This is a genomic window from Aeromonas sp. ASNIH8, from assembly GCF_002919855.1.
In the GTDB taxonomy this organism is placed as follows: domain Bacteria; phylum Pseudomonadota; class Gammaproteobacteria; order Enterobacterales; family Aeromonadaceae; genus Aeromonas; species Aeromonas caviae.
Genome location: NZ_PQLN01000025.1, coordinates 1 through 54,015, shown reverse-complemented (window position 1 = coordinate 54,015; position 54,015 = coordinate 1). Strand labels below are relative to the sequence as shown.

Sequence of the window (54,015 nt, the reverse complement as noted above, 5' to 3'; positions counted from 1 at the left end):
ACCCTCCCCTAGGCAGGGGAGAGCAAGGCTGACCCCGCTATTGGCTCCACGCTTGATCCCAATCTGACCCTCCTCGCCAGACAGGGGACGACGGTGCACCTCCCCCTTGTGAAGGGGGAGGCCGGGAGGGGGTTGCCTGTGTGGGCCAAGCGAGGGGCTTGTGTGCAATTTTGCTCTCAAGTTTGCACGCAAGCCCCTTGATATTTGAAAGGCCAACCCCATCTAGCTTGGGAATCTGTTCAACCCGACGTTTTGAGGACTGGTCGATGACCCAAAGTGTTCACGCCGAAACCCACGGCTTTCAGACTGAAGTCAAACAACTGCTGAGCCTGATGGCTCACAGCCTCTACTCCAACAAAGAAGTATTCCTGCGCGAGCTGATTTCCAACGCCTCCGATGCGGCGGACAAGCTGCGCTTCAAGGCGCTTTCCGATGCCTCTTTGTTCGAAAACGACGGCCAGTTGCGCGTGCGCCTGGTGGTGGACAAAGAGAACAAGACCCTGACCATTTCGGACAACGGCATCGGCATGACCCGTGACCAGGTGATCGAGCACCTGGGCACCATCGCCAAGTCCGGCACCGCCGAGTTCTTCAAGCACCTCTCCGGTGACCAGGGCAAGGATTCCCAGCTGATCGGCCAGTTCGGGGTGGGCTTCTACTCCGCCTTCATCGTGGCCGACAAGGTGACCGTGGTCTCCCGCGCCGCCGGCACCGCGCCGGAGCAGGGCGTGCAGTGGGAATCACAAGGGGAAGGCTCCTTCACCGTGGCTGACGTGACCAAAGCCGGTCGCGGCACCGACGTCATCCTGCACCTGCGCAGCGATGAAGAGGAGTTCCTGGACGACTGGCGTCTGCGCTCCGTGGTGAGCAAATACTCCGACCACATCAGTGTGCCGGTGGAAATGTACAAAGAGGGCACGCCGGATCGCGAAGAGGATGGTGAAACCATCGTCGGCACCCCGGGGGAGTGGGAGCAGGTCAACCGCGCCACCGCGCTCTGGACCCGCAACCCGAAGGACATCAAGGACGAGGAGTACCAAGAGTTCTACAAGCACGTCGCCCACGACTTCGAAGATCCGCTCCTGTGGGGTCACAACCGGGTGGAAGGGGCCCAGGAGTACACCAGCCTGCTCTACATCCCGGCCCGCGCGCCGTTCGATCTCTACAACCGCGAACAGAAGCACGGCCTGAAACTCTATGTGCAGCGCGTCTTCATCATGGACGACGCCGAGCAGTTCATGCCGACCTACCTGCGCTTCGTGAAAGGGGTGCTGGACTCCAACGATCTGCCGCTCAACGTCAGCCGTGAAATCCTGCAGGACAACAAGGTGACCGCCTCCCTGCGCAAGGCCTGCTCCAAGCGCGTGCTCACCATGCTCAACAAGCTGGCGAAAGAGGATGGCGAGAAGTACGCCAAGTTCTGGAGCGAGTTCGGCAATGTGCTCAAAGAGGGCCCGGCCGAGGATTACGCCAACCGGGAAGAGATCGCGAAGCTCTTGCGCTTTGCCAGCACCGCCGGTGAGGGCGAAGCCCAGACCGTGTCGCTCGAGGATTACGTTGGCCGCATGAAGGAAGGTCAGCAGAAGATTTACTACATCACCGCCGACTCTTATGCCGCTGCCAAGAACAGCCCGCACCTCGAGATCTTCCGCAAGAAGGGCGTCGAAGTGCTGCTGATGTGGGAGCGGGTGGACGAGTGGCTGATGAGCCACCTGACCGAGTTCGACGGCAAGCAGCTGGTCTCCGTCACCCGTGGCGAACTGGATCTCGGGGATCTGGAAGACGAAGCCTCCAAGCAGGCGCAGGAAGAGGCCGAAAAAGCCAACGCCGGTCTGGTGGAGCGGGTCAAGAAGAGCCTCGGGGAGGCGGTGAAAGAGGTGCGCGTCACCCACCGTCTGACCGACTCGCCGTCCTGCATCGTCACCGACGCCCACGGTATGAGCACCCAGATGATCAAGCTGATGCGCGCCGCCGGTCAGCCGGTGCCGGAGCAGAAGTACATCCTGGAGCTCAACCCCGACCATGCCCTGGTGAAGAAGCTCGGCACCATCGAGGATGAGAGCCTGTTTGGCGAGTGGGTCTCCCTCCTGCACGAGCAGGCCCAGCTGGCGGAGCAGGGTGGCCTCAATGATCCGGCGAGCTTCGTCTCCCGTATCAACCGTCTGCTACTCCAGGCGTGATGTGATTGTGATTGGCCCACTGCATGACAGTGGGCTTTTTTTTTGGCCGTTCCCCTCTGGTGCGTTGCTGCATTTTCAATCATTTTTAGTGGTCGTCGTCTGCGTCTTTGGTCGCAGAGACGGGGCGGGAGTGTGGTGATAATCTGGCCACTCACACGGGGCGAGCTTGTTAATACGGGCGAAAACGTGTAGTTTTTTGCCTTCTCAAGAATTGAATAACCAATCAACTAGGAGCGTGTATGCGCATTGTTCTGTTGGGAGCTCCGGGCGCCGGCAAGGGTACCCAGGCTCAGTTCATCATGGAAAAACACGGTATTCCGCAGATCTCCACCGGCGACATGCTGCGTGCGGCGATCAAGGCGGGTACCGAGCTGGGCCTCAAGGCCAAAGCCGTGATGGACGCAGGTCAGCTCGTCTCCGACGACATCATCATCGGCCTGGTCAAAGAACGCATCGCGCAACCGGATTGCGCCAACGGCTTCCTGCTGGACGGCTTCCCCCGCACCATTCCCCAGGCGCAAGCCATGAAGGATGCCGGTGTGACCGTGGACTTCGTGCTGGAATTCGACGTGCCGGACGAAGAGATCGTCAAGCGCATGAGCGGCCGCCGCGTGCACTCCGGCTCCGGCCGTACCTACCACGTGGTGTTCAACCCGCCGAAAGTGGAAGGCAAGGATGACGTGACCGGCGAGGATCTGGTGATCCGTGCCGACGACGAAGAGACCACAGTGCGCAAGCGTCTGGATGTCTACCATCAGCAGACCGCGCCGCTCATCGGTTTCTACGGCAAGGAAGCGGAAGCGGGCAACACCCGTTACGTCAAGATCGACGGCACCCAGCCGGTGGATCTGGTCAGCCAGCAACTGGCCGCCATTCTCGGTTAAGCCATTCAGGGCCGGCAGGACGCAGCCGTTCGCCGGCTGGCTACGAGAGTGAGAAAAGGGTCCATACCGGGCCCTTTCTTGCATTCCATTCCCACGACACAGAACGACAGGATGCTAACGTGACCACGAAAACCGGGATCTTGCTGGTCAATCTGGGTACCCCGGCCGCGCCGACCACGGCGGCGGTCAAGGCGTTTCTCAGCCAGTTTCTGCACGATCAGCGGGTCGTCGACCTGCCGCGCTACCTCTGGTGCCCCCTGCTTCACTTCATCATCCTGCCGACCCGCTCCCCCAAGGTGGCCAAGCTCTATCAGCAGGTATGGACCGAGCAGGGCTCCCCCCTGATGGTCATCAGCCAGCAGCAGCGCGCGGCCCTGGAGCACGAGCTCAAGCGGGAAGGGGTCGAGGTGCCGGTGGCGCTCGCCATGACCTATGGCGCCCCGTCGCTGGCCGATGGCTGGCAGGCCCTCAAGGCCCAGGGGGTCAACCGGGTGATCCTGCTGCCGCTCTATCCCCAGTATTCGGTCAGTACCACCGCCTCGGTGTTCGACGCCTGGGCCAGGGCGATGAAAACCGAGCGCAATCTGCCGGTGGTGCGGCTCATCCGCGATTACCATGCCCACCCGGAGTACATCCAGGCGCTGGCCATGAGCGTGCGTCGCCACTGGGAGCAGCACGGCCAGGGGGAGCATCTGCTGATGTCCTTCCACGGCATTCCCGAGCGCTACGAGCGGGAAGGGGATCCTTATGGTCATCAGTGCAGGCGCACCGCCGCCCTGCTGGCGGAGGCGCTGGGGCTGGCCCCGGAGCAGTGGACCGCGAGCTTCCAGTCCCGCTTTGGCAAGGAGGAGTGGCTCAAGCCCTACACGGACCTGACCGTGGGCGAATTGCCCTCTCGCGGCGTCAAGCGGCTCGATGTCATCTGCCCGGCCTTCTCGGCGGATTGCCTCGAGACCCTGGAGGAGATCCAGGTGCAGAACCGGGAGATCTTCATGGCCGCCGGTGGCGAGCAGTTTGAATACATCCCAGCCCTCAACAGCGATCAGGCCCATATCCGAATGATGGTTTCCCTCATCTGTCGCGAGCTGGCATGATGACCGTTCTCATCCGGTGCCCGACGTGGCGGACGTTCGGATTCAACGATAAAGGAGTGTCCTGATGATGCATATCACGCTGATTTACGCCGGCCTGCTCGGGCTCTTGTTTCTGCTGCTCTCCTTCTGGGTGGTCAAGCGCCGCGCCCAGTTCAGGGTGATGATAGGGGAGGGGGAAGCCCCCGAGATGCTGGCCGCGATCCGCGCCCACGGCAACTTTGCCGAGTACGTGCCCCTCACCCTGCTGCTGATGGCCCTGTGCGAACTGGCGGGGGTCGGGGCGCTCTGGTTGCACCTGGGCGGTGTGCTGCTGCTGGTGGGTCGCATCCTGCATGCCATCGGCATCCAGATCCCCAGGGCTCCCAACATGCCGCGCCTCTTCGGCACCCTCTTCTTCTGGCTGTCGCTGGGGATTTTCTCGGTGCTGGGCCTGGTGCAGGGGCTCTCGGCAAGCTGAATGTCATCCCGCAACACCACCCCGCCACGGGGTGGTTTTTTGTGGCAGACAAGTCAAACGTTTTCCTCGCAAACCCTTGTCTATACTGACCTCAAAATTCAATCGTGCGACTTTTCGGCGTGGTGGATTGTGTTAAAATCCCGCCCCTCTTTTCCCCAGAGCACAGAAGATTGCCATGAAATTTCCCGGTCAGCGCAAGTCCAAACACTACTTCCCGGTCGACAGACGTGATCCCCTGATCCCGCAGAACTCCCAGCTCACCGAACTGGGCAAGGCCTATGTAGTGGGCATCGATCAGACTCTGGTGGATATCGAAGCCCATGTGGACGAAGACTTCCTGAACCGGTACGGCCTGAGCAAGGGCCACTCCATGCTCATCTCCGACGAGGTGGCGGAGCTGGTCTACGACGAGCTCAAGGCCAACAACATGGTGGTGAGCGAATTTGCCGGCGGCACCATCGGCAACACCATGCACAACTACTCCGTGCTGGCGGACTCCCACTCCATCCTGCTTGGCGTCATGAGCCAGGACATCCGCATCGGCAGCTATGCCTACCGCTATCTGTGCAACACCTCCTCCCGGGTCAACCTCGACTACCTGCAGCCGGTGGACGGCCCGGTCGGGCGCTGCTTCACCTTCATCACCGAAGGGGGAGAGCGCAGCTTTGGCATCAACGCCGGCAAGATGGATCACCTGGATGTGGACCACATCCCCGAGACCATCATCAAGGAGGCCTCGGCCCTGGTGATCACCGCCTACCTGGTGCGCGGCGCCGACGGCACGCCCATGAAGGAGGCCGCCATGGCCGCGGTGCGCTATGCCCGCGAGGCCGGGGTGCCCGTGGTGCTGACCCTGGGCACCCGCTTCGTCATCGACGAGAATCCCCAGTGGTGGCGCGATTTCATCAGCGAGAACGTGACTGTGCTCGCCATGAACGAGGACGAGGCGGAGGCCCTGACCGGGATAAAGGATCCCCTCGGCGCGGCCGACAAGGCGCTGGACTGGGCGGACATGGTGCTCTGCACCGCAGGTCCGGTGGGGCTCTACATGGCGAGTTACACCGACGAGGACTACAAGCGCGAGACCACCCACACCCTGCTGCCCGGCGTCATCCCCGAGTTCAACATGTACGAGTTCAGCCGTCCCATGGCCCGGGACAAGTGCCGCAAGCCTGCGCGTATCTACTCCCACATCTCCCCCTACATGGGCGGCCCGGAGAAGATCAAGAACACCAACGGGGCAGGGGACGGGGCGCTGTCCGCCGTGCTGCACGACATGGTGGCGAACGCCTACCACCGCATGAACGTGCCGAACTCCGCCAAGCATCTCTCGGAATTCCTGACCTACTCCTCTCTGGCCCAGGTGTGCAAGTACGCCAACCGGGTGAGCTACGAGGTGCTGGCCCAGAGCAGCCCGCGCCTCTCCCGCGGGTTGCCGGAGAAGGAAGACAGCCTGGAAGAGGTGTACTGGGAGCGGTGATACCTCTTCCTGTCGACCACGAGAAAGGGTGCCACTGGGCACCCTTTCTTGTTTTTGGGGCTGGATCATGTTTTTGGCATCGCTTTTGCTGACATCGTGGACAGCCCGCGTCGCGGCGGCATACCTTGTGTTAAGGATATGTAGCTGCTGCGGGGCGAGGGTATGTTGAGACAATGGAGTATCGGTCGGCGTCTGTCGCTGGTGACCCTGATGGTGCTGGCGCTGCTGGGACTGCTGCTGTTCTTCTGCCTGCAGATCTATCAGCAGGGGCTGATGGGTGAGAAGAGCCGCCAGACCCAGGCCCAGGTGGAGACCGCCTACAGCCTGGTGGCGGGGCTGGAAGCCAGGGTGCGCAAGGGGGAGCTGGACGAGGCGAGCGCCAAGGCCGAGGCGCTGGCGCTGATCAAGGGGTTGCGTTACGGCAACGATGACTACTTCTGGATCAACGACAGCCACCCCACCATGGTGATGCACCCCATGAAACCCGAGCTGGACGGCAAGGATCTCTCCGGGGTGGAGGACAAGCAGGGGCTCAGGCTGTTCGTCGCCTTCGCCGATCTGGCCCGGGCCCAGGGCGCGGGGGAGGTGGCCTACTACTGGCCCAAGCCGGGGGTGGACGAACCGGTACGCAAGATCTCCTACATCAAGCGCTTCGCCCCCTGGGACTGGATCATCGGCACCGGCGTCTATGTGGACGACGTCGAGGCCCAGTACCGGGAGGTGCTGCACACCCTGCTGGGGATCGGGCTGGTGCTGGCCCTCCTGCTGTTTGCCGTGGTCGGCCTCATTGTGCGCAGCATCGTCGTGCCCCTCTCCCGCTCGGTCTCGGCCCTTGGCAACATCGCCAGGGGGGAGGGGGATCTGCGGGTACGTCTGCCGGAGTCGGGGCGTGACGAGCTGAGCCAGCTCAGCATCAACTTCAACCTCTTCGCCAGCCAGATGGCGCAGCTGGTGGCCCGCAGCCAGCAGATAGCGGATCAGAACCGGGTGCATGCCCACCAGCTGGCCGAGGTGGTGGAGCGTACCGGCGCCATCGTCACCGGCCAGGAGCAGGATACCCTGCGGGTGGCCAGCGCCATGGAGCAGATGACGGTGAGCAGCCGCGAAGTGGGCCAGCACGCGGCCCAGGCCGCCGACGCGGCGGATTCGGCCCTCAATCTGGCCCAGCATGGCCGCGAGGTGGTGGTCCAGACCCGGGAGTCCATCAGCCAGTTGGCGGACGAGATGGTGGAGACGGTACAGGCGGTGAGCCGCCTTGAGCAGGAGACTCAGCAGATTGGCTCCGTGCTCGACGTCATTCGCGGGGTAGCGGAGCAGACCAACCTGCTGGCCCTCAACGCCGCCATTGAAGCGGCACGGGCCGGGGAGCAGGGGCGCGGCTTTGCGGTGGTCGCCGATGAGGTGCGTACCCTGGCGACCCGCACCCACAGCTCCACCGACGAGATCCGGCAGATGATCCAGCGGCTGCAGGAGGGGGCCGGCAAGGTGGTCAGCGGCATCAGCCAGTTGCAGCAGCTCTCCCGCGCGACGGCGGACAGGGCCGGCGATGCGGATGTCGCCATCAATGCCATCGATGGATCCGTCCACACCATTACTGCCATGAATGGGCAGATTGCCACGGCGGCGGCGGAGCAGAGCCGGGCGGCGGAGGAGATCAACCAGCGGCTGGTGGCCATCACCCAGCTGGCGGCGGATGCCCTGGCCCAGAACCGGCTGACCGAGCAGGCATCCGGGCAACTGGCGCTGGCCTGCGACGAGCTGGGGGCCCTGGTGGCGAAATATCGCATCTGACGGCCTTTATCCCCGCTTTTTCGGGATAAGGCTTGAGTCTGGGGGGCTTTTGGGACACCATCTGCCCCATTCTCGGCCAGCCCTGGCCGACAGCCTGCCATTGCTTTGCAAGAGAGAGACCCCATGAGCAAACTAACTGACAATCTTGACGCCAATTTCCAGCTGTTCATCGAAGAAGTCCGCGAGTCGGGTCAGGTGTGGGGTCTGCGCTACGGTGAAGACTGGGTGGTGTGCCGCTCCGCCGAGTTCGAAGATGCGGACGTGATGCCGCTCTGGTCCGCCGAAGGAGATGCCCGCCTGCACTGCGTGGACGAGTGGGCGGATTACGAGCCGGAAGTGATCGAGCTCGAAGAGTTCCTGGACATCTGGATCAACGATCTGGACGAGGATGACGTGCTGGTCGGCCCGAACTGGAACGCCGATCTGGAAGGTCAGGAGCTCGAGCCCATCGAGCTGGCCAAGGCGCTGGTGGAACTGGACGCCTGAGTCAGCCGACCTGCCGGATTGTGATGAACCGGCCCCCTTCGGGGGGCCGGTTTTTTTATGGCCGCCATGGGCCATGAAAAGGTGATTTGCCTTTGCACCCGTCCCGGGGATGGGTCATCATCAACCCTTTGCCGATCGGGAGGTGCCATGTTTGTCTTTGACGTGACCACGAAGGCGGGGGCGCAGGGGAGGATCCAGGTACAGGCGCTGGACTGGAGCCAGAGCGGCCCGGTGAGCTTTCAGTGTGACAGCGACGAGCTGGCCCTGGTGCTGCTGAGCGGGTGCCGCTGCGATGCCGTGGGGTACTTCAATCTACTGGGGGGCTGCAAGCCGCTCTACGTGGAGCAGTGGCTCACCTATTTGCAGGAGCGTGGCCAGCTGGAGAAGGTCACGGCCCGCCAGGAGAGCCCGTCCCAACCCGATTACCTGACCCGGGCCGGGCTGGCGGATGACGAGCTCAATGCCCTGCTCGGCCAGATCTACAAGGTGGCCGGGTTCAACCGCCTGCAGATCAACCGCTACCTCAAGCATCGCCACAACCCGACCATGCTGGCGACCCGTTACGATCAGAAGGAGCTGGAGCGTTATCGCCAGCTCAACGACATCATTCTGACCCTGTTGAAGCTGAAACCGTCTCCGTGAAGATCCCCATCTGACCGATCTCCGGCCCCAGCTCTTGGGGTCGGGCGATGAGGTAGCCCTGCAAGCCGTCCACATACATGCTCTGCAGCATCTGCTTCTGGCCTATCTGTTCCACCCCTTCCGCGATCACCAGGCAGCCCATGCGATGGGAGACGTCGACGATCATCCGCACGAACTGCTGATTGGTGAGATCCTGCTCCAGCTCGGTGATGAGACCGGGGTCCAGCTTGATGTAGTCGGGTTTGAGCTCGCGAAACAGGCTGAAGGAGCCGATCCCCTTGCCGAAGTTGCAGATGGCCGAGCGGCTGCCGTGGCGCCTGAGCAGCTCGAACAGCCGCCTGGACCCGGTCAGGTTGCGCTCCAGGTGCTCCTCGTCGAGCTCGAACACCAGGTTGGCCCCGATGTCGGGGTCTTTTTGCAACTGGTGATCCAGCCAGATGAGAAAGGCGCTGTTTTGCAGCAGGGAGCCCGGCAGGTTGAGACCCCATCGGCTGTTGTGGCCTCCGAAGGCGCGGTATTGGCGGATGACGTGGCGGATCACCATCTGGGTCAGGCGCAGTACCATGTCCAGCCGCTGCGCCATGGCGAGCAGGGTATCACTTGGCAGCACGGTGCCGTCGCTGCTGCAAAAGCGGGGATAGATCTCGTGATAGGCGAGCATGCCGCGATGCAGGGGCTGGATAGGCTGGCAGGTGAAGCTGATGCTCTCCTGCTCCAGCAGATCGGTCAGCACCTGGGTCCAGTGACGCTGACCCTGCACCTCGACCACCTCGTCGTTCTGCTGGATGGCCCAGCCATTGACCACCTCTGTCTGGGCACGGGCCAGCGCGAGATCCGCCCGGGCCAGAATGGCCTCTATCTTCTGCTCGCTGCTCAGGCGGGTCATGCCCGAGTAGGCGGCACTCTCGAGCTCGTGATCGTGCTGATAGCGATCGAAGGCGAGCTTCAGATCCCGTCCCAGCAGATGGGGCGGGATCTGGGCCAGGGGGGGCAGCAGGACGGCAAAATCGGCCCCCGAGATGCGATAGACCCGGTGGCCCGGGAAGCGGCTGACGGTGTGGCTGATGAGGGCGGCGATGTCCCGGATGTAGGCATCCCCGGACTGGAAGCCGCGCTGGGCGTTGAGGGTCCCGAGCTCGGTGGCGCGGATGAGCACCAGGATGGCGGTCTGGGTGTTTTCCTGTTGCAGCAGCTCGGTCAGATCGCGCCGGAAGGCGTGGCGGTTGCCAAGGCCCGTCATCTCGTCCCGGGTCGCCTGATTGTGCAATTCGGTGATCTGGCGGTGGGCATCGATCTCGGCCTCATTGAAGGACGCAAGGAGCTGGCGCAGAGCCGTTTGTGCCTGTACGCTGTCGAGCATGGCGGGATCCCGCTGCTGCAGCGCCAGCAGCCAGCGTTGCTCCTGCCTTGTCTTTTCCCCACGGCGCACGCTGTGGGTGAGAAAGAGCAGCAGGGCGAATCCCGTCAGGGTGGTCATCAGGACCAGCAGCAGGGTGAGCGGTGAGGCGGGGGGGGCGAGCAGCACTCCCTGCAACAGCAGCATGGGAATGCAGACCAGTGCGCTGACCAGCAGCAGGTTTCCCTCATGTTTATTCAACATCGTTTCATCCTTGATGATGTTCATGATGTAGAAATTCTAACCAAGTCGCTGGCGCAAAACATGAGTACTCACGCAACTCCACGATAAAGCGCCGACGGAATGCAACTAAATGTGAGTGAAAACACTTTCATGGTCTGTAAAAAAAGCGAAGATGGGTTGAAAACAGCCCCAACAGAGCAGAGGTAGATATGTTGCTAGAACCCGTAGACACCGCCAAAGCACGGCAACTATTGAATCAGAGTATGGCCTTGGTGCTCGCAGGGGGACGGGGCAGCCGCCTGAAGCAGTTGACCGATAACCGCGCCAAGCCCGCCGTCCACTTTGGCGGCAAATTCCGTATCATCGACTTCGTGCTCTCCAACTGCATCAACTCCGGCATCCGCCGGGTGGGTGTGGTGACCCAGTACAAGTCCCACAGTCTGTTGCGTCACCTGCAATCGGGCTGGTCTTTCCTGCGCTACCAGATGAACGAGTTCATCGACTTGCTGCCCGCCCAGCAGCGGGTGGACGAGGTGCACTGGTATCGCGGCACCGCAGACGCCATCTACCAGAACGTCGACATCATCCGTGACTACGGTCCCAAGTACATCGTGGTGCTGGCGGGGGATCACATCTACAAGATGGACTACGCCGCCATGCTGCTGGATCACGTGCGCCTCGGCGCCAAGGTGACGGTGGCCTGTATCGAGGTACCACGCTGCGAGGCATCGGCCTTCGGCGTGATGGACATCGACGAGCAACGCAAGATCCGCGCCTTCGTGGAGAAACCGGCCAATCCGCCCGCCATGCCGGGCTGCGAGGATCGCTCGCTGGCCTCCATGGGCATCTACATCTTCGAGGCGGAGTACCTCTACCAGTTGCTGGAAGAGGACATCCACAACCAGGAGTCCAAGCACGACTTCGGCATGGACGTGATCCCGCGCATCGTGGGAGAGGGCAAGGCCTTTGCCCACCCGTTCAACATGTCCTGTGTCGGGGCCAAGGAGGGGCAAAAACCCTACTGGCGCGACGTGGGGACCCTGGATTCGTTCTGGGAGGCGAACATGGACCTTGCCTCCGTGGTGCCCGAGCTCGACATCTATGACGAGAACTGGCCCATCTGGACCAGCCAGAACATGTCGCCACCGGCCAAGTTCGTACAGGACAGAAACGGCCAGCACGGCATGACCATCAACTCCATGTTCGCGGGGGGCTCCATCGTGAGCGGCTCCTTCGTGCTCAACTCGGTGCTGTTCACCAACGTGCGGTTGCACTCCTTCTGTACCCTGGATCAGGCGGTGATCTTCCCCGGGGTCGAGATCGGGGCTGGTTGCCGCTTGCGCCGGGTGGTGGTGGACAAGGGGTGCCAGCTGCCAGACGGCCTGGTGGTGGGGGAGAACGCGGACGAGGATGCACGCCGCTTCTACCGCTCCGAGCAGGGCATCGTGCTGGTGACCAAGCCGATGCTAGCCAAGCTCGGCTAACTTCGTCGACACAGACAAAAAAAGGGAGCCCTGGGCTCCCTTTCTATTGGTGGTCGATTTATTTCTCGCTGACCAGGGCCTTGCCGGCCATCACCATGGCGGTGCCATGCTTGCCACCGGCAGCGGTCACTTGCGGGACGCCATCTTCGTCGGTGTCGCTGCCGGCCCCCTCGATGACGTTCTCGCCGGAGTCGCCGATCCACTCGGCCATCTGCATGCCGCCGTTGACGGTGCCGCGGAACCAGCTCACGTAGCGCTGGGTCAGCTGGGCCAGTTCAAGCTCGGGTGCCTTCTCGGCCCCTTCGTTGCGCAGGTTCAGCATGGCAGAGCGCAGGGCGCCGGAGATAGCGGCCTGGGTCCAGGGGGTGTATTCACCCTGCTTGCCGGCGAGCCAGGTACCGGCCTTGGCATTGAAGTAGGCCTTGTCGGCGGCGATGAAGAGCTCGCGAGCCGCGGTGCGGTACTTGGCATCCGAGGTGGCCAGGAAGGCGGCGGTCAGGCCGCGGATGGCGGCGAACTGCGCGTCGATGGACTGACCGGCGTCAAGCTTGCCGCCCAGGGTCAGACCGTCATGGACCAGGCCGTTCTTGCCCTTTAGGTTGGCGAGGATGAAATCGGCCTGCTTGCGGACCAGTGCGATCGCCTGCTCACCCTGTGGGGTCTTGAGGTTCAGCTCGCCATTGTCACCGGCGGCGTAACCCACCGGTAGCGCATCCTGGGCGCGCTGGAAGATCTGTAGGGCGACTAGGGCGTAGGCGGCGTCGAAGGTGGTGACGTGCCCGGCCTGTTTGCCAGCCTGCCAGCTGTCGACCAGGGTGCCAGCCTTGGGCTCGAAGTGCAGGGCCAGCAGGTTCTTGAAGGTGAGGTTGGAGAGGTTCAGGGCCAGGGAGAAGGCATCGCTGCCCGCCACCGCCTTGCCCAGATCGTTGGTCTGGTTGGCAGCCGGAGCGGCGGCGAACGGGGCACCGTCAAACACGGCGTGGAAGGCCGGGTTCTGATTGGTGTTGGCCGTGCGCTGATCGCTGAAGGCGTAGAACTCGGAGAGGGGCCACAGCAGCATCCAGGCGTCGCGCAACTGGGCGGAGCCGTCCACGACCTCCAGCTTGCCGATGGCACCGGCGTCGTTCTTGCTGGTCTCGGTCACTTTCACCTGATGAGGGAAGTAGACAACCCCCTTGGCCGGATCGTACTGCGGGGTGATTTTGGCGCCCAGGGTCTTGCCGTCAAAGCCGAGCTGATCTTGCAGGATGGCGAGCTTGTCGATGGACTGCTCGGTCAGCATCATGCCGTTGAAGCCGTCGGCGGCAGAAACTCCCAGCTTGTGCTTGCCGTCCTGATCCATGGTGGCGGACGCGGCTTCCACCTCTTCATCGGTCTCGGCCACGTGCATGCCCCCCAGGAAGTCCTGGGACCACATCACTTCCTTGAGCAGGATGCCGCCCACGGCGGCCGGGACCAGCAGGTTGTCACTGCCGCTCCAGCGCAGGGTGGCGTAGTCGCGGAAGTAGGCGGGGACCTGGGTCTTGACGCTCTTCTCGTTGCCCTTGGCGGTCTTGATGGTGATCTGGTCACCGTTGACCGGGGTGGCGTTCACGGCCTGGGCGAACTCCGGGTTGGCGGAGGCGTAGGGCAGGGAGAGGGGATACATGCCCTGGGGAATTTCATCGGCGGGGAAGCCGACGGCCTCGGCCATGGCCAGTACCCGTTTGCCCAGGTCGGCCAGGGTGCCGCCACGGGCCTGGTTTTGCGGCCCGTTTACCAGATGGGGGCCCATGCCGGACTGGTAGTTGAGGGCGTACATTGCCTCTTCGGAGTATTCATAGGATTCGATGCCGGCGGCGAAGTCGAACGGGGTCGGCTCGTCGGCGCGGTTGGCGTCCAGCACATCCAGATCCAGACCGAGGGCCTCGGCCAGCGGCTCGCCGGAGAGCTCGAATTCGGTGTAGGCCAGCATGTTGGCGGCGGTGTTGAACGTCTTGTCCTCCACCTTGACGGCAGCCTGTGCGGCGCTGCTGAGGAGTGCGCAGGCGATCGCCTGCACCAGTACGGTTTTTCTCATGTCCTTCTCACCATATTGTTGATTTTATTATGACGCTTCTCATGAATCTAAATGAGAATGGTGTGCATTATGGGGCAAAGGGCGGGGCTTGAGAAGAAAAAAACCGCGCCCCGGTGGGGTGAAGAGGAGAGGCGCGGCGGCAGGCGTCACATCAGTTTGAAAGGGATGACCAGTCGGCCCGGCTCCACCTTGAGGGCTTCGACCTTGTCCTTGATCCGCGCCTCGTTCTGGCGGCTGCCATCGAGCCGGTAGACGGGGGTCTGGGAGAGGAACAGGGAGAGGGACTGGTTGAAGGTGGGCAAGAGCGGGGAGAGGGCGGTGCCCACGTCCGCCGGCTCGGTCTTGACAGAGATGAGCTCGAGATCGCGCAGATAGATGGCGCCCTGTTCGGCCACGTAGTCGGGGCGGGCACTCAGGGAGAGGCGGATCTTCATCTGCTGGCTGCCCAGCGGGCTCGCCACCTGCAGCTCGCCGGCGGCATCCAGCTCGACCTTGTCGGCCTGGCTGCGGCCGATGCGGCTTTGCATGTCATCGAGTCGGATCTTGCTCGACATGATGCCGGGGATCCCCAGCTGTTTCTCGAAGGCGACTCGCTCCTTGAGGTACTGGTTGATCTCTCCTTCACTGACGCTGTATTGGGTCAGCGAGCAGGCCGCCAGCAGCAGGACGAAGGGGAGCAGAAGCAGGTGTTTCAACATGGGAGGGTTCCATTTTCGGGGCTGTCACAAGAGGTGGCGCCATCTTAGAGGCAAAGCGGGTTGGCCGCCAGTGGGGCCGCCCTGACCGGTTTCTGTCGCATCCCCCATATGGGGATGGCAATCCGTTTTCATTCGAGTAGCTATTTCCCTTCACCGCCAGCAGGCCCGCCCTGGCGTCATCCCCGACATACCCACAGACAAGCTCCTGTTTTAACGATGCAAAATCCCATTGACCCCGCGATTTCAAAGCGAGTATTTTACCGCCGCACAAAGTCAAATTGATAATCATTATCATTTTGAATCTTCCTTGAGGGTATGACGTGAAGACTCGAGTAATGGACAATGGCACACCTGCCGAGGCGAAGATGTCGCCTGATTTCTTGTTTACCTCGTGTCAGGGCACGATCAGTGCCACTGACCTGGGGCAACCCATCACCACCCCCGCCTGCGAGTGGCCCCTGCTGGCACAGCAGATAACCCTGGCCCTCGATGCCGCCAGGGCTGCCGGCCAGACCAACCCTCTGCTGATCGGTGCTTTTGCGTTCGACCCGGCGGAGGCCTCCTGCCTCTATGTGCCCGGCAACTATAAGCGGGGCGAGAAACTGGCCCCGACAGAGCCGTCATCGGTGACAGCGGTTGAGCAGGCCCCCGAGGCCAACGGGGTCATCTCGGTGCAGAGCACCCCGCCGGCCAGCGAATTCCAGGCCTCGGTCAGTGCGGCGCTGGATGCGTTTGCACAAGGTCGGCTCGCCAAGGTGGTGCTGTCGCGCAAACTCACCCTTACCCTGCACCAGCCCGCTGACCCTAAGCAGGTGATGGCCCGTTTGATGGCCCAGAATCCCCACGCCTTCCACTTCTCCCTGCCGCTCGGCCAGGGTCGCCGACTGCTCGGTGCCAGTCCGGAGCTGCTGCTGCGGGTCAGCGGGGGAGAGGTGTTCACCCACCCGTTGGCGGGTTCCGCCCGTCGGGCGAGCGAACCGGCGCAAGACGAAATGGTGGCCCGGGATCTGCTGGCTTCTCGCAAGGATCAGCATGAACACAAGTTGGTGATCGACGAAATCCGCCGGGTGCTGACCCCCCACTGCCGCGAGCTGGCGATCCCCGCTCATCCCTCGTTGATGAGCACAGATACCCTCTGGCATCTGGGCACCCCCATCGCTGGCCGGCTCAATGGCGGCGAGGCATCGGTGCTCTCCTTGGCCTGCCAGCTGCATCCCACCCCGGCCCTGTGCGGCTATCCCACTGATCTGGCCCGCCAGTTCATCCGCGAGCAGGAGCCCTTCCGGCGCGCCCTGTTCAGCGGCATCGTTGGCTGGTGCGACAACCAGGGCAACGGCGAGTGGGCCGTGGTGATCCGCTGCGGCGTGCTCGATGGCCATCAGGTCGAGCTGTTTGCCGGCGCCGGTATCGTCGCGGGCTCGGATCCCGCCATGGAGTGGGCCGAGACCGGCACCAAGCTGGGCACCATGCTCAAGGCACTGGGCCTGGGCTTGGAGGTGGCGCAATGAGCCAATTCAACCGCTTCCTGCCCTATACCCGCTGGCCCGACGAATTGGCCCAGCGTTACCGCGCCAAGGGTTATTGGCGCGGCGAGCCGCTGACCGCCATGCTGGCGCGTCAGTGCGAGCTGGCACCTGACGTCGAGGCCATCCTCTGCGGTGAGCGTCGCTTCAGCTATGGCGAGCTGGACGCCGCCTCGAGCCGGCTGGCCGCGAATCTGGCCTGCCACGGCCTGGGGGTGGGGGATACCGCGCTGGTGCAGCTCCCCAACGTGGCCGAGTTCTATCTGGTGTTCTTCGCCATGCTCAAGGCCGGCATCGCGCCGGTCAACGCGCTCTTTAGCCACAACCGGCTGGAGCTGGCCTCTTACGCCGAGCAGATCCGGCCCCGCCTCTTTATCGGCTCGCTGACCCACCCGCAGTTTGCGAGCAAGGGTCGCGAGAGCGAGCTGCTGGCAAGCATCGGCGCCGAACTGGTGCTGCTGGATGGCGACGCAGGAGAGTTGGGGCTGACCCGCTGGCTTTGCGAGGGGGATGAGGGGAGCTCCCCATCCGTTTCTTTTGCCCCGACCCCGGCGAACGAGGTGGCCTTCTTCCAGCTCTCCGGTGGCAGCACCGGCACCCCCAAGCTCATCCCCCGCACCCACGATGACTACCTGTACAGCGTGCGCCGCAGCAATGAAATCTGTGAATTGGGGCCCCATACCCGCTATCTGTGCGCCCTGCCGGCGCCCCACAACTTCCCCCTGAGCTCCCCTGGCGCCCTGGGGGTGTTCGAGGCGGGCGGCACTGTGGTGCTCGCCTCCGACCCCAGCCCCATCAGCTGTTTCCCGCTGATTGCCCGCCACCGGGTCAATCTCACCTCGCTGGTGCCGCCGGCGGTCTCGCTCTGGCTGCAGGCCGCGGAAGCGGATCCCACAGCGCGCACCCAACTGGCGAGCCTCGACTTGCTGCAAGTGGGCGGCGCCAAGCTGGGGGAGGCGGTGGCCAGCAAGATTGGGCCGCTGCTCGGTTGCCGGCTGCAGCAGGTGTTCGGCATGGCGGAAGGGCTGGTCAATTACACCCGGCTGGACGACCACGACGAGAAGGTGATCCATACCCAGGGCTGCCCCATGAGCCCGGACGACGAGGTGCGCATCCTCGATGAGGCGGGCAATCCGGTTGCCCCCGGCGAGTCTGGCGCCCTGCACACCCGTGGCCCCTATACCTTCCGCGGCTACTACCAGAGCCCGGCCCACAACGCCCGGGTGTTCGATAGCGAGGGTTTCTACTGCTCCGGCGACCTGGTAGTACAGGATGCCGATGGCTACCTCACCGTGGTGGGGCGGCAGAAGGATCAGATCAACCGGGGCGGCGAGAAGATCGCGGCGGAAGAGGTGGAAAACCAGCTGCTGCACCACCCTGCCATCACCCATGCGGCCCTGGTCTCCATGCCCGACAGCGCCATGGGGGAGAAGAGCTGCGCCTTTATCGTCAGCACGGATCCCGCCTTGAAGCCGCTGGCCTTGCGCAAGTTTCTGCGCGAGCGCGGGGTGGCGGACTTCAAGCTGCCCGACCGTTTCGAAACCCTGGATGCCCTGCCCATGACGGCGGTGGGCAAGATTGACAAGCAGGGGCTGCGGGCGCGCATTGCGCACGCCATCGCCGCCAGCAAACCCCTGACAACAGCATAAAACTAAAAAGGAATCATGACGTTATGGCTATCCCAACCCTGAACAATTACGCCATGCCCAGCCAGTGGAAGGCCAACAAGGTCAACTGGTCTCTGGATCCCAAGCGCGCCGCCCTGCTGATCCACGACATGCAGGAGTACTTCACCGCCTTCTATGGCGAAAACAGCCCGCTGATTGCGGCGCTCACCGAGCAGCTGGCCGCCGTGCGCAAGCAGTGCAAGGCCCTCGGCATTCCGGTCTTCTACACCGCCCAGCCCAAGGATCAATCCCCTGAAGATCGCGCCCTGCTGAGCGACATGTGGGGCCCGGGTCTCAACAAGCGGCCCGAGCAGCAGCAGGTGGTGGCAGCGCTGCGCCCAGAGCGGGACGACACCGTGCTGGTCAAGTGGCGCTACAGCGCCTTCCAGCGCTCCGAGCTGGAGCAGATGCTCAAAGCGCTGGGGCGGGATCAGCTGATCATCGGCGGCATCTACGGCCATATCGGCTGCATGATGACCGCCTGCGACGCCTTCATGCGCGACATCCAGCCCTTCTTCCTGGCGGACGGGGTGGCGGACTTCTCCCTGGCCGACCACCAGATGGCGCTCGACTACGTGGCGACCCGTTGCGGCAAGGTGATCCCCTGCGAGGAGGTGCTGGCCCTCGCCCCTGCCTCCGCTTCTGCCGCCCAGACCAGTCAGCTGCCCACCAATCCGTTGCTGACGTATGAGGGGCTCAAGGCGCGGCTGCTGAGTCATATCGACGAGGATGAAGGGGAGTTTGACCCTGACGAGAACCTCATCGACTACGGTCTGGATTCGGTGCGGATCATGGCCCTGCTCACCGAGTGGCGCGCCGCCGGGGTGGAGCTCGGCTTCGTGGATCTCGCCAAGCTGCCGACCCTCAACGGCTGGTGGCGCCTGATCGAAGCCAGGCTGGCAGCCCAGGCGCTGGAGGTGACCCCATGAATCGCTTCCCCTTGACCATCCCCCAGCAGGGGCTCTGGTCCGGACATCTGCTCAACGACGACAAGGCGATGTTCAACACCGCCGAGTGCATCGCCTTCGACGGCAAGGTCGAGGCGGCCGTGCTGGCCGCGGCCCTTGCCAAGGCGGTAGGGGAGTGCGAGGCGCTCAAGGGCCACTTCGAAGACGATAAGGAGGCGGTCTGCTTCGTCTCGCATGAGCTGCCCCTAGCCTATGAAGAAATCTCCCTCGAGCACGATGACGAGACGCTGGCCCGCGCCTGGGCCTGGGCCGATCTGCGCCGCCCGTTCGAGCTGACCCAAGAGGCACCCTGCCGTTTCGCCCTGCTGCGCGGCCCCGGCCGCGATTATCTCTACAGCTGCGTGCACCACATCGCCCTCGACGGCTTTGGCACCACCTTGCTGTTCCAGCGCATCGCCGAACTGTATGCAGAGGGGCTGGCCGGTGAGATGAACTCCCCATCCCCCTTCGGCTCGTTGGCTGAAGTGCTGGCAGAAGAGGCGAGCCGCGAGCAGAGCGGCAAGAACGACGCCGCCCGCGCCTTCTGGCAGGAGCAGCTGCAAGGCTGGCCCGAGGTGAAGTCCTTTGGCGAGACCCGCGCACCGATCGCCGCCGAATTTATCCGCGAGAGCCGTCCGCTGCCGGCGGCGCTCTGGCAATCCCTGACCGGCTTTGCCGACGAGCACAAGCTGGGTTGGCCCGATCTGCTGCTGGCCGGTCTCTCGGCCCAGCTGTCGCTGTCGAGCGGCCAGGATAAGACCCTGCTCGGCCTGATGATGATGAACCGCATCGGCTCGGCGTCGCTGACCGTACCCTGCATGCAGATGAACATCACCCCCCTTGCTCTGGAGCTCGAAGAGGGGCTGGATCTGGCGGAGGCCGCCGGCGCCGTGGCCAAGGCCAAGCGCGGGGTGCGCAAGCACCAGCACTACCGTTACGAGCTGTTGCGCCGCGACCTTGGCCTGGTGGGGGGCGACAAGCGGCTGTTCGGCCCGCTGGTCAACATCATGCCGTTTGATCACGCTCGCCGCTTCGGGCCGCTATCTGCCCATATTCTCAACATCAGCGCCGGCCCGGTGGAGGATCTCACCATCGAGGTGCAGGTTGGCGTTGATGGCCAGCCCAGACTGGATCTGGACGCCAACCCCGGCTGCTACCAGCAGGGGGATCTGGCAGCCATCGCCGATACCCTGTTTGCCCTGCTGGGCCGCTGGCTGGCCGAGCCTGCCCGGACTCTGGGGACGCTCAAGGCCGACTGGCTGGCCGAGCAGCGAGCCAGCGCCCTGATCGCCGGCCCCTCCCATGAAGTGATCAAGGCTCGGCCTGTGCTGGAGGCGCTCTGCCATTTCGCCGCCCAGACCCCGGACAAGATTGCCTTGATTCAGAGCACGGCGCAGGGAGAGGCCCGCTTCAGCTACGAGGCGCTGCTGGCCAGAGCCGAACAGATGGCGGCCGCCCTGCAAGCCGCAGGCGTCGTCCCCGGCGACAAGGTGGGGGTCATGCTGGCCCGCACCCCCCAGGCCATCTTCGCCCAACTGGCGGTACTGCTGGCGGGCGCCGTCTATATGCCCCTCGACCCCGAGCAGCCGCTGGAGCGTCAGGGCCATATCCTGCGACTGGGGGAGGTCAAGACCCTGATCACCCAGGCCGAGTACCGCCACAAGCTGGCCAGCCTGTTTGAGGGGCGCACCCTGCTGGCGGGGGATCTGGTGAGTGATAACCGCTTGAACCAGCCGGCCGCCGGCCGCGCCGTCGCCTACCTGATGTTCACCTCGGGCTCGACCGGCCTGCCCAAGGGAGTGGCGGTGAGCCACGGCGCGCTGGATCACTTCGCCGCCGCCGCCCACTGCCGTTATCACCTGGATGAAGAGGCGCGGATGCTGCAATTCGCCCCCTTCAACTTCGACGCCAGCATCGAGGAGGTGTTCGCCACCCTGAGTGCCGGTGCCACCCTGGTGCTGCGCACCGACGCCCTGCTTGAATCCATGCCCGCCTTTGCGGCCGGGGTGGAGCAGATGGGGATCACCCACCTCGACCTGCCCACCGCGTTCTGGAACGAGTGGGTGGTGGCGCTGACGGCGGGTCAGGCCCACATTCCTGCCGGGCTTACCACCGTCATCATCGGCGGCGAGGCGGTCTACCCCGAGCAACTGGCCCAGTGGCAGCGCCAGGGCCGCTCCGATGTGCGCCTGTTCAACACCTACGGCCCCACCGAAACGACCGTGGTGGTGACCACCCAGGAGCTGCAACAGGAAGACCCGAGCCAGGCCCAGTTGCCCATAGGCCTGCCGCTGCCCGGCATGCAGGCGCTCATCCTGGGGGCGGGGGAGCAACCCGCCAAGGAAGGCGAGCTGGTGCTGCTCGGCCCGCAGCTGGCCAACGGCTATGTGGGGGGCGTGCAAGGGAGCTTTGGCACCCTGCGGGTTGGCGCGGAGCAGATGCCCGTCTATCGCACCGGCGATCGGGTGCGCCTGGTGGATGGCCGGCTGGTCTATCTGGGTCGGCGCGACAACGAGTTCAAGATAAGCGGCTATCGCATCCAGCCCGGTGAGGTGGAGGCCCAACTGCTGGCCCTGCCGGGGGTGGACGAGGCGTGCGTGCAGGGGGTGAGCATCGGCAGCGTGCGCCGGCTGGTGGCCTTCGTGGCGGGGGCGGAGCGCGACAGCCGGGTCATCAAGGCGCAACTGGCCAAGGTGTTGCCCGCAGCCATGATCCCCACCGACTATCGCCACTATGACCAGCTGCCCCGCACCGGCTCCAACAAGCTGGATCGCAAGGCCCTGCTGGCCGCCTACCAGGCGGGCGGCGAAGCCCTGACCCTGGGCAGCGAGACCGAGAACCGGGTCGGCGCCATCTGGCAGCAGATCCTGGGGCTCGCCACCATGGCGCCCACGGACAACTTCTTCGAACTGGGGGGCCAGTCCCTGCAGACCATCCAGATCGTCAACCGGCTCGGCGCCGAGTTCGGGGTGCAGGTCAAGGTCTCTGACGTGTTCGATCACCCGCGCCTCGACGACTTCTGCCGTTTCCTCGACGGCCTGCTTGCCGAGGACGAAGAGAGCGTGGAGATGGTGTGGTGATGGATAAGGAGCAACAAGCAATGACCTTTGATTTCACTGGCAAGCGGGTCTGGGTGACCGGAGCCGGGCGCGGCATCGGCCGTGAGGTGGCGACGCAGTTCGTGGCGGCCGGCGCATCCGTGGTGGGGCTGGATCTGGCGTTTCCCGAAGCTGACTACCCCTATGCCACCCGGCTGCTCGATATTGGCGACTCGAAGGCGGTCAACGCCTGCTGCGCAGCGCTGCTGGCGGACGGCGGGCTCGATGTGCTGGTGAACGGGGCCGGGGTGCTGCGCCTCGGCCCCACCGAGACTCTGAGCGATGACGACTGGCACGACTGCATGACGGTCAACGCCAGCGGTGTCTTCTATCTGCTGCGGGCCCTGGTGCCCCACTTCAAGGGGCAGCGGCGCGGTGCCATCGTCACCATCGGCTCCAACGCCGCCCATGTGCCGCGCATGCAGATGGCGGCCTATTGCGCCTCCAAGGCGGCGGTCACCAGCCTGACCCAGACGGTGGGGCTGGAGCTGGCCCCCTTCGGCGTGCGCGCCAACCTGGTGTCGCCGGGCTCGACGGATACCCCCATGCTGCGCGGCATGCTGCCAAGCGAGGAGGCCATGGCCCGCACCATTGCCGGGTTGCCGGAGCAGTTCAAGCTCGGCATCCCCTTGCGCAAGGTCGCCACCCCGGCGGAGATCGCCCATACCGTCCTCTTCCTGGCCTCGGATCTGGCCAGCCACATCACGCTGCAGGATCTGGTCGTCGACGGCGGCGCCACCCTGAGTGCCTGAGGCTTGAGAAACAGATGAACAATATGATTTTGCTGTTGAAACAGCTGGAACGGCAGGGAGTGAAGCTTGGGCTGAACGAGAAAGGCCAGCTTATCTCCCAGTCGAGCAAGGAGGCGGTGACACCGGCCATCGGCGCCACCATCAAGGCCCACAAGGATGAGCTGGTGCGCTGCCTGGCGGCCCGCGCCGCTTTCGAAGAACCTATCGCCACCGAGGGCGCCCGGCAGGGGCCGCTCTCCTCGTCCCAGAGCGGGCTCTGGTTTATCGAGCAGTATGAGGAGGCCTCCCACCTCTACAACATGCCGGTCTATTTTCGCGTCAAGGGAGAGCTGGACACGGTGGCACTGGAGTTTGCCTTCGACCACCTGTTTGCCCGCCACCCCAGCATGCGCACCCGCTTCATCAAGGACGAGGCGGGCAGGGGGGCCCAGGAGATCCTGCCCCACACGCCCTTCAAGCTGCAGCTTGAGGACGTGAGCACAGAGCCCATTGCCGAGCGGGAGGCCTATGTGGCCCGCCGGGTGCGCGAGGAGATCGGGCGCCCCTTCTCCCTGACCAAAGGGGATCTGAGTCGGGTGCATCTTATTCGGCTGGGCAGCCGCGAACACGTACTGCTGATCACCCAGCACCACATCATCTCCGACGGCTGGTCGGTCAAGAACATGTTCGCGGATCTCAAGCGTGCCTTTCTTGCCCATCAGAACCGCGAGCCCCTGCAGGTGAGCGAGCTGCCGCTTACCTACATCGACTATGCCCGCTGGTTCAACTCGCCGCGTTTTCTCGATTATCACGCCGAGTTCAAGCCGTTCTGGGTCGACCGGCTCGGTGGCAGCCCCGAGGTGCACGGTCTGCCGCTCGACAAGCCGCGCCCGGCCCATCAGGACAGCGGCGGCGAGCTGGTCTTCTCCACCATCGAGAGCGACCTGTGGGAGAGTTTCAAGCGTCTCTGTCAGCGCCACAGCACCTCCAACTTCATCGGTCTGCACGCCCTGTTTGCCCTGCTGATGGTGCGCCAGAGCGGCGAGAAGGAGGTGGTGATCGGCACCCCGCTCGCCTATCGCGAGCGCCACGAGATCGAGTCGCTGGTGGGCTTTTTCGTCAATACCCTGGTGCTGCGCACTCAACTCAGCGGCAAGCCCAGCTTTGTCGACTATCTGCAGCAGTGCCGGGAGGAGGATCTGGCGGCCTTCGATCACCAGCTCTACCGCTTCGAGGCGCTGGCCGAGGCCATCGGCGCGGATCGCACCACCGCCATCAACCCCATCTTCCAGATCATGCTGGTCTATCAGGCCAAGGTGGACTTCAACGATCTCATCCCCGGTTGCCAGCTGGTGGAGGAGACCTCGCCTGTGTTGCCGGCCAAGACCGACATTTCGGTCAAGGTGACCGAGCTGATGGACTCCGTCCGGGTGGACTGGCTGTTCGCCACCGCCCTGTTCGAGCAGGAGACCATCCAGGCTTATGCCGATCGCCTGCTGCACCTGATGCGCGCCGTGGTGGCGGCCCCCGAGACCGACATCTGGCAACTGCCGCTGGAGGCGGGCACCGACCAGGCCGCGCTGGCCGCCGAGCTTGCAGACCTGCCGCCGGATTACCCGAGCCGCGACACCCTGCTCTGTCATATCGAGCGGCGCGCTATTCAGTTACCGGACGCGTTGGCGGTCAGCGACGGCGCGCAATCGTTGACCTATGGCGAGCTGGAGGTGCGTGCCAACCAGTTGGCTCACTGGCTGCTGGCTCAGGGCGTCACCTCGGGCGCCGCCATCGGCATCCAGGCCAGGCGCGATGTCGCCTTCGTCATCGCCCTGCTCGCCTGCTGGAAGGCGGGGGCGGCCTATGTACCGCTGGATCCTGCCTATCCCGCCGAGCGACTGGCCCATATCCTCACCGACGCGGGCATCAACCTGGTGCTGGGGGGCGTGCCGGACCCGCACCTTGGCGAGGCGCTGGCGGGAACGACTGCCGAATATCACGATCTGCACGGGCTTGCGCTGGACAAGATGCCAACCAGCACGCCCGCACTGCCCCGGGACGCCGCCATGCTGGCCCAGATCATCTACACCTCCGGCAGCACCGGCCTGCCCAAGGGGGTCATGGTGGAGCAGGGCAGCCTGGTCAACCTGATGGCGGATCACGGTGATCGCATCGCCCTTGGGAAGGGTGGCGCCATGTTCAACTGCATGTCCCTCTCGTTTGATGCCGGCAACATGACCAGCTTGCTGCCGCTCTACTGCGGCGCGGCCCTGTACTTTGGCGAGCCGGGCGAGGGGGTGATCAGTGCCGCGATCGCTTGTGGTGCCAGCCACATGATCCTGCCCACGGCGCTGTTGGCAAATCTATTGCCCCCGGCGGAACTCGGTTCCCTCAAGGCCATCGGTTTTGGCGGCGAGGCGTGCCCGAGCAGCCTGGTGGAGCGTTGGGGGGAGCGGGTGGCGCTGTTCAACATGTACGGCCCGACCGAGTGCACCGTCACCGCGCTCTGCGCGCGGCTCACCCCGGGGGCGCCCATCACCATAGGTCGACCCGTCAACCACCTGAAGGCGCTGATCCTGGATGAGGCGGGCAACCTCTGCCCGGTGGGGGTCCCCGGCGAGCTCTGCCTGGCGGGGCTGGGGCTGGCCCGTGGCTACCTCAATCTGCCAGAGCGCACCCAGGAGGCCTTTATCGAGCTGGCGCTGGCGGAACGTACCCATCGCCTCTATCGCACCGGCGATCGGGCCCTGCTGCGCCGCGACGGCAACATCCAGTATCTGGGCCGGATAGACGAGCAGATCAAGCTGCGCGGCTATCGCATCGAGCCGGGGGAGATAGAGACCCGGCTCGCCGAATTGTGCCCGGCGATGCGCCAGATCAAGGTGGTGGTGCAGGAGGGGCGCCTGCTCGCTTACGCCTGTCTGCAGGCCGGGGCGAGCGAGCCCGACGGCGATGCCCTGCTGCAGCGGGCCGGCGAGTGCCTGCCCGAATACATGGTGCCGGCGCGCCTCTGCTGGCTGCCCGAGATCCCGCTCACCCCCAACGGCAAGCTGGACTTGCGCCGCCTGCCCGCCATCGTCTGGCAGCAGAGCAAGGGCGAGCCGCAAAACGAACTGGAGCAGACCGTGCTCGCCATCTGGCAAGGGGTGCTCAAGCAACCGCTCGGGGTGGAGGATGACTTCTTCCGCTTGGGCGGTGACTCCATCCTCAGCATCCAGCTCACCACCCGGTTGCGGGATGCGGGGCTGCACTGCAGCGTGAAGGACGTGTTCGAAGCCAAGACGGTGCGCCGCCTCTGCCGCCAGCTCGGCCAGCAGCAGGCGGTCAGCCACAGGAGCGAGCAGGGCAGCCTGACCGGCGAGTTCCCGCTCCACCCCATTCAGCACTGGTTCTTCGAACAGGGCTTTGCCAAGTCCGGTCACTGGAACCAGGGGGTGATCCTGCGCCTGCCGGCCGGGGTGGATGATGAGGCCCTGCGCGGCTGGCTGGATACCCTGCGCCAGCACCACGATGCCCTGCGCCTGGCGGTGACCCCGACCGGCCAGCGCTACCTGGCCGAACTGCCATTGCCGCCGTTGCCGACCCTGGATGCCGCCAATCTCGATGAGGTCGAGCTGCAGGCCCGCCTGACCGAGCTGCAGGGAGATTTCGACCCTGCCAGCGGTCACACTTTGGCCTGGGCCCGCCTGCGCAATATCTCTTTGGAGGGCGAGTGCGAGACGGTGGAGGGACTCTTCCTTGCCTTCCATCATCTGGTCATCGATGCGGTCTCCTGGCGCATTCTGGCCGAAGATCTGGCACGGGTGAGCAGGGGTGAGCCGCTGCCCGCCAAGGGCAGCAGCTATCGCCAGTGGGGTGAGGGGCTCGCGGCCTACGCCAAACGGGAAGAGGATCAGCTTGGCTTCTGGCTGGCTCAGGGAGAGGGCAGCCAGGGTCACCTGCTGATCGCTGCGCGCGCCACCGATGGCCGCGCCGCCGCCAGCCTGCTGCAACTGAGTCAGGAGACCACGGCTCGGCTCATCGACGCCGCCAACCAGGCCTACTTTACCCGGGTGCCCGACCTGCTGCTGGCGGCCCTGACCCGTACCCTGAGCGAGCTGGGTTACGGCAATCGTCACTGCGTGATGCTGGAAGGACACGGCCGCGAGGCCATCGATGCTGAACTGGACGTGAGCCGTACTCTGGGCTGGTTCACCAGCACCTACCCGCTGGCGCTGGCGGATGCCAAGGAGTGGGATGCGCTGGTGTGCGCCACCAAGGAACAGCTGCGCGCCGTGCCGGACAAGGGGGTGGGCTTCAACGCCCTGCGACTGCACCACCCCCGTGGTTGGGCACTGCCCGAAGCCCTGATCGTCTTCAACTACCTGGGGGTCAGCCATCAGGGCGAGGCCGCTCAGCCCTGGCAGCCCCTGCCGCTGGCGCCGGGGGCACCTACGTCCCCTGACAACCTGCCGCGGGAACTGGTCAGTCTGCATGGGGGCGTGTTTGATGGCCGCCTCACCCTGCGCCAGGTGGGCGCCCTCAACCAGCAAGGGAGCGACGCTCTGATGGCGCGGCTGGCGGACAACCTGACGGCGCTGGTGGAGCACTGCTGCAACCTGAAGGCGCCGCGCCATACCCCGAGCGACTTCCCGGGGCTTGACCTCTCGCAAGCTGGGCTCGATCGGGTGCTGGCCGGGCGCGAGGTGGAGACCCTGCTGCCCATGACCTCGCTTCAGCAGAGCATGTTCCATCACAGGGCGCTGCTGCCCCGGGATCACGCCTATCACCTGCAGACCGAGATGGACTATCACCAGCCGCTGGACGTGGCGGTCTACCGTCAGGCCTGGCAGGGGCAGATTGCCCGCTGGCCGGCCCTTCGCAGCGAACTGGTACTGGCGGACGGGGTGGCGCTGCAGCGCATTCTCAAGCACGCCGAGTTGCCATTCCACTATGAGGACTTGTCCGAGGTGGGAAATGCAGAGACACGGGTCCAGGCATACCGCGAGCAGGATCTGGCCCGCCCGATCCCGCTGGAGCAGGCCCCCCTGCTGCGCCTTGCCTGTTTCAAATTGGCCCCCGATCACCACAAGGTGATCTTCAGCGCCCATCACGGCGTGCTGGATGGCTGGAGCGGTCCCGTGTTGCTGGGCTCCCTGCATCGCGGCTATCAGGCGCTGATGAACGGCCTGCTGCCACAAGCCGAGCCGGATACCGCCTGGCTCGAATTTGGCGGCCATATCGCCAGCCAAGCCCGCAGCGCCGAGGCTTACTGGCAGGGGCGTGGCGAGCTGCTAACAAAGCCTAACGATCTCGCCTGCCTGTTCGGGGTGACGCTGGACGCTGGCTCAAGCGGGCGCCATACCCAGCAGCGACCGGCGGTGTGCGCTAGGGTGTTGCCGGCCGAGGTGGCGACCCTGCTCGCCCATCGTGCCCGCGACCTTGGCGTGACCGCGGGCCTGTTGGCCCAATATGCCTGGCACCGTCTGCTGGCACGCCGCTCTGGCGATGCCGTCACTCTGGTGGGCAACGTGACCCCGGGCCGGGATTACCCCATCGAGGGGATCACCGCGAGCGTCGGGCTCTATATCAACAGCCTGCCGTTGGCCCTGGCGTGGCGCACCGAGCTGACCCTGGCCGAGCATATCGCCCGGTTGCAGGCCGATCTGATGGCACTCAACGAGCACGGCACCCAGTCGCTGGCGGCACTGACCAAAGGCCGGGCGCGTCTGTTTCAGAGTCTGTTCGTGTTCGAGAACTACCCCATACCGGCGGCCCCTGTCGCCCCCGAACCTCACCAGCTGGTGCCACGCTTTGGCACCGTGGTGGAGAAGGTGGAGCTGCCGCTCTCCTTGGTGGTCAGCAGCCGGGGTGAGACGCTCCAGCTGCGCCTCGAGTTCGATGGCGAGCAGATCCCCGAGGCACGGGCAGAGGCGGTGCTGGCTGACTGGCTGGTCGAGCTCGGCTGGCTGGCGCAGGCGGATCTGAGCCAACCGGCCAGTGTGGTGGCGACGGCACTGCCCCCGGTGATGCCGCAGGTGGTCGCCACCAGGACGGAGCCCGGTCTGGCTCAGCCGCCGGCCGAGGCCCGCGTGCTGGTGGCTCTGTGGGAGCGCCAGTGTGGCGTGCCCGGCATCTGGCAGCAGACCTTGTGTGAACTCGGGGTGGATTCGGTGCAGCAGCTCGCCCTGCTGGCGGCCCTCAACGAGGCGTTTGGCCAGGAGCGGGCGCCGCTCAGCCTGCAGACCCTCAAGGCCCATCCATCCCCCAGCCGGCTCTATCGGCACTGGCTGGTGCGCCAAACGGAGGCCGCACTATGACGGTGACCATCAAGCATAAGGCTCAACTCGTGCAAACCCGGCCCGCCCCCCGTGAGGGGGCGGCCAACCTGGGTGCGCGGCTGGCCGCCTGTCTGGCCGCCAGTCCGCTGGCCCCCGCCATCCGTATGGGCGGGGAGGGCATCAGTGAGGGCGGATCAGATGAGCAGTGGCTCAGCTACGGCGCGCTCAATGTCAGGGTCGGCGAGATTGCCGCCCGATTGCAGGGGCTGGCGGTGGGGGAGCGGGTCGGCCTCTATCTCTCCCGCAGCCCCGATCTGGTGGCCAGCCTGCTGGCCTGCCTGCGGCTCGGTCTCACCTTCGTGCCCCTTGAGCCGGACTTTCCGGTGGAGCGGCTGCAGGGGATCGCACGCCAGGCGCGCCTGTCGGCGGTGATCTGCGACGGCGACAGGCCGGCTCCCGCCTTCGGCTGTCCGCTGCGTACCCTCGATGGCCCGGCAGCGGCAGGGCCCGTCTCCTGGCCCCAGGTGGATGACGCCCTGGCTGCCTACATGATGTTTACCTCGGGTTCCACCGGCGAGCCCAAGGGGGTGGTCATCAGCCGGCGGGCCCTGCTCTGCTTCCTCGACGGGATCCGCGAGCGGCTCGGGCTTTCACCTGGCTGCCACTGGCTCTTCATCACCACCCCGGCCTTCGACATCTCGCTGCTGGAGATGCTGGGGCCGCTCTGGGGCGGTGGCCGGCTGACGGTGGCCGGCGGTGAGCACAACAAGGATCCCCTGGGGATGCTGGCCCTGCTCGAGGCCGACCCCTCCATCAACTGGCTGCAGGCCACCCCGGCCTGCTGGCGCATGCTGCTCAAGGCGGGCTGGCAGGGGCGCAATACCCTCACCGCCCTGTGCGGTGGCGAGGCGCTGGACTCAGGGTTGGCCGAGCAGCTCTGTGCCCGCACCCGGCGGCTGTGGAACTGCTACGGGCCGACCGAGGCCACCGTCTGGTCGCTGGTGAGCGAGGTGCGCTGGCCGCCGGTTGGCGGGCAGATCACCATCAGCCACAGCCTGCCCGGCTATCGTCACTGGGTGCTGGACGAGGCGGGGCAGCCGGTGGCAGAGGGGGAGTGCGGCGAGCTCTGCATCGAGAGCCCGGCCCTGTGCGAGGGGTACTGGCGCAAGCCTGCCTTGACCAGCGCGGCCTTCCTGCGCCTTGCCACCCACCGCCTCTATCGCACCGGCGATCGGGTGCGCCTCCTTGGGGCGGACCGCTTCCTCTATCTGGGACGGCGCGACGATCAGGTCAAGCTGCGGGGCTTTCGCATCGAGCTCGGGGAGGTGGAGGCGGGGCTGCGCCGCCAGGCCGGGGTGCAGGAGGCGGCGGTGCGTCTGGTGGGTGAGGGGGACGATGCCATGCTGGTGGGCTACGTGGAGGCGAAAAGCGGGGTGACTCTCAATCGCCTCGCCCTGCGCAAGGGGCTGCAGGCGACGCTGCCGCACTACATGGTGCCGGCGCGGCTCATCCTGCTGGATGCCCTGCCCAAGACCGGCAGCGGCAAGCTCGACAGAAAGGCGCTGCCATTACCGGGGTGACAAAGGGCTTGCAGGCTCGATGCCTCAATAACAGGGTGCTGGCACGGATCCTCTTGCTGGATGCCCTGCCCAAGACCGGCAGTGGCAAGCTCGACAGAAAGGCGTTGCCTTTGCATGAGTAAGCTGTCTTGCCGGATGGTAAGAGCGATGGATAAAAAGAAGCCCGCATCATGCGGGCTTCTTGTTGGCTGTAAACCGAGGGGGCTTAGTGAGCGATGGGGGCGGCATCCGGTTTGGTGAGCAGGCGCTCGACGTCGTCGATCACCTTGAGGGCCGCCTGGGGGCCGCCGGTGGAGGTCCAGAGAGACCCGTCCACGGCGCCGAAGCGCTTGCCCTTGATGGCGCCGAGCTGCTGGAAGGCCGGGGTCTGCTCGGCCTGCTTCATGGCATCCACCGCATCCCCGCTGGTGCTGAGGGTGCCGATCACCAGCCAGTCACCGTCCAGCAGGTTGAGGGATTCGAGGCTCAGGGCCGGGGAGTGGGGGCTCTTGTCGCCAATCTGGTGGGACGGTCGGGTGAGCCCCATCTCGGTGACCACGCTGCTGGCAAAGGTGCCGCCGTGCATGTAGCTCGGCCCCTTGGGGTTCCAGCGCACTATGCTCATCTGCTCCCCCTGATGCTTGGCGAGCTTGCTGCGGGCCTCTGCCAGGCGGGCCTCATACCGGGTGAGGAACGCCTTGGCCTCGGCCCCCCGGTTCATCGCGTCGGCGCTGCGACCGAACACGGTTTTCCAGGGCTCGCCCCAGTTGCCGGTGACGACGGTAGGGGCGATCTCCTTGAGCAGGGCCAGGAGCTCGGGCTTGGTCTGGCCGGTGAGGATGAGGTCCGGCTCCAGATCGATGAGGGTCTCCAGATTGGGGTTGTCCAGATCCCCGACCACGGCGATCTCCTTGCCCGCCTTGTCCAGCAGATAGCGGGGCAGGGTGGACTGGCCGCGTCCATTGACGGTGCCTACCGGCTGCACCCCCAGAGTCAGGGCGCTGTCGAGATCGAGTTCGCTCAACACGACGACCCGCCGGGGCGCATCGGGGACGCTCTGGGACTGGCCGTTGGCATCGATGACCTGGCGGCTGCCCGCCTGGGCCTGGAAGCCCGTCAGGCTGGCCAGCATGAGCAAGGTGGCCAGCGGGGAGAAGATCTTCATGGTGACATCCTTATGGGTGAAATCGGTGGGCCGGAGTCTGTGAAAAGTGCCTGAGAGCCGCCCGGCCAGCCCCGAATGGGCGGGGACATGCTACCACAAAGCAAGTGAGAAGCGTTGTCATTTGTGTTTGTGGCATGACCTCGGCTTGCTTTGGTACCATCGCAGGCCCCTGTCAGGAGCCTTTCATGTTGCCTCGTTGTCCCTCACTCGATGGACCCTTTGTCCGTCAATTCGATACCTTGTGCCTGCCGGGTCTTGAGACGCTGCCTCTTCATCGGGTCTGTTTTGATCCCGCAGCCTTCTCGCCGGAGTGCTTTGGGGCGCAGGGCATCATCCTGCCTGCTTCATTGCAGGGGGCTGCCCCCAGGCGCCTCGGGGAGTTTCTGGCAGGGCGTCTCGCAGCCCGTGAGGCCCTGCGACCCTTCGGTCTTGCAGGATGCAGCGTGGCCATCGGCGCTGCCCGGGAGCCACTCTGGCCTGAAGGGGTGGAGGGGAGCATCAGCCACAGCCGGCTGGCGGGAGAGGGGGTGGCCCTGTGTGCGGTGCGTCCGGGCCAGGAGGGAATCGGGCTGGATCTGGAGGCCTGGCTCGATGGCGACCAAGGGGCGCAGCTCTGGCCCGGCATCATGGATGGGGAGGAGTGGGGGCGGCTGGAGGCGGGGGTTCACGACGCCCAGCTGAGCCTGGCAGAGGGACTGACCCTGGTGTTTTCCGCCAAGGAAAGCCTCTTCAAGGGGCTCTATTCCCGGGTGGGGCGCTACTTTGACTTTCTCGATGCCCGCTGGCTCGCCATGACGGCGCAGACTCTCACCCTGGAGCTCAAATGCCCGCTGACACCGACCCTGCCAGCTGGCTGGCGCTGCACCCTGCACTGGCAAGCCCTGCCGGGGGGCGTGCTCACCGTCTTGCTGCTGTGAGCACGATGCCAGCGCCCGGATAACGCCAACGCAAAGCCCAGAGAAAGAAACCGCCATCAGGCGGGTTCTTTCTCTGGCACAGGGTCAGGGTCAGGCCGACACGCCATGGTCGGCGCGCAGGCGAGGCACTTCGTCAGCGCGTCGGCGGGGCACGATGACAGGGGCCCCGTCGCCGGGGGCGTGCAGTATGTCCACATCGGTCTGGTAGAGGCGATCGATGAGGGGCTTGGTCACCACCTCCCGGGCTGGGCCCATGGCCTGGATGGCGCCATCCCCCAGGGCAATCAGCTCGTCGCAGTAGCGGGCGGCGGTGGCGAGATCGTGGATGACGATAAGCACCGTCTTGCCCTCGGCGGCGACCCGATGGATGGCCTCCATCACCTCGGTCTGGTGGCCGATGTCCAGCGCGCTGGTGGGCTCGTCCAGCAAGATGATGTCCGCATCCTGTGCCAGCACCATGGCGAGCCACACCCGCTGGGCCTGACCGCCGGACAGCGAACTGGCGCTCTGGTGCCAGATGGCATCGAGCTGCATCCGCTCCCGGGCCCAGTCCACCATGCGGGCATCTTCCTCGCTCCACTGATTGAACCAGCCCTGATGGGGATGGCGGCCATATTGCACCAGCTGCTCCACCAGGATACCGGGGGGGACCAGGGGACGTTGGGGCAGATAGGCGAGTTCCCGAGCCAGGGCTTTGGCGCCATAGGCACCGAGTGGCTTCTCCTTGAGCAGGATCTCCCCGGACCGGGGCTGCTCCTGTCCCGCAAGGAGCTTGAGCAGCGTGGATTTGCCGCCGCCGTTGGGGCCGACGATCCCCACCAGTTTGCCCCGGGGGAGGGAGAAGGATATCTCCTTGAAGATGGTCTTTTGCGGGTAGCCGAACTGGAGTCGGTTCACGGTGAGCGTCATCGGGCGGCCCTCGGTCTGTATTGAAAATGGATGAATGCCATGGTCAGTCGGCCTTCTGGCGATCTTTGAGCAGGATGAAGAGCAGCAGCAGGCCGCCGAGAATGCGGGTCATGATGCCGGTAGCCACTTCGTGGGGGCTGGCCAGCACCCGCACCAGGGTGTCACTGGCGAGCAGCATCAGGGCGCCGCACAGGGCGGCAATCCAGAGCGGCACGATGCGATCCCGGCTGAGCCAGGAGGCAAGGATGGGGGCCGCCATGGCAATGAAGACCACGGGGCCGCCGATGGCGGTGCCAAGGGCTGCGACGATGATGGCCTGGGCCAGCACCCCGAGCTGGACCCGGTTCACGTTGACCCCGAGGGTGCTGGCCGTCACCGGTCCCAGGCGCAGCACGCCGAGGGAGCGGGAGAGACAGACGGTCCAGGGACAGATGAGCAGGAGCAGCAGGCTCACCGGTAGCAGGGTGCCATAGCCCTGACCGACGAAGTTGCCCATGTTCCACAGATAGAGGCTGGTGAGGTGCACCAGGGACTGGGTGGACATGACGAACTGGCCGAGGGCGTTCATCAGCTCCGAGACCCCGATGCCGATCACCACGAACAGGTAGCCCTGCTCCCCCGGCTTGTTGCACAGGGCATAGAGCACGGCGGCGGCAAACAGGGCGCCGAAGGGGGCGGCCCACCAGGGCCAGGTGCCCAGCGTCAGATAGAGGGAGAAGATGATGATGGCCAGGGATGCCCCCTCGTTGACCCCGATCATGTCCGGGGTGGCGAGGCGGTTTCGCACCAGGGTCTGCACCAGGCAGCCCGAGAGTCCCATGGCGGCGCCGGCCACCAGCACCGCCAACAGGCGCGGCAGGCGGATTTTGAAGACGGTCACCTGATCGAGTCGGCTTCCCTCCCCGAGCAGGGTCTGGATCACCCCCATCATGGTGATCTTGCCGGAACCCAGGGTGAGGGCCAGCAGGGAGAGCAGGGTGAGGGCGACCAGGAGCCCCAGGGTGATGAGCCAGGCGCGGCGGTGCAGCAACAGGGTGCGGCTGCCAAGGCGAAGGCAGAGGGTGCCGCTCGGGAGTGAGAGAGAGTTCTTCATGGGCGTGGCACCTTATTTGACGGCCAGCAGGGAGCGGAAGCCGCCGCTGCGCACCACCAGGATGAGCACGGGCGCCCCGATGAGCGCCAGAATGACGCCGTTGGGCAGCTCGTAGGGCTGGATAAGCCAGCGGGCCAGCACATCGGCACCGAGCAGAAAGAGCACCCCGAACAGGGCAGAGAAGCGCACCTGGATGGCGAGGCGAACCGGCTCCACCAGGCGGGCGCAGTAGGCGGCGAGGAAGCCGACAAAGCCGATGGGACCGGCGATGGCGATGGCGCAGGCGGTGAAGAGCGTTGCGGCCAAGAGCACGCCGATCCGCACCCGGGTGGGGCGGATGCCGAGGGCCCTGGACTGGTGATCCCCCATCTGCATCAGGGTGAGAGGGCGACAGAGCGCCAGGGTCAGCAGCAGGGCGGCCAGGGCGAAGGGGACCACGGTGAGTACCGCTTCCAGACTGGAGGCGGCAAGGGACCCTAAGTTCCAGAAGCGGAACTGCTCCAGCACCACCCGGTTGGAGAGCAGCAGGAAGTTGGAAAGACCGCCGAAGGTGGCGGAGAGGGCGACCCCTACCAGGATGAGCTTGAGGGGGTTGGAGCGCCCCACCATGAGGCCGAGGCCCAGCACGATGAGGTTGCCGAGCAGGGCCCCCATGCCGGACCAGAGCAGATACCCGTAGGCGGATTCGACGCCAAACCAGGTGAGGCCGATCACCAGAGCAAAGACGGCGCCGGCATTGACCCCGAGCAGGCCGGGTTCGGCCAGAGGGTTGCGGGTGGCACTTTGCAGCATGGAAGCCGCCAGGGAGAGTGACGCCCCCACCACCAGGGCTGCCAGGGTACGGGGCAGGCGCAGGGTATGGACTATCATGGCGAGCTTTTCATCGGCCACGAAGGCGGGATCGCCCATCAGGAAACCGGCGACCTCGCGGCCACCATAGACACCGGCCCCGGTGGCCAGTGACAGACAAATCAGCAGGAAGAGGAGCAGCACGCCGAGCCAGAACAGCCGAGCTTGGTATCTGAGCACTCAATGACTCCTTGAATTCGGGGAGGCAGAAACGCAAAAAGGGAGCCCCGCGACCGGGGCTCCCGCATACAGGATGGATTACAGCTTGTAATCGACCCCTGCGTAGACGGTGCGACCTTCCAGGATGAAGTCGGCGTCGGTCGCCACCTCGTCACGCTGGGTGTTGGTGAGGTTGGTGATGCCGAGCTTGAAGTCCAGGGCCGGCGTGACGGTCCACTTGGTGTTCACGTCCAGGGTCTGGTAGTGCTTGGAGGTGAATGCCTGGGCGTTGCGGGCCGGCACCTTGATCACCTGGCTGCCGACATACTGCCAGGCCAGGTTGGCGCTGACCACGTCGCTCGCCTTCCAGTCCAGGCCGATGTTGCCGGTGTGATCCGGGGTCTTGGCCAGATCGTCACCCGTGCTCTTGTCTTCGGAGTCCAGCAGGGTCAGGTTGCCGGTCAGCTGCACGTTGTCCAGCACGTCGAACCAGCCGGTCAGCTCCAGCCCCTTGATGCGGGCCTTCTTGACGTTGAGGTAGGTCATGACGGTCGGACGGTAGCCCGGGCCCCACTGATCGCTCTGGATCAGATCCTCGATCTCGTTGTGGAAGCCGGTCACCCCTGCGCCGAAGCGATCGGCGTTGTAGGCGGTGCCAAGCTCGTAGCTGACGGAGGTTTCCGGCTTCAGATCCGGGTTGCCTATCACCTTGCAGGCGCCGCGGCAGGCGGTGGTGGCGAACCCTTCGCTGGACTGGGCCAGGGTCGGGGCCTTGAACGCCTTGCCGGCGCCGCCCTTGATCACCCACTCGTCACTCAGGGAGTAGAGGGCGTAGGCACGGGGGCTGAACTCGTTGCCATAGGTCTCGTGGTGATCCAGACGGCCGGAGAGCGTCAGGGCCAGATCCCCAAAGCCGAACTCGTCTTGCAGGTAGAGAGCGCTCTGGCTCGCATCCACGCTGCCGTTCTGGATGCTGCGGCTGTGCTCCAGCTCGGTCTTGCGGAACTCTGCACCCGAGGTCAGCAGGTGATCCCCGAGGTAGCCGCTCAACTGGCCATCCACCGTGTTGTTGGTCTGGGTGATGTCGGCGGCGCCACCGTTGAGCTGGGAGTCATCCATCAGATCGGTCTGCTCGAAGTAGTAACGAGCGCGGCTGTCGAAGTGTTCCCAACGGCCGTTGTGGGTCAGCCCCAGGCTCAGGCGATCGAGTTTCTGCACGTTGTGGGGGGTAGCCGGTGCGGTCGGGGCACGGGGCACGTTGTTGAAGTAGCTGTCCATGTCGTTCTGGTTGTAACCCAGATCGAAGTCGATGTCCTGGTTGTCGGCCACCAGCCACTTCAGGCTGGAGAGCACGTTGACCACTTCCCGTTTCTCCAGGGCGTCGGCATCCGGGTTGTTGGACTGCTCGCTCTTCCAGCGATCCCGCTGATAGCCTTCCACCACCACGCTGCCCAGCAGCTTGTTGTCGATCAGGGCGCCGGAGACGAAGGCGCTACCCTGGTTGGCATCCCCGCCATCCCCCTTGGTGGGCATGGTGTGGGTGTAGCCGACGGCCGCTTCGGTGTTCTCCTTGGCCTGGCGCAGGATCACGTTGACCACGCCGCCGAGGGCATCGGCCCCGTACAGGGAGGAGACGGGACCGCGGATCACCTCGATGCGCTCGATGGCGGCCATGGGGATGGAGCTTAAGTCGAAGTCGTTGCCAAAGGAGCTGCCCAGGGTCTCGCGGGCGTTGACCCGCTTGCCGTTGACCAGCAGCAGGGTGTAGTCACCGCCCATGCCGCGGATCTTGATCTCGTTGCGACCCGTGGGGTTGGTGCCGATGATGTTGACACCGGGCACGTGCTTGAGGGCATCGCCGATGTTGTTGACGTTCATCTTGTCCAGATCGGCGCGGGTGACCACGGAGACGCTGGCCGGGGCGGTCAGCTCGGTGTGCTTGGTCTGGGTGGCGGTGACCACCACCGTCTCGTTGGCCTTGACGGACTCGGCCTGGGCCAGGCCCGGTACGGCCAGCAGACCAAGGGAGAGCAGAATGGGGTTCAGTTTAAAGAGGCCGTGCTGCAACTGCATTGTCAAAAACTCCATGGATATAACTGAGGTTATGGGGTCCGGATTCTTCTGATCCGGTGCTCACTGACTTCCTTGTCTGGCGGTGCCAGAGGCAGGATTATTGTTATCTCTTGTGCGCTTCAGGCTCCGGATGAGGAACCAGACTCCGGCGCAGGCCACCAGGGTGCACGCAATGTTGATCCAGGCCAGGGTGGAGAAACCTTGCAGAGCGCCCCCCTCGTCGGAGACCAGATATCTGGCGGAGAACAGGCTGCCGAGGCCCGCGGCCACATTGGTGACCGAGCCCTGGAAAGACATGAAGGCGGCGCGCTGATGGGGGGCCGGAATGGCCGCCGTGACTGCGAGGGTGGTGCTGGCACGGGCGGAGCTCAGGGCCATGAAGAGGGTGAACAGCAGATATAGAGGCAGGCCTGCCGGCAAGGCAAAGCCCACCAGGGTGATCAGGGCCAGGGCCAGGCTGGTGAGCAGGATGGCGCCCTGGGCGCGACCCTGATCGATCCAGCCGCCGCACAGGCGCATGGTGGCCATGCTGGCAAGGCCGCCGCACAGATAGAGGCTGGCGATCTGCTCGCGCGGGAAACCCAGGTTGAACTGGAAGTAGTTGGCAAAGTGCGGAATGAGCAGGAAGTGGCCGAACATCTGCAGGCAGAGGATGAAGAGGGCTCCCTGGCAGAGTGGTGACCCCAGCAACTGGCGCATCCCCTGGCCTGCCGGGGCCCGGTTGACCGGCAGGGACGGCAGCCAGATGGCACAAAGCAGGGCCAGCAGCAGGCCGCCTGCACCAAACAAGAGGAAGGGGCTCTGCCAGCCAGACCACTGGGCCAGCACGAGGGCCGCGGGCACGATCAGAATGGCGGCCAGGGAAAACGCCATACCCACGTAGGCGAGACGGCGGCCCCGCTCGGCGGGCGGTACCAGATCCAGCACCGCCGCCATCAGGATGGCCCCCAGGGGGCCGGCCACGCAGCCGGACAGGATGAAAAGCAGCAGCAGTGTCTGGCTATCCTCGGCCAGGGCGCAAGCCATCAAGAGCAGGAAGCGCAGGACCAGCAGTACCAGCAGAGCGGGTTTGCGGTTGACCCGATCGAGCCAGGGGGCGGCCAGGAGGCCCAGCAGAGCGGCGCCCAGGGTGGCGCCGCCGCTGAAGTAACCTGTCTGCTCCGGCAGCATCCCCAGGCGGGTTACCAGTTCCGGGCCAAGGGGCATCACCATCATCATGCAGCCCATGGAGAGCATGTTGATGAGCAGCGCAAGGTGGATGGCGGCAGGGGTGGATGCGACGGATTCTGGCTTCATCAGAGGCTGACTCGAAAAAATGAGTCCGAATTGTATCCGAGGGTTTTTGTTGTGACAACAAATGATAACCATTTTTATTTGTGTTAATCGGGTGTCTTAATGAGTCCTTATCTGGTGCCTCTGTGTGGGGTTGCATACCAGGCCCGTTGCAATCGGGGCGCCATGGACCATGATGGCAGGAAGCGAGAGGGTGGCGGTGAACGCCGGGAGGAGAAGATGCGCGCTGGATCAGGGTATTGGGGGCTGGGGTGCTGCCTGTTGCTGGCATTGCCCCTGAGGGCCGAAGTGAAGGTCATACCGGTATTCGAGGCGGATGCCGCGGTGCAGACGCTCAAGGAGATCTACCCGGATCTCGGGGTGAGCGCCATGGGCAACCAGCTGGTACTGAGCGGAACCCCCGCCCAGTTGCAGGAGGCCGAGCGTACCCTGGCGCAAGTGAACCAGCCGCCCCAAAGCCTGCTCATCGAGTGGCGGGTGGATGGCGCTTCCAGCAGTCAGCAGGCCGGAGTGGGGCTGGGCCTGGATGCCAAACGGCAGTGGTTGCTGGAGGGGGATGCCCGGCACTATGAACGCAGCCAGAGTGACAACTGGCAGGTGCGTGGCCTCTCCGGGCGGCCCGTGTTGTTGAAGATGGGGTCCTATCAGCCGGTCACCTTTTACCAGTGGCAGGGGGGAAGGGTGGTGGGCATGATGCCGCTGATGAACGGTCTCTACGCCACCGCGACCCTGATAGGGGACAGGGTGCAGGTGGCCCTCAGCAGTGAACAGGCAAGAGTGGAGCGGGGCAACATACACACCGGCCAGAGTGCCACCGAGGTGAGCGGCGCCCCGGGCCAGTGGCTGACGGTGGGGGAGCTTTCCACAACCCAAGGCAGCCGGGAGGCCGCGATCGCCAATCCATCAGGCATGGGCGGGGCCAGCGGCAGCGAACGCCAGACTTTGCAGATCCGGGTCACGCGCCAGTGAACCAGCCTGTCAGTGGGGCTGATCCAGAGCGTAATCCCGCAACTGGCGGCTTCTCAGCAGATACCAGAGCGCCCAGAGGCTGGCGATGAGCACCAGGGCGGTGGGCCAGTTGAACGACCACTGCTGCAGATTGAGGCTGTGCAGTTGCATCACCAGGCCGCTCGCGGTGGAGCAAAGCAGCAGAGCGCGGCTGTGGCGTCTGAGCCAGGCTCTGGCACTGTGGGTCTGGCGATGGGTGCCGCCGCAGGCGAGCAGCACCAGCATGGCGGGCACGTCCGTCAGCAGGCTGACATAGAGGGTGAGCTTGTCCGGGTAGAAGAGGGTCAGGATGGCGCTGCCACTCTCCCGGGTGACCCCCGCCATCAGAAACAGCCAGACCGAGCGGGTCAGCAAGAGGGCGATGGGCCAGAACCAGAGCGGGGGGCGCAACTGGCCGTGATCGTCGTAACGGTGTTCGGGGTAGAGGGTCATGGTGGCCCGGTATCCATTCATGCAGTGCGAGTGATGAAGGGGATATGGGGCACAGGGCAGGCCATTGCAAGGCCGGCAACGGCCGGGAATTAATCGGGGGGCCAGCCCCCCCAATCCACAGTCTTTAGTTGCCGGGTTCCGGCGTCACAGCCAGCCTTTTCGCTTGAAGAAGAGACCGGTGCCCAGCGATGACATCACCATCAGCACCAGGGAGAGGGGGTAGCCGTATTCCCAGGCGAGCTCCGGCATGCGGCCAAAGTTCATGCCGTAGATGCTGGCGATAAGGGTCGGCGGCAGGAAGATCACCGCGGCTACCGAGAAGATCTTGATCACCTTGTTCTGCTCCAGATTGGTCACCCCCATGGAGGCCTCCAACTGGAAGTTGATCTTGTCGAACAGGAACTGGGTATGGGGCAGCAGGGATTCCACGTCGTGCAGCATCTCGTCGATCCACTTGTTCTGCTCCCCCGTCATGCGCTGGCGCAAACTGCGTTTGAGGAAGCGCAGGGCGCGGCGGGTATCGTGCAGGGAGAGACGGATCTGGCCGTTGGCCTCTTCCTGGGCCATCAGCTCCTTGAGCATGGGGTTGATCTGGTCCGGCTCGAAGATCTGATCGGCGGTGTTCTCCAGGGTCTTGTAGCCATCCTCGATCAGGTCTGAGAGGTACTCCACCTTGAGGTTCTGCACCTCCAGCAGGATGTCGAGGGCGTCTTCGACCTCCAGCCTGTCCTGGCGCATGTAGTGGCGCAGCAGACGCACCAGGCCGATGTCATCCTCGCGAATGCTGATCAGCAGGTTGTTGCGCAGGGTAAAAGAGACGTGCACACCCTTGGTGTCGCGGCCGATGCGCTGGGGAAACAGGGAGTGGATGTGCAGACCGTCGGTGTCCCAGTAGAAGCGGGCGGATGCCTCGATGTCATCGAGCTCCTCCTTGTCCGGCACCTCCTCCAGGAACAGGCCCGTCAACCATTCTCGCTCCGCTGTGTCCGGCTTGTAGGCATCCAGCCAGACGGTGTTGTCGGGAACGATGTCATCCGGCCCGAGCGTGACTATGTCCAGCACCTTGTTGTTGAGAATGTAGGCGGTGATCATCTGTCCCCCCTTAAGAAGTCATGGGTAATCAGGGATGGTTGCACAGGTTCATGCGGCCTTAGATCGCACGGAAAGCGATCCCATGAAATAGCATAACGAGGCCGATGGACAACCTGAATGCGGCGAACTATACAGGGGCGGGACCCGCTTGTCAGGGCCTATTCATCAGGGGTTCAGCCTGTTCGCTCAAAAAAGCGGCGAGGTCGGATCAGCCACGCCGACCTCGAAACGGGCGATCCCGACGTCACCTCCTTTGTTCGCCCTGGAGTGGAGGAGGGCCCGGGCTCACCGGCGGGAATGACGGGTTGCTGGTCGCCCTGCGACAGCGCCCGGCCAAGCGCAGAAAACGGTCTCCGGGCGGTGTTCCGGGGCTGCGTCTCCTTGTTATCTGCTCTGGTGTGCGTGGGCAAGCCTGTTACAGATTGGGGTAGTTGGGGCCCGAGCCGCCCTGGGGCGGCGTCCAGACGATATTCTGGCTGGGATCCTTGATGTCGCAGGTTTTGCAGTGAATGCAGTTGGCGGCGTTGATCTGCAGCCTTGGCCGGGTATCCCCATCGAGGATCTCGAACACCCCCGCCGGGCAGTAGCGCTGGGCGGGTTCGGCCCAGGTGGGCAGGTTGACCTCAACCGGAATGCGCGCGTCCTGAAGGGTCAGGTGACAGGGTTGATCCTCGTCGTGGCTGGTGCTGGCCAGATAGACAGACGAGAGCTTGTCGAAGCTGAGCTTGCCGTCGGGTTTGGGGTAGTCGATGGGCTGGCAACGGCTGGCCAGGCGCAGCTGGCGGTAATCCGGTTCCTTGTCCAGCAGAGTAAAAGGAGAGGTCAAGGCAAAGAGTCGCTGCTCCAGCCAGTTGAAGGCGCCGCCGAGCCAGGGGCCGAAGCGGTGCAGGGCGGCCCCAACGTTGCGGGCCCTCTTCAGTTCCCGGGTCAGCCAGCTTTGCAGCAGCGCGTCCTGAAACTCGGCCAGATCCCGTCCCCCTTCATCCCGTCCTCGCAGTGCCATGGCGACCGTCGCGGCCGCCACCATGCCGGACTTCATGGCGGTGTGGATCCCCTTGATGCGGGAGAAGTCGAGGGTGCCCGCGTCACAACCGATGAGCAGGCCGCCGGGAAAGTGCATGCGCGGCAATGAGTGCCAGCCCCCCTTGGTGATGGCCCGTGCGCCGTAGCTGATGCGCTCGCCCCCCTGCAACGTTGCCGCGATGAGGGGGTGGTGCTTGAGACGCTGGAATTCGTCAAAGGGGCTGAGCCAGGGATTCTGGTAGTTGAGATCGACGATAAGGCCAACTGCCACCTGATCCTGGGCCAGATGATAGAGATAAAAGCCCCCCTGACTCTTGTTGCCCTTTCCCTCACCAAGGGGCCAGCCGCTGCCATGGAGCACCCGCCCAGGATGGGATTGTCCCGCAGGCACCTGCCACACCTCCTTGAAGCCGATGGCGTAATGCTGCGGCTGGGCGCTATTTTCCAGATGGAATCGGGCGATCAGCTGTTTGCCGAGGTGGCCGCGCGCCCCTTCGGCAAACAGGGTATAGCGGCCATACAGGGCCATGCCGGGCACGTGATCCGGCTTGGGGTTGCCCTCCTTGTCGAGACCAAGATCGCCGGTCACCACCCCGCGTACCCGGCCCTCCTCCACGATGAGGGTGCTCGCCGCAAAGCCCGGGTAGATCTCGACACCGAGGGCCTCGGCCTGCTTGCCGAGCCAGCGGCAGAGAGTGCCGAGGCTGATGATGTGGCTGCCGTCGTTGTGCATGCGGGGTGGCACCGCCCAGTGGGGAAGCTGCAGGGAGCGGCTGTCGCTTTGCAGCAGATGGACCTGATCATCCGTCACCGGCACGCCGAGGGGGGCCTCCTGCCAGCTCTCTGGCAGCAGCTCCCTGAGGGCGACGGGATCGAGCAGGGCGCCGGAGATGACGTGGGCACCGATCTCGGCCCCCTTCTCCAGCAGGCAGACCGAGAGGGCCGGGGCCTGCTGCTTCAATGCGATGGCGGCGCTCAGGCCTGCCGGGCCGCCACCGACGATGACGACATCAAATTCCATTGCTTCGCGTTCCATCTTGCCTCTGTGCTCGACTTGGCCTAGGGTAGTGCTGGTAGTTTACGTAAACGTAAACCACTTTGTCAGCAGAAAAGTGAGTGACGACAAGGTGGACCCACACAACAGGTATGAGGGATGACCGCCATGAAGCTGCTGGTCGCAGTCAAACGGGTCGTTGATTACAACGTCAGGATCCGGGTCAAGGGGGATGGCTCCGATGTGGAGCTCGCCAATGTGAAGATGGGCATCAACCCGTTTTGTGAAATCGCGGTGGAGGAGGGGGTCAGGCTGCGGGAAGCCGGCGTGGCATCCGAGCTGGTGGTGGTGACCTTTGGCCCCGAGGCGGCGGCCGAGCAGTTGCGTCATGCCCTGGCGCTGGGGGCGGATCGGGCGCTGCACTATGTTACCGGCGAGACCCTGACTCCGCTCACCGTGGCCCGGGCCCTGCAAACGGTGTGCGGGCAGGAGCAGCCCGATCTGGTGCTGCTCGGCAAACAGTCCATCGATTCCGACAACAATCAGGTAGGGCAGATGTTCGCCGCCCTCAATGACTGGCCGCTTGCCACTTTCGCTTCCGCCATCAGGCTGGTGGAGGGGGAATTGCAGGTGACCCGCGAGATAGACGGTGGCCTCGAGACCCTCGGCATGGCGCTGCCCGCCGTGGTGACCGTGGACTTGCGCCTCAACGAGCCTCGCTTCGCCTCCCTCCCCAACATCATGAAGGCCAAGCGCAAGCCGCTGGAGAGCCAGCCGTTCGCCGCCCTCGGGGTAGTGCCGGCCGACCAGACACGGCAGCTCGGGGTAATGCCGCCGCCGGTGCGCAGCGCCGGCATCAGGGTGGGCTCGGTGGACGAGCTGCTGGACAAGCTCAAGCACGAAGCCCGGGTGCTCTGATGGGCAGGGGCATGAGAGGGATGCCTCCCGCAGGCGTGAGCGCCATGCATGGGGCAACGGCCCCGGGGAGCAAGGGATCAATGGATGACATGAAGGTGCTGCCATGAGCGTACTTGTGATTGCGGAACATCATCAGGGGCGGATCGCCGACAACCTGGCCCAGCTGGTCACGGCGGCGGGGCGCCTGGGGGGCGAGGTGCATCTCTTGCTGCTGGGGCAGGGGCTGACGGAGGCGGGGGAGCAGGCCGCCGCCCTCACGGGGGTAAACCGGGTGCTGCTGGCGGAACATCCCATGCTGGCGGAGGGGCTCAACGACGGGGTCGACAGACTGCTCGCCGAGGTGGCCAGGGACTACCAGCACTGCCTGATGGCTGCCAGCAGCCAGGGCAAGGATCTGCTGCCGCGAGTGGCGGCCAGGCTCGGGGTGGAGATGATCGCCGAGGTGACCGGCATCGAGGGGCCCGACACTTTCCTGCGTCCCATCTATGCGGGGAACGCCATCGCCCGGGTGGCGAGCAGCGCCCCCGTCAAGGTGCTCACCGTGCGGCCCACAGCGTTCGCCAAGGCCGGGTCCGGGGAGGAGCGTGCCCTGATGGAATCGCTGCCGGTGGCCGAGGTGCGCTGCCGTACCCGGCTCATCGAGCGGCGTGCGGTGCGCTCCGCCAGACCCGAGCTCGGGGCGGCCCGGGTGGTGGTCTCCGGCGGGCGGGCACTCGGCTCGAAAGAGCACTTTGCCCTCATCGACGCTCTGGCGGACAAGCTGGGGGCTGCCGTCGGGGCATCGCGGGCCGCCGTGGATGCCGGTTATGTCTCCAACGACCTGCAGGTGGGGCAGACCGGCAAGGTGGTGGCCCCCGAGCTCTACATCGCGGTGGGCATCTCGGGCGCCATCCAGCATCTGGCGGGGATGAAGGAGTCCAAGGTGATCGTCGCCATCAACAAGGACGCCGAGGCCCCCATCTTCCAGGTGGCGGACTACGGTCTGGTGGGGGATCTCTTCACCCTGCTGCCGGAGCTCACCGCCAAGCTGTAAATTTGCCACAAAGGGGCGAAGAAAGCCGTCCGTGCTGTCTCGCCCCCGTTTCCATGCATATTCTCTGCAAGCCCTGGCCCGTTCAGGGCTTTTGTCTGATGGGGGCCCGGTGGCGCCGGGGCAAAAGGTTGCGCTGGATCCCAAAAAGCCTTTGCCCCCACGGGGGGCTGTCGTGTAAAAACGTTCGAGTCACTGATCACACACATCCATTCACGGAAAGCGTCATGAGCAAACAGATTTACAACTTCTGCGCCGGCCCCGCCATGTTGCCGGTTGAAGTCATGGAGCGCGCCCAGCGCGAATTTTGTAATTTCCAGGGGCTGGGAGCCTCGGTCATGGAGCTTTCCCATCGCGGCAAGCCCTATATGGCGGTCGCCGAGAAGGCCGAAGCGGACCTGCGCGACCTGCTGGCGGTGCCGGACAACTACAAGGTGCTCTTCATGCACGGCGGTGGCCGCGGCCAGTTCTCCGCCGTGCCCATGAACCTGCTGGGTGGCGCCAACAAGAAGGCGGATTACCTGGTGACCGGCGTCTGGGCCCAGAGCGCCGTGGATGAAGCCCAGAAATACGGTGACATCCAGACCTTCCAGGGGGTGGCCAAGAACGAGCAGGGAGTCTCCCACCTGCTGCCGACGCCGGCGTTTCGCGCCGATGCCGCCTATGTGCACTACTGCCCGAATGAAACCATCGATGGCATCGAGATGTTCGACATCCCGGCCACCGGCGATGTGCCCCTGGTGGCGGATCTCTCCTCCACCATTCTCTCCCGTCCCCTCGACGTGAGCCGCTTCGGCATCCTCTACGCCGGTGCCCAGAAGAACATCGGCCCCTCTGGTCTGGCCATCGCCATCGTGCGCGATGACCTGCTAAATCAGGCCCGCGCCGATGTGCCGTCCATCTTCGACTACCAGCTCACCGCCAAGAATGACTCCATGTTCAACACGCCCCCCACCTACGCCTGGTACCTGGCCGGTCTGGTGTTCGAGTGGCTCAAGGAGCAGGGTGGCCTGGCGGCGATGGAAGCACGCAACAAGGAGAAGGCCGACTTCCTCTACGGCTACCTCGATCAGTCGAGCTTCTATGGCAACAAGGTGGATGTGGCCTGCCGCTCCCGCATGAACGTGCCCTTCCAGCTGAAAAACGAGGCCCTGGACAAGCTGTTCCTGGCGGAGTCGGAAGCGGCCGGTCTGCTGGCTCTCAAGGGACATCGCATCGTCGGTGGCATGCGCGCCAGCCTCTACAACGCCATGCCCCTGGAAGGGGTCAAGGCCCTAGTCAGCTTTATGGATGATTTTGCCAAACGCCACGGTTGAGGCGTGTCTCCCCATTGCCAGACGCCGGGGACTCCCCGGCGTCTGTTTTTCAGACCCATCCTGACCCAGGCTGCCGTCTCCCGCGGTCGTGCCACTGTCGAACTTGCCGCGGGGGACGCGGGCTGTTAACGTCCGGTCAGGTGATTTAATTGAGATCGAACAGGAAGTCTATGAATTCGTTGCGTTTGGAACCCATTTCTAGTGTGGCCGGGGTGGTCAATCTGCCCGGCTCCAAGAGTGTCTCTAACCGGGCCCTGCTGCTGGCGGCCCTGGCCCGGGGCACCACCCGGCTGACCAACCTGCTCGACAGCGATGACATCCGTCACATGCTGGCGGCGCTGACCCAGCTCGGCGTCAAGTACAAGCTCTCCGCCGACAAGACCGAGTGCACCGTGCACGGTCTGGGTCGCAGCTTCGCGGTCTCGGCACCGGTCAACCTGTTCCTCGGCAATGCCGGTACTGCCATGCGCCCCCTGTGCGCCGCCCTGTGCCTGGGCTCCGGCGAGTACACCCTGGGCGGCGAGCCGCGCATGGAAGAGCGCCCCATCGGCCACCTGGTGGATGCCCTGCGCGAAGCGGGTGCCCACATCCAGTACCTGAAGAAAGATGGCTATCCGCCTCTGGTGGTGGATGCCAAGGGGCTCTGGGGTGGCGATGTCCACATCGACGGCTCCGTCTCCAGCCAGTTCCTGACGGCGTTTTTGATGGCGGCCCCCATGGCGGCCGGCGACACCCGCATCCACATCAAGGGGGAGCTGGTCTCCAAGCCCTACATCGACATCACCCTGCACATCATGAAGCAGTTCGGGGTGGTCATCGAGCACGACGACTACAAGGTGTTCTACATCAAGGGCAACCAGACCTATGTCAGCCCGGGGGACTTCCTGGTGGAAGGGGATGCCTCCAGCGCCTCCTACTTCCTCGCGGCGGGCGCCATCAAGGGCAAGGTGCGGGTTACCGGCATCGGCAAGAACAGCATCCAGGGGGACATCCACTTCGCCGACGTACTGGAGAAGATGGGGGCCCGCATCACCTGGGGCGATGACTTCATCGAGGCCGAGCAGGGGCCGTTGCACGGCATCGACATGGACATGAACCACATCCCGGATGCGGCCATGACCATCGCCACCACGGCGCTGTTTGCTGAGGGCACCACCACTATCCGCAACATCTACAACTGGCGGGTGAAGGAGACCGACCGCCTGCACGCCATGGCGACCGAGCTGCGCAAGCTGGGCGTGGAAGTGGAGGAGGGGCACGACTTCATCACCGTGATCCCGCCCGCACAGCTCAAACACGCGGCCATCGACACCTACAACGATCACCGCATCGCCATGTGCTTCTCCCTGGTGGCACTCTCCGATACGCCGGTCACCATCAATGATCCGGGTTGCACCTCCAAGACCTTCCCGGACTACTTCGACAAGCTGGCCAGCGTCAGTCAGGCCTGAGCCCTTTCGGCCCGCTTCGTGCGGGCCTTTTCATCTCTGCCCCCGCTTTTTTCATGCCTCCTAGCAGCATTATGCAAACTTGCAAGGTGCGATAATAAAATTCCTTGTCGAAGAATGTAATTTTCTATTTACACCGACCCGGCACAGGGCTAGATTGAGATCTCTTTATCGCAGTCATCTAGCAGGAAACTTGGTCATGCAGCATCAAACCGACGACGTTCGTATCAGTGAAATCAAAGAGTTATTGCCCCCGGTTGCGGTGCTTGAGAAGTTTCCGGCGACCGACACCGCCTCGGCCACCGTGTTTGAATCCCGTCAGGCCATCCACAACATCCTGGCCGGCGACGATGATCGCCTGCTGGTGGTGATCGGCCCCTGCTCCATCCACGATCCGGTCGCCGCCCTGGAATACGGCAAACGCCTCAAGGTGCTGCGCGACGAGCTGAAAGATCAGCTGGAGATCGTGATGCGGGTCTACTTCGAAAAACCCCGTACCACAGTGGGCTGGAAGGGGCTGATCAACGATCCCTACCTCGACAACAGCTGCCAGATCAATGACGGCCTGCGCCTGGGTCGCAAGCTCTTGCTGGATCTCAACGACATGGGGCTGCCGACCGCCTCCGAGTTCCTCGACATGATCACCCCGCAATACGTGGCGGATCTGATGAGCTGGGGTGCCATCGGTGCCCGTACCACCGAATCCCAGGTACACCGCGAGCTGGCCTCCGGTCTCTCCTGCCCGGTGGGCTTCAAGAACGGCACCGACGGCACCATCAAGGTGGCCATCGACGCCATCGGCGCCGCCAGCGCCCCGCATCACTTCCTGTCGGTGACCAAGTACGGCCACTCCGCCATCGTCTCGACCGCTGGCAACCCGGACTGTCACATCATCCTGCGCGGTGGCCGCGAGCCCAACTACAGCGCCCGTCACGTGGATGAGGTGGTGAGTGGTCTGGACAAGGCGGGTCTGCCCCAGAAAGTGATGATCGACTTCAGCCACGCCAACAGCAGCAAGCAGTTCAAGAACCAGATGCTGGTGGCCGAGGACGTGGCCGGTCAGCTGCGTACCGGCAGCAAGGCGGTGTTCGGCGTCATGGTGGAGAGTCACCTGGTGGAAGGGCGTCAGGATCTGGTGGACGGGTGCGAGCTCACCTTCGGCCAGAGCATCACCGACGCCTGCATCGGCTGGGCCGATACCGAGGTGCTGCTGCGCAACCTGGCGGACGCCGTGGCCGCTCGCAACGCCCTCTGAGCCCAAGGCGCCCCGTTGGCGGGGCAATAAAAAAGCGCGACCCTGGGTCGCGCTTTTTGTTTGGCCATCTCTCGGCAGGTCGCGGTTTACTTGGCCCGCTCCTGGTGGCCGCGCAGGCGGATGTTGATCATCTCCACCACCAGCGAGAAGGCCATGGCGAAGTAGATGTAACCCTTGGGAATGTGCAGATCCAGCCCTTCGGCCATCAGCGCCACCCCGACCAGGATAAGGAAGGAGAGGGCCAGCATCTTGATGGTGGGGTGGGTATCGACGAAGTCGCCGATGGCCTTGGCGGCAAACATCATGACGCCGACGGCGATGATGATGGCCAGCACCATGACAGGGACATGATCCGCCATGCCCACGGCGGTGATGACGGAGTCCAGGCTGAAGATGATGTCGAGGATGGCGATCTGCACCAGGGTGGACAGGAAGCCCGCGGTCTTGCTCACCACACCCGCCTCTTCGGCGGCCCCTTCCAGGCTCTGGTGGATCTCGTGGGTGCTCTTGGCGATGAGGAACAGACCCCCCACCAGCAGGATGAGATCCCGTCCCGAGATGGCTTCCCCCAGCACGGTGAAGAGGGGCTCGGTGAGGCGCATCACCCAGGCCAGGGAGAGCAGCAGCAGGATGCGGGTGCCCATGGCGAGCCCCAGCCCCAGGATGCGCGCTTTCTGGCGCTGGGCTTCCGGCAGGCGACCCACCAGGATGGAGATGAAAATGATGTTGTCGATGCCGAGCACGATCTCGAGCAGGGTCAGGGTGGCGAGCGCGACCCAGGCGGAGGGGTCAGCAATCCATTCCAGCATGATTGAACCTTGGTTGAACAGTGATTGAGGTAGAAGCCGCGCATTTTAGCAGGGGGTCATGGCTTGTCCCAGTGGCGGGAAAAGATAAAATGGCGGCGATCCAACAGGAGGGAAACATGTTTCGATTAGGGCTCATCATCAACCCCGTCGCCGGCATCGGCGGGGCCGTCGGTCTCAAGGGCAGTGACGGTATGGTCGCCGAGGCGCTGGCGCGCGGGGCCGTCCCCAAGGCCCGGGAGCGGGCCCGCCAGGCCCTGTTGCCCCTGTGCGAGCTGACCACGTCATTCGAGCTGCTGACGGTGGCCGGTGAGATGGGGGAGACGCTTGCCGCAGAGCTCGGGCTGCCCCATCGCATCGTCCATCGGCCTGCCGGGGCGCAGACGAGCGCCGAGGATACCCGGGCCGCCGCCCTGGCCCTGCGCGATGCCGGGGTGGATCTGCTGCTCTTCGCCGGTGGCGATGGCACCGCCCGTGACATCTGCGCGGCGGTGGGGGAGTCCTGCCATGTGCTCGGCATCCCGGCGGGGTGCAAAATCCACTCCGGGGTCTACGGGGTGACGCCGGCGGCAAGCGGCCGGGTGGCGGCCAGAATGATCGCAGGGGAGCTTCTGAGCCTGGTGGATGCGGAGGTGATGGACATCGACGAGGAGGCGTTTCGCGCCGGCAAGGTGCGCGCCCGCCACTACGGGCAGCTGCTGGTGCCCGGGGATCTGCGCTACGTGCAGGCGGTCAAGCAGGGGGGGCGGGAGTCCGAGGAGCTGGTGCTCGCCGATCTTGCCGCCGGTGTGGTGGAGCAGATGGAGCCCGATACCCTCTACCTGATGGGGTCGGGGAGCACGGTGGCCGCCTGCATGGGTGAGCTGGGTCTGGAAAATACCTTGCTCGGTGTGGATCTGGTGGAAAATGGCCAACTTATCGGGCAGGATCTCAGCGCCGCCGAGATCCTGACCCGGATCCGCGGCCGTCGCTGCCGTCTGATCATCACCCTGATCGGCGGTCAGGGACATCTGTTCGGGCGCGGAAATCAGCAATTGAGTCCAGACGTGATCCGGGCCGTCGGGCGCGAGCATATCCAGGTGCTCGCCACCAAAGCCAAGCTGGCGGCGCTAGAAGGCCGTCCGCTGCTGGTGGACACCGACGATCCGGCACTGAACCGGTCGTTGAGTGGTTATCTGCGCATAACCACGGGATACAAGGATCAGGTCATCTACCCGGTGGCCAACCCGGAATAGGACATCAAGGATGCGGCTGGCCTGGCGCCAGAGAGCCGCGATCAACCGGATCGCGGTTCCACTCCCCGAATTTTTTGCCGGCAACCCCGGAAATGAGGCTGCGTTAAATGACGATTCACGATTTTGAACACAAGTTGTTGGGACTGATCGACGCCATGGTCGCCACGGCCAGCGAAGACGAGCTGTTTGCGGGCGGCTATCTGCGAGGGCACATCTCCCTTGCGGTGGCGCGCGCCGAGCTGGAGGGCAAGACCCTGGTGCGGGACGTCAAGAGCTATGTGCTGCGCAGCCTGAACGAGGCCATCTTGCAGGGTGAGCTCTCCGAGCAGGACGAGGTGCTGGTGCAGGAGATGTGGAAGCGTCTGCAGGCCCAGGCGGAAGCTTGATCCCATTCGCAGTTCAAACACAAGTTTAAGTAATCTGCTTCCCTGAGTGTTATCAAAAGGTTAATAATGAGGCTCGCCTTTTGTTTCAGGGATTAAACCATGGCCTCCACCTCACGCATTGCCACCAGACTGCCGCTCGAGATGCTCTATCACTGGGAGCGGCAGTGTCCCGACCGAATCTATCTGCGTCAGACCATCCACCGCGAATACGTTGACTTCACCTGGGGTGAGGTCGCCGACGAGGCGCGGCGCATGGTGACGGCACTGCGCGCCCTGGGCCTGGAGCCCGGTGACAAGGTGGCCCTGCTCTCCAAGAACTGCGCCCAGTGGTTCATTGCCGATCTGGCGATGCAGATGGGGGGATACGTGAGCGTGCCCATCTACCCCACCGCCAACGTCGACACCATCGAATACGTGCTGCGCCACAGCGAAACCAGAGCGATCTTCGTCGGCAAGCTGGACGACTGGAAGAGCCAGGAGGCGGGGGTGCCCGGGGATCTGCTGCGTATCGCCCTGCCTTACGACACCATGCCGGCCGCCCACCAGTGGGACGATCTGCTGGCGCAATACGACCCCATCCCGGACAGCCCGGTGCAGGCGCCGGATGCCCTGTTGAGCCTGGTCTACACCTCCGGCAGCACCGGCAAGCCCAAGGGGGCCATGCTGAGCGTGGAGCGCTACGCCTGGTCCTGCGAGAAGCTGGTGGAGGCGGTCTCCCTCACCGCCGAGGATCGCGGCTTCTCCTACCTGCCCCTTGCCCACATCACCGAGCGGGTCTACATCTACGGCGGCAGCCTGTTCAGCGGTGCCACCATCGCCTTCCCCGAATCCCTCGACACCTTCATCGAGGACGTCAAGCGCTGCCGTCCCACCGTCTTCATCTCGGTGCCGCGGCTCTGGGCCATGTTCCGCATCAAGATCCACGAGAAGCTGCCCCAGAAAAAGCTGGCGCTGCTGCTCAAGATCCCCCTCGTCTCCAGCCTCATCAAGAGCAAGCTGCAAAAGGGGCTGGGGCTGGATCAGGCGCGGGTGCTGGGCTGCGGCTCTGCGCCGGTGGCCCCGGCGCTGCTGGAGTGGTATCACAGCATCGGCATCCATATCACCGAGGCCTGGGGCATGACCGAGAACCACGCCTACTCCACCCTCAACTACCCGTTCCGGGCGGACAAGATAGGCACCGTCGGCAAGGCCGGGCCCGGGGTGACCATCAAGATCTCCGACGAGGGGGAGATCCTCTGTCGCTGCGACGGCATGATGGTGGGCTACTACAAGGATCCCGAGCACAGTGCAGAGGCCATCGACGCCGAGGGCTGGCTGCACACCGGTGACATGGGCAAGCTGGACAGGGAGGGTTACCTCACCATCACCGGCCGCATGAAGGATGTCTTCAAGACTGCCAAGGGCAAGTACGTGGCCCCGGTGCCCATCGAGGGGATGCTCGGGCAGGAGCCCATCATCGAGCAGCTCTGCGTTATCGGCTACGGCATGCCGCAGCCGGTTGCCCTGGTGCAGCTCGCCGAGAGCGCCATGAAGGGGGACAAAGCCGGGGTGGAAGCCCAGCTGGAGGCCGCCCTCAACCGGGTCAACGACAAGCTGGAATCCCATGCTCGCCTGCGGGGCATCCTGGTGGTCAAGAGCCCCTGGAACATCGAGAACGGGGTGCTGACCCCCACCATGAAGATCCGCCGCCACCTGCTGGAACAAAAATACGCGGACATCGGCGAACGCTGGTCCGGCAGCCAGCGCATCCTGTGGGAGTCCTGACAGGGGTCGGTACCGCCATATCGGCCACATCAATGACAGCGGGGGAGCCAGTGGCTCCCCCGCTGTATTTCAGGGGGAAGCAAGCCGACAGGGGGCTGGGGCATTGACCCCTTCCCCGACGTTTCCCGCCGCCGCCATACCGCCCCGCGTCGAGGGAACGGCAGGGAAAGGTATTTGCAAAATCCATGGAGAGGCGGGATCCCAGTGGTTTGGCAAATGCATCTTGGGGTCACACAC

At 64.5% G+C, this 54,015-nt stretch carries 39 protein-coding genes; 26 read left to right on the top strand and 13 right to left on the bottom strand.

The features are described from left to right. The first annotated feature begins 266 nt into the window (after positions 1-266). The 8 genes from htpG to C3418_RS08860 all read left to right on the top strand — a co-directional run bounded on the left by htpG (position 267) and on the right by C3418_RS08860 (position 9,014). Positions 267-2,180, top strand: a complete 1,914-nt coding sequence (gene htpG, locus C3418_RS08895; RefSeq protein ID WP_052815088.1) for a molecular chaperone HtpG — start codon at positions 267-269, stop codon at positions 2,178-2,180. Between the two features lie 239 nt (positions 2,181-2,419). Beyond that, positions 2,420-3,064 carry an adenylate kinase gene (adk, locus tag C3418_RS08890; RefSeq protein WP_010674422.1) on the top strand — a complete coding sequence of 215 codons (645 nt, stop codon included), beginning with the start codon at positions 2,420-2,422 and terminating at the stop codon, positions 3,062-3,064. Between the two features lie 119 nt (positions 3,065-3,183). After that, positions 3,184-4,158 (top strand): ferrochelatase, encoded by a 975-nt coding sequence (hemH, locus tag C3418_RS08885; RefSeq protein WP_042017278.1) that lies wholly within the window; start codon positions 3,184-3,186, stop codon positions 4,156-4,158. A gap of 64 nt (positions 4,159-4,222) precedes the next feature. Further along, complete coding sequence (locus C3418_RS08880) at positions 4,223-4,615, top strand: MAPEG family protein (protein WP_052815270.1); 393 nt, start codon at positions 4,223-4,225, stop codon at positions 4,613-4,615. Between the two features lie 175 nt (positions 4,616-4,790). Next, complete coding sequence (locus tag C3418_RS08875) at positions 4,791-6,095, top strand: inosine/guanosine kinase (protein WP_052815269.1); 1,305 nt, start codon at positions 4,791-4,793, stop codon at positions 6,093-6,095. A gap of 162 nt (positions 6,096-6,257) precedes the next feature. Continuing rightward, positions 6,258-7,886, top strand: coding sequence for a methyl-accepting chemotaxis protein (locus C3418_RS08870; protein WP_039038910.1), 1,629 nt, complete (start codon positions 6,258-6,260; stop codon positions 7,884-7,886). 123 nt (positions 7,887-8,009) lie between these two features. Then, positions 8,010-8,372 carry a DUF2750 domain-containing protein gene (locus tag C3418_RS08865; RefSeq protein ID WP_010674427.1) on the top strand — a complete coding sequence of 121 codons (363 nt, stop codon included), beginning with the start codon at positions 8,010-8,012 and terminating at the stop codon, positions 8,370-8,372. Between the two features lie 147 nt (positions 8,373-8,519). Further along, positions 8,520-9,014 carry a hypothetical protein gene (locus C3418_RS08860; protein ID WP_010674428.1) on the top strand — a complete coding sequence of 165 codons (495 nt, stop codon included), beginning with the start codon at positions 8,520-8,522 and terminating at the stop codon, positions 9,012-9,014. On the opposite strand, the gene C3418_RS08855 is transcribed toward C3418_RS08860, so the two are convergent. Continuing rightward, positions 8,977-10,614 carry an EAL domain-containing protein gene (locus tag C3418_RS08855; RefSeq protein ID WP_052815268.1) on the bottom strand — a complete coding sequence of 546 codons (1,638 nt, stop codon included), beginning with the start codon at positions 10,612-10,614 and terminating at the stop codon, positions 8,977-8,979. The two genes, C3418_RS08860 and C3418_RS08855, sit on opposite strands and share 38 nt — an antisense overlap. 188 nt (positions 10,615-10,802) lie before the next feature. On the opposite strand from C3418_RS08855, the gene glgC reads away from it, so the two are divergent. Next, the gene (gene glgC / locus C3418_RS08850; protein ID WP_052815267.1) at positions 10,803-12,077 is read left to right on the top strand and encodes a glucose-1-phosphate adenylyltransferase; all 1,275 of its coding nucleotides are present in this window, start codon (positions 10,803-10,805) and stop codon (positions 12,075-12,077) included. A 58-nt stretch (positions 12,078-12,135) separates the two neighbouring features. Here the strand turns inward: glgC and C3418_RS08845 are convergent, their stop codons facing one another. Both C3418_RS08845 and C3418_RS08840 read right to left on the bottom strand, forming a co-directional pair. Then, on the bottom strand, positions 12,136-14,136 hold the full coding sequence (locus C3418_RS08845; RefSeq protein ID WP_052815266.1) for a hypothetical protein: 2,001 nt from the start codon (positions 14,134-14,136) through the stop codon (positions 12,136-12,138). Between the two features lie 146 nt (positions 14,137-14,282). Next, a complete protein-coding gene (locus C3418_RS08840; RefSeq protein ID WP_010674432.1) occupies positions 14,283-14,834 on the bottom strand; it encodes a lipoprotein in 552 nt (183 codons plus the stop codon). A gap of 335 nt (positions 14,835-15,169) precedes the next feature. Between C3418_RS08840 and C3418_RS08835 the strand changes: the two genes are divergently transcribed. From C3418_RS08835 to amoH, 7 genes are read left to right on the top strand one after another with little or no spacing between them, the layout of a single operon-like run. Continuing rightward, entirely contained in the window at positions 15,170-16,342 is a 1,173-nt protein-coding gene (locus C3418_RS08835; protein WP_010674433.1) for an isochorismate synthase MenF, read from the top strand. Continuing rightward, positions 16,339-18,006 carry a (2,3-dihydroxybenzoyl)adenylate synthase gene (locus C3418_RS08830; RefSeq protein WP_010674434.1) on the top strand — a complete coding sequence of 556 codons (1,668 nt, stop codon included), beginning with the start codon at positions 16,339-16,341 and terminating at the stop codon, positions 18,004-18,006. Before C3418_RS08835 ends, C3418_RS08830 begins: the two co-directional genes overlap by 4 nt. A gap of 23 nt (positions 18,007-18,029) precedes the next feature. Then, positions 18,030-18,953, top strand: a complete 924-nt coding sequence (gene amoB, locus C3418_RS08825; RefSeq protein WP_010674435.1) for an amonabactin biosynthesis bifunctional protein AmoB — start codon at positions 18,030-18,032, stop codon at positions 18,951-18,953. Then, a complete protein-coding gene (gene amoF / locus C3418_RS08820) occupies positions 18,950-22,051 on the top strand; it encodes an amonabactin biosynthesis non-ribosomal peptide synthetase AmoF (RefSeq protein ID WP_010674436.1) in 3,102 nt (1,033 codons plus the stop codon). The genes amoB and amoF overlap by 4 nt, the downstream gene beginning before the upstream one ends. Positions 22,052-22,071: 20 nt before the next feature. After that, complete coding sequence (gene amoA, locus C3418_RS08815; RefSeq protein WP_010674437.1) at positions 22,072-22,821, top strand: amonabactin biosynthesis protein AmoA; 750 nt, start codon at positions 22,072-22,074, stop codon at positions 22,819-22,821. 14 nt (positions 22,822-22,835) lie between these two features. Further along, a complete protein-coding gene (gene amoG, locus C3418_RS08810) occupies positions 22,836-29,093 on the top strand; it encodes an amonabactin biosynthesis non-ribosomal peptide synthetase AmoG (RefSeq protein WP_103858315.1) in 6,258 nt (2,085 codons plus the stop codon). Beyond that, positions 29,090-30,634 carry an amonabactin biosynthesis glycine adenylation protein AmoH gene (gene amoH, locus C3418_RS08805; protein ID WP_010674439.1) on the top strand — a complete coding sequence of 515 codons (1,545 nt, stop codon included), beginning with the start codon at positions 29,090-29,092 and terminating at the stop codon, positions 30,632-30,634. Before amoG ends, amoH begins: the two co-directional genes overlap by 4 nt. A 205-nt stretch (positions 30,635-30,839) precedes the next feature. Here the strand turns inward: amoH and C3418_RS08800 are convergent, their stop codons facing one another. After that, complete coding sequence (locus C3418_RS08800) at positions 30,840-31,778, bottom strand: iron-siderophore ABC transporter substrate-binding protein (protein WP_010674440.1); 939 nt, start codon at positions 31,776-31,778, stop codon at positions 30,840-30,842. A 185-nt stretch (positions 31,779-31,963) separates the two neighbouring features. Between C3418_RS08800 and C3418_RS08795 the strand changes: the two genes are divergently transcribed. Beyond that, positions 31,964-32,695 (top strand): 4'-phosphopantetheinyl transferase, encoded by a 732-nt coding sequence (locus C3418_RS08795; RefSeq protein WP_029314400.1) that lies wholly within the window; start codon positions 31,964-31,966, stop codon positions 32,693-32,695. 90 nt (positions 32,696-32,785) lie between these two features. On the opposite strand, the gene C3418_RS08790 is transcribed toward C3418_RS08795, so the two are convergent. From C3418_RS08790 to C3418_RS08770, 5 genes are all read right to left on the bottom strand, one after another. Then, on the bottom strand, positions 32,786-33,604 hold the full coding sequence (locus C3418_RS08790; protein WP_010674442.1) for an amonabactin ABC transporter ATP-binding protein: 819 nt from the start codon (positions 33,602-33,604) through the stop codon (positions 32,786-32,788). Between the two features lie 43 nt (positions 33,605-33,647). Then, positions 33,648-34,697, bottom strand: a complete 1,050-nt coding sequence (locus tag C3418_RS08785) for an amonabactin ABC transporter permease subunit 1 (protein ID WP_010674443.1) — start codon at positions 34,695-34,697, stop codon at positions 33,648-33,650. A 12-nt stretch (positions 34,698-34,709) separates the two neighbouring features. Next, the gene (locus C3418_RS08780; protein ID WP_010674444.1) at positions 34,710-35,726 is read right to left on the bottom strand and encodes an amonabactin ABC transporter permease subunit 2; all 1,017 of its coding nucleotides are present in this window, start codon (positions 35,724-35,726) and stop codon (positions 34,710-34,712) included. 78 nt (positions 35,727-35,804) lie between these two features. Continuing rightward, positions 35,805-37,778 carry a siderophore amonabactin TonB-dependent receptor gene (locus tag C3418_RS08775; RefSeq protein WP_010674445.1) on the bottom strand — a complete coding sequence of 658 codons (1,974 nt, stop codon included), beginning with the start codon at positions 37,776-37,778 and terminating at the stop codon, positions 35,805-35,807. Positions 37,779-37,838: 60 nt separating this feature from the next. After that, a complete protein-coding gene (locus tag C3418_RS08770) occupies positions 37,839-39,074 on the bottom strand; it encodes an MFS transporter (protein ID WP_010674446.1) in 1,236 nt (411 codons plus the stop codon). Positions 39,075-39,290: 216 nt separating this feature from the next. Here C3418_RS08770 and C3418_RS08765 point away from each other — a divergent pair, with 216 nt between their 5' ends. After that, positions 39,291-40,040, top strand: a complete 750-nt coding sequence (locus C3418_RS08765; RefSeq protein ID WP_029314403.1) for a hypothetical protein — start codon at positions 39,291-39,293, stop codon at positions 40,038-40,040. 9 nt (positions 40,041-40,049) lie between these two features. Here the strand turns inward: C3418_RS08765 and C3418_RS08760 are convergent, their stop codons facing one another. The 3 genes from C3418_RS08760 to C3418_RS08750 form a co-directional block, all read right to left on the bottom strand. Beyond that, complete coding sequence (locus C3418_RS08760) at positions 40,050-40,511, bottom strand: DUF2919 domain-containing protein (protein ID WP_010674448.1); 462 nt, start codon at positions 40,509-40,511, stop codon at positions 40,050-40,052. 144 nt (positions 40,512-40,655) lie between these two features. After that, positions 40,656-41,603 carry a magnesium/cobalt transporter CorA gene (gene corA, locus C3418_RS08755; RefSeq protein ID WP_005301617.1) on the bottom strand — a complete coding sequence of 316 codons (948 nt, stop codon included), beginning with the start codon at positions 41,601-41,603 and terminating at the stop codon, positions 40,656-40,658. 415 nt (positions 41,604-42,018) lie between these two features. Beyond that, the gene (locus tag C3418_RS08750) at positions 42,019-43,662 is read right to left on the bottom strand and encodes an electron transfer flavoprotein-ubiquinone oxidoreductase (protein WP_029314405.1); all 1,644 of its coding nucleotides are present in this window, start codon (positions 43,660-43,662) and stop codon (positions 42,019-42,021) included. 126 nt (positions 43,663-43,788) lie between these two features. Here C3418_RS08750 and C3418_RS08745 point away from each other — a divergent pair, with 126 nt between their 5' ends. The 5 genes from C3418_RS08745 to aroG all read left to right on the top strand — a co-directional run bounded on the left by C3418_RS08745 (position 43,789) and on the right by aroG (position 49,587). After that, positions 43,789-44,538 (top strand): electron transfer flavoprotein subunit beta/FixA family protein, encoded by a 750-nt coding sequence (locus C3418_RS08745; protein WP_010674450.1) that lies wholly within the window; start codon positions 43,789-43,791, stop codon positions 44,536-44,538. Positions 44,539-44,641: 103 nt separating this feature from the next. Continuing rightward, entirely contained in the window at positions 44,642-45,571 is a 930-nt protein-coding gene (locus C3418_RS08740) for an electron transfer flavoprotein subunit alpha/FixB family protein (protein WP_010674451.1), read from the top strand. 224 nt (positions 45,572-45,795) lie between these two features. Then, complete coding sequence (serC, locus tag C3418_RS08735; protein ID WP_010674452.1) at positions 45,796-46,884, top strand: 3-phosphoserine/phosphohydroxythreonine transaminase; 1,089 nt, start codon at positions 45,796-45,798, stop codon at positions 46,882-46,884. A gap of 170 nt (positions 46,885-47,054) precedes the next feature. Beyond that, complete coding sequence (gene aroA / locus C3418_RS08730) at positions 47,055-48,335, top strand: 3-phosphoshikimate 1-carboxyvinyltransferase (RefSeq protein WP_010674453.1); 1,281 nt, start codon at positions 47,055-47,057, stop codon at positions 48,333-48,335. 196 nt (positions 48,336-48,531) lie between these two features. Further along, complete coding sequence (gene aroG / locus C3418_RS08725) at positions 48,532-49,587, top strand: 3-deoxy-7-phosphoheptulonate synthase AroG (protein WP_010674454.1); 1,056 nt, start codon at positions 48,532-48,534, stop codon at positions 49,585-49,587. Positions 49,588-49,673: 86 nt separating this feature from the next. Here the strand turns inward: aroG and C3418_RS08720 are convergent, their stop codons facing one another. After that, positions 49,674-50,396, bottom strand: a complete 723-nt coding sequence (locus tag C3418_RS08720; RefSeq protein WP_010674455.1) for a TerC family protein — start codon at positions 50,394-50,396, stop codon at positions 49,674-49,676. Positions 50,397-50,512: 116 nt separating this feature from the next. Here C3418_RS08720 and C3418_RS08715 point away from each other — a divergent pair, with 116 nt between their 5' ends. From C3418_RS08715 to C3418_RS08705, 3 genes are all read left to right on the top strand, one after another. Continuing rightward, a complete protein-coding gene (locus tag C3418_RS08715; protein ID WP_010674456.1) occupies positions 50,513-51,628 on the top strand; it encodes an ATP-NAD kinase family protein in 1,116 nt (371 codons plus the stop codon). Between the two features lie 107 nt (positions 51,629-51,735). Next, on the top strand, positions 51,736-52,014 hold the full coding sequence (locus tag C3418_RS08710) for a YfcL family protein (protein WP_010674457.1): 279 nt from the start codon (positions 51,736-51,738) through the stop codon (positions 52,012-52,014). Positions 52,015-52,113: 99 nt separating this feature from the next. Next, complete coding sequence (locus tag C3418_RS08705) at positions 52,114-53,778, top strand: AMP-binding protein (RefSeq protein ID WP_010674458.1); 1,665 nt, start codon at positions 52,114-52,116, stop codon at positions 53,776-53,778. Positions 53,779-54,015: the final 237 nt, after the last annotated feature.

What these genes read in the sequence shown, in the direction of transcription:
- htpG (WP_052815088.1), top strand. Translation starts at nt 267, where the DNA reads ATGACCCAAAGTGTTCACGCCGAAACCCACGGCTTTCAGACTGAAGTC.
- adk (WP_010674422.1), top strand. Translation starts at nt 2,420, where the DNA reads ATGCGCATTGTTCTGTTGGGAGCTCCGGGCGCCGGCAAGGGTACCCAG.
- C3418_RS08880 (WP_052815270.1), top strand. Translation starts at nt 4,223, where the DNA reads ATGATGCATATCACGCTGATTTACGCCGGCCTGCTCGGGCTCTTGTTT.
- C3418_RS08875 (WP_052815269.1), top strand. Translation starts at nt 4,791, where the DNA reads ATGAAATTTCCCGGTCAGCGCAAGTCCAAACACTACTTCCCGGTCGAC.
- C3418_RS08870 (WP_039038910.1), top strand. Translation starts at nt 6,258, where the DNA reads ATGTTGAGACAATGGAGTATCGGTCGGCGTCTGTCGCTGGTGACCCTG.
- C3418_RS08865 (WP_010674427.1), top strand. Translation starts at nt 8,010, where the DNA reads ATGAGCAAACTAACTGACAATCTTGACGCCAATTTCCAGCTGTTCATC.
- C3418_RS08860 (WP_010674428.1), top strand. Translation starts at nt 8,520, where the DNA reads ATGTTTGTCTTTGACGTGACCACGAAGGCGGGGGCGCAGGGGAGGATC.
- C3418_RS08855 (WP_052815268.1), bottom strand. Translation starts at nt 10,614, where the DNA reads ATGTTGAATAAACATGAGGGAAACCTGCTGCTGGTCAGCGCACTGGTC.
- glgC (WP_052815267.1), top strand. Translation starts at nt 10,803, where the DNA reads ATGTTGCTAGAACCCGTAGACACCGCCAAAGCACGGCAACTATTGAAT.
- C3418_RS08845 (WP_052815266.1), bottom strand. Translation starts at nt 14,136, where the DNA reads ATGAGAAAAACCGTACTGGTGCAGGCGATCGCCTGCGCACTCCTCAGC.
- C3418_RS08840 (WP_010674432.1), bottom strand. Translation starts at nt 14,834, where the DNA reads ATGTTGAAACACCTGCTTCTGCTCCCCTTCGTCCTGCTGCTGGCGGCC.
- C3418_RS08835 (WP_010674433.1), top strand. Translation starts at nt 15,170, where the DNA reads ATGGACAATGGCACACCTGCCGAGGCGAAGATGTCGCCTGATTTCTTG.
- C3418_RS08830 (WP_010674434.1), top strand. Translation starts at nt 16,339, where the DNA reads ATGAGCCAATTCAACCGCTTCCTGCCCTATACCCGCTGGCCCGACGAA.
- amoB (WP_010674435.1), top strand. Translation starts at nt 18,030, where the DNA reads ATGGCTATCCCAACCCTGAACAATTACGCCATGCCCAGCCAGTGGAAG.
- amoF (WP_010674436.1), top strand. Translation starts at nt 18,950, where the DNA reads ATGAATCGCTTCCCCTTGACCATCCCCCAGCAGGGGCTCTGGTCCGGA.
- amoA (WP_010674437.1), top strand. Translation starts at nt 22,072, where the DNA reads ATGACCTTTGATTTCACTGGCAAGCGGGTCTGGGTGACCGGAGCCGGG.
- amoG (WP_103858315.1), top strand. Translation starts at nt 22,836, where the DNA reads ATGAACAATATGATTTTGCTGTTGAAACAGCTGGAACGGCAGGGAGTG.
- amoH (WP_010674439.1), top strand. Translation starts at nt 29,090, where the DNA reads ATGACGGTGACCATCAAGCATAAGGCTCAACTCGTGCAAACCCGGCCC.
- C3418_RS08800 (WP_010674440.1), bottom strand. Translation starts at nt 31,778, where the DNA reads ATGAAGATCTTCTCCCCGCTGGCCACCTTGCTCATGCTGGCCAGCCTG.
- C3418_RS08795 (WP_029314400.1), top strand. Translation starts at nt 31,964, where the DNA reads ATGTTGCCTCGTTGTCCCTCACTCGATGGACCCTTTGTCCGTCAATTC.
- C3418_RS08790 (WP_010674442.1), bottom strand. Translation starts at nt 33,604, where the DNA reads ATGACGCTCACCGTGAACCGACTCCAGTTCGGCTACCCGCAAAAGACC.
- C3418_RS08785 (WP_010674443.1), bottom strand. Translation starts at nt 34,697, where the DNA reads ATGAAGAACTCTCTCTCACTCCCGAGCGGCACCCTCTGCCTTCGCCTT.
- C3418_RS08775 (WP_010674445.1), bottom strand. Translation starts at nt 37,778, where the DNA reads ATGCAGTTGCAGCACGGCCTCTTTAAACTGAACCCCATTCTGCTCTCC.
- C3418_RS08770 (WP_010674446.1), bottom strand. Translation starts at nt 39,074, where the DNA reads ATGAAGCCAGAATCCGTCGCATCCACCCCTGCCGCCATCCACCTTGCG.
- C3418_RS08765 (WP_029314403.1), top strand. Translation starts at nt 39,291, where the DNA reads ATGCGCGCTGGATCAGGGTATTGGGGGCTGGGGTGCTGCCTGTTGCTG.
- C3418_RS08760 (WP_010674448.1), bottom strand. Translation starts at nt 40,511, where the DNA reads ATGACCCTCTACCCCGAACACCGTTACGACGATCACGGCCAGTTGCGC.
- corA (WP_005301617.1), bottom strand. Translation starts at nt 41,603, where the DNA reads ATGATCACCGCCTACATTCTCAACAACAAGGTGCTGGACATAGTCACG.
- C3418_RS08750 (WP_029314405.1), bottom strand. Translation starts at nt 43,662, where the DNA reads ATGGAACGCGAAGCAATGGAATTTGATGTCGTCATCGTCGGTGGCGGC.
- C3418_RS08745 (WP_010674450.1), top strand. Translation starts at nt 43,789, where the DNA reads ATGAAGCTGCTGGTCGCAGTCAAACGGGTCGTTGATTACAACGTCAGG.
- C3418_RS08740 (WP_010674451.1), top strand. Translation starts at nt 44,642, where the DNA reads ATGAGCGTACTTGTGATTGCGGAACATCATCAGGGGCGGATCGCCGAC.
- serC (WP_010674452.1), top strand. Translation starts at nt 45,796, where the DNA reads ATGAGCAAACAGATTTACAACTTCTGCGCCGGCCCCGCCATGTTGCCG.
- aroA (WP_010674453.1), top strand. Translation starts at nt 47,055, where the DNA reads ATGAATTCGTTGCGTTTGGAACCCATTTCTAGTGTGGCCGGGGTGGTC.
- aroG (WP_010674454.1), top strand. Translation starts at nt 48,532, where the DNA reads ATGCAGCATCAAACCGACGACGTTCGTATCAGTGAAATCAAAGAGTTA.
- C3418_RS08720 (WP_010674455.1), bottom strand. Translation starts at nt 50,396, where the DNA reads ATGCTGGAATGGATTGCTGACCCCTCCGCCTGGGTCGCGCTCGCCACC.
- C3418_RS08715 (WP_010674456.1), top strand. Translation starts at nt 50,513, where the DNA reads ATGTTTCGATTAGGGCTCATCATCAACCCCGTCGCCGGCATCGGCGGG.
- C3418_RS08710 (WP_010674457.1), top strand. Translation starts at nt 51,736, where the DNA reads ATGACGATTCACGATTTTGAACACAAGTTGTTGGGACTGATCGACGCC.
- C3418_RS08705 (WP_010674458.1), top strand. Translation starts at nt 52,114, where the DNA reads ATGGCCTCCACCTCACGCATTGCCACCAGACTGCCGCTCGAGATGCTC.